The 55,371-nt window shown below is 72.5% G+C and carries 52 protein-coding genes (2 of these 52 only partly in view); 24 read left to right on the top strand and 28 right to left on the bottom strand.

What is annotated here, in order from left to right:
- Window positions 1–105, top strand: partial view of an ATP-binding protein gene (locus ACSYGN_RS39045; RefSeq protein WP_460405208.1) — the final stretch only. Its footprint begins 348 nt before the window's first position; only the last 105 of its 453 coding nucleotides appear in the window; its start codon lies beyond the left edge, outside the window; it ends in the stop codon at window positions 103–105.
- 59 nt (window positions 106–164) lie between these two features.
- Here the strand turns inward: ACSYGN_RS39045 and ACSYGN_RS39040 are convergent, their stop codons facing one another.
- Window positions 165–1,067: a SigB/SigF/SigG family RNA polymerase sigma factor gene (locus ACSYGN_RS39040; protein WP_460405206.1), complete on the bottom strand. Its 903-nt coding sequence runs from the start codon at window positions 1,065–1,067 to the stop codon at window positions 165–167.
- A 597-nt stretch (window positions 1,068–1,664) separates the two neighbouring features.
- On the opposite strand from ACSYGN_RS39040, the gene ACSYGN_RS39035 reads away from it, so the two are divergent.
- Complete coding sequence (locus ACSYGN_RS39035) at window positions 1,665–2,090, top strand: helix-turn-helix domain-containing protein (RefSeq protein ID WP_460405203.1); 426 nt, start codon at window positions 1,665–1,667, stop codon at window positions 2,088–2,090.
- An 80-nt stretch (window positions 2,091–2,170) separates the two neighbouring features.
- Here ACSYGN_RS39035 and ACSYGN_RS39030 read toward each other — a convergent pair whose 3' ends face one another.
- Window positions 2,171–2,773, bottom strand: a complete 603-nt coding sequence (locus tag ACSYGN_RS39030) for a ClpP family protease (RefSeq protein WP_460405201.1) — start codon at window positions 2,771–2,773, stop codon at window positions 2,171–2,173.
- A 2-nt stretch (window positions 2,774–2,775) separates the two neighbouring features.
- Window positions 2,776–3,426 carry an ATP-dependent Clp protease proteolytic subunit gene (locus ACSYGN_RS39025; RefSeq protein WP_460405199.1) on the bottom strand — a complete coding sequence of 217 codons (651 nt, stop codon included), beginning with the start codon at window positions 3,424–3,426 and terminating at the stop codon, window positions 2,776–2,778.
- Window positions 3,427–3,744: 318 nt separating this feature from the next.
- On the opposite strand from ACSYGN_RS39025, the gene ACSYGN_RS39020 reads away from it, so the two are divergent.
- Window positions 3,745–4,227 carry a VOC family protein gene (locus ACSYGN_RS39020; protein WP_460405197.1) on the top strand — a complete coding sequence of 161 codons (483 nt, stop codon included), beginning with the start codon at window positions 3,745–3,747 and terminating at the stop codon, window positions 4,225–4,227.
- A 139-nt stretch (window positions 4,228–4,366) separates the two neighbouring features.
- Window positions 4,367–6,982 (top strand): LuxR C-terminal-related transcriptional regulator, encoded by a 2,616-nt coding sequence (locus ACSYGN_RS39015; protein WP_460405195.1) that lies wholly within the window; start codon window positions 4,367–4,369, stop codon window positions 6,980–6,982.
- A gap of 118 nt (window positions 6,983–7,100) precedes the next feature.
- Here the strand turns inward: ACSYGN_RS39015 and ACSYGN_RS39010 are convergent, their stop codons facing one another.
- The 3 genes from ACSYGN_RS39010 to ACSYGN_RS39000 form a co-directional block, all read right to left on the bottom strand.
- Window positions 7,101–7,298, bottom strand: a complete 198-nt coding sequence (locus ACSYGN_RS39010; protein WP_460405193.1) for a hypothetical protein — start codon at window positions 7,296–7,298, stop codon at window positions 7,101–7,103.
- 118 nt (window positions 7,299–7,416) lie between these two features.
- Complete coding sequence (locus tag ACSYGN_RS39005) at window positions 7,417–7,542, bottom strand: hypothetical protein (protein WP_460405191.1); 126 nt, start codon at window positions 7,540–7,542, stop codon at window positions 7,417–7,419.
- Between the two features lie 338 nt (window positions 7,543–7,880).
- Entirely contained in the window at window positions 7,881–8,888 is a 1,008-nt protein-coding gene (locus ACSYGN_RS39000) for a zinc-binding alcohol dehydrogenase family protein (protein WP_460405794.1), read from the bottom strand.
- 280 nt (window positions 8,889–9,168) lie between these two features.
- On the opposite strand from ACSYGN_RS39000, the gene ACSYGN_RS38995 reads away from it, so the two are divergent.
- The 7 genes from ACSYGN_RS38995 (at window position 9,169) to ACSYGN_RS38965 (ending at window position 16,134) form a co-directional block, all read left to right on the top strand.
- Window positions 9,169–9,966: a VOC family protein gene (locus ACSYGN_RS38995; RefSeq protein WP_460405189.1), complete on the top strand. Its 798-nt coding sequence runs from the start codon at window positions 9,169–9,171 to the stop codon at window positions 9,964–9,966.
- Between the two features lie 47 nt (window positions 9,967–10,013).
- Complete coding sequence (locus ACSYGN_RS38990; protein WP_460405187.1) at window positions 10,014–10,736, top strand: ribonuclease H family protein; 723 nt, start codon at window positions 10,014–10,016, stop codon at window positions 10,734–10,736.
- A 252-nt stretch (window positions 10,737–10,988) separates the two neighbouring features.
- Complete coding sequence (locus ACSYGN_RS38985; RefSeq protein ID WP_460405185.1) at window positions 10,989–12,206, top strand: FAD-dependent monooxygenase; 1,218 nt, start codon at window positions 10,989–10,991, stop codon at window positions 12,204–12,206.
- A 158-nt stretch (window positions 12,207–12,364) separates the two neighbouring features.
- Window positions 12,365–13,864: an MFS transporter gene (locus tag ACSYGN_RS38980; RefSeq protein ID WP_460405183.1), complete on the top strand. Its 1,500-nt coding sequence runs from the start codon at window positions 12,365–12,367 to the stop codon at window positions 13,862–13,864.
- Window positions 13,861–14,541, top strand: coding sequence for a TetR/AcrR family transcriptional regulator (locus tag ACSYGN_RS38975; protein ID WP_460405181.1), 681 nt, complete (start codon window positions 13,861–13,863; stop codon window positions 14,539–14,541). The genes ACSYGN_RS38980 and ACSYGN_RS38975 overlap by 4 nt, the downstream gene beginning before the upstream one ends.
- A gap of 40 nt (window positions 14,542–14,581) precedes the next feature.
- Window positions 14,582–15,565, top strand: coding sequence for an aldo/keto reductase (locus ACSYGN_RS38970; RefSeq protein WP_460405179.1), 984 nt, complete (start codon window positions 14,582–14,584; stop codon window positions 15,563–15,565).
- Between the two features lie 71 nt (window positions 15,566–15,636).
- Window positions 15,637–16,134 (top strand): DUF6328 family protein, encoded by a 498-nt coding sequence (locus tag ACSYGN_RS38965; RefSeq protein WP_460405177.1) that lies wholly within the window; start codon window positions 15,637–15,639, stop codon window positions 16,132–16,134.
- A gap of 230 nt (window positions 16,135–16,364) precedes the next feature.
- Here the strand turns inward: ACSYGN_RS38965 and ACSYGN_RS38960 are convergent, their stop codons facing one another.
- The 10 genes from ACSYGN_RS38960 to ACSYGN_RS38915 all read right to left on the bottom strand — a co-directional run bounded on the left by ACSYGN_RS38960 (window position 16,365) and on the right by ACSYGN_RS38915 (window position 26,701).
- Entirely contained in the window at window positions 16,365–17,036 is a 672-nt protein-coding gene (locus tag ACSYGN_RS38960; RefSeq protein ID WP_460405175.1) for a DUF2238 domain-containing protein, read from the bottom strand.
- A gap of 125 nt (window positions 17,037–17,161) precedes the next feature.
- Window positions 17,162–17,587 (bottom strand): SsgA family sporulation/cell division regulator, encoded by a 426-nt coding sequence (locus ACSYGN_RS38955; protein WP_460405173.1) that lies wholly within the window; start codon window positions 17,585–17,587, stop codon window positions 17,162–17,164.
- A 134-nt stretch (window positions 17,588–17,721) separates the two neighbouring features.
- Window positions 17,722–19,410 carry a serine/threonine-protein kinase gene (locus ACSYGN_RS38950; RefSeq protein ID WP_460405171.1) on the bottom strand — a complete coding sequence of 563 codons (1,689 nt, stop codon included), beginning with the start codon at window positions 19,408–19,410 and terminating at the stop codon, window positions 17,722–17,724.
- Window positions 19,411–19,683: 273 nt separating this feature from the next.
- The gene (locus tag ACSYGN_RS38945) at window positions 19,684–20,361 is read right to left on the bottom strand and encodes an AIM24 family protein (RefSeq protein ID WP_460405169.1); all 678 of its coding nucleotides are present in this window, start codon (window positions 20,359–20,361) and stop codon (window positions 19,684–19,686) included.
- A gap of 59 nt (window positions 20,362–20,420) precedes the next feature.
- Complete coding sequence (locus ACSYGN_RS38940; RefSeq protein WP_460405167.1) at window positions 20,421–21,773, bottom strand: CAP domain-containing protein; 1,353 nt, start codon at window positions 21,771–21,773, stop codon at window positions 20,421–20,423.
- A gap of 107 nt (window positions 21,774–21,880) precedes the next feature.
- Window positions 21,881–22,375: a hypothetical protein gene (locus tag ACSYGN_RS38935; RefSeq protein WP_460405165.1), complete on the bottom strand. Its 495-nt coding sequence runs from the start codon at window positions 22,373–22,375 to the stop codon at window positions 21,881–21,883.
- 325 nt (window positions 22,376–22,700) lie between these two features.
- On the bottom strand, window positions 22,701–23,051 hold the full coding sequence (locus ACSYGN_RS38930; RefSeq protein WP_460405163.1) for a UBP-type zinc finger domain-containing protein: 351 nt from the start codon (window positions 23,049–23,051) through the stop codon (window positions 22,701–22,703).
- Window positions 23,048–24,514, bottom strand: coding sequence for an ATP-binding protein (locus ACSYGN_RS38925; RefSeq protein ID WP_460405161.1), 1,467 nt, complete (start codon window positions 24,512–24,514; stop codon window positions 23,048–23,050). Before ACSYGN_RS38925 ends, ACSYGN_RS38930 begins: the two co-directional genes overlap by 4 nt.
- Window positions 24,511–26,187 carry an NAD(P)/FAD-dependent oxidoreductase gene (locus ACSYGN_RS38920; RefSeq protein WP_460405159.1) on the bottom strand — a complete coding sequence of 559 codons (1,677 nt, stop codon included), beginning with the start codon at window positions 26,185–26,187 and terminating at the stop codon, window positions 24,511–24,513. The genes ACSYGN_RS38925 and ACSYGN_RS38920 overlap by 4 nt, the downstream gene beginning before the upstream one ends.
- A 160-nt stretch (window positions 26,188–26,347) precedes the next feature.
- Window positions 26,348–26,701, bottom strand: coding sequence for a VOC family protein (locus tag ACSYGN_RS38915; protein WP_460405157.1), 354 nt, complete (start codon window positions 26,699–26,701; stop codon window positions 26,348–26,350).
- 89 nt (window positions 26,702–26,790) lie between these two features.
- On the opposite strand from ACSYGN_RS38915, the gene ACSYGN_RS38910 reads away from it, so the two are divergent.
- Complete coding sequence (locus ACSYGN_RS38910) at window positions 26,791–27,666, top strand: universal stress protein (RefSeq protein ID WP_460405155.1); 876 nt, start codon at window positions 26,791–26,793, stop codon at window positions 27,664–27,666.
- A 10-nt stretch (window positions 27,667–27,676) separates the two neighbouring features.
- Here ACSYGN_RS38910 and ACSYGN_RS38905 read toward each other — a convergent pair whose 3' ends face one another.
- From ACSYGN_RS38905 to ACSYGN_RS38895, 3 genes are all read right to left on the bottom strand, one after another.
- A complete protein-coding gene (locus tag ACSYGN_RS38905) occupies window positions 27,677–28,984 on the bottom strand; it encodes a DUF4032 domain-containing protein (protein ID WP_460405153.1) in 1,308 nt (435 codons plus the stop codon).
- Between the two features lie 51 nt (window positions 28,985–29,035).
- Entirely contained in the window at window positions 29,036–29,782 is a 747-nt protein-coding gene (locus ACSYGN_RS38900) for an MBL fold metallo-hydrolase (RefSeq protein ID WP_460405151.1), read from the bottom strand.
- A 94-nt stretch (window positions 29,783–29,876) separates the two neighbouring features.
- Window positions 29,877–30,509, bottom strand: a complete 633-nt coding sequence (locus ACSYGN_RS38895; protein ID WP_460405149.1) for an alpha-ketoglutarate-dependent dioxygenase AlkB — start codon at window positions 30,507–30,509, stop codon at window positions 29,877–29,879.
- 202 nt (window positions 30,510–30,711) lie between these two features.
- Here ACSYGN_RS38895 and ACSYGN_RS38890 point away from each other — a divergent pair, with 202 nt between their 5' ends.
- Together ACSYGN_RS38890 and ACSYGN_RS38885 are read left to right on the top strand one after the other, a co-directional pair.
- A complete protein-coding gene (locus tag ACSYGN_RS38890) occupies window positions 30,712–31,359 on the top strand; it encodes a TetR/AcrR family transcriptional regulator (protein ID WP_460405147.1) in 648 nt (215 codons plus the stop codon).
- Between the two features lie 72 nt (window positions 31,360–31,431).
- Complete coding sequence (locus ACSYGN_RS38885; RefSeq protein WP_460405792.1) at window positions 31,432–33,105, top strand: FAD-binding dehydrogenase; 1,674 nt, start codon at window positions 31,432–31,434, stop codon at window positions 33,103–33,105.
- A gap of 188 nt (window positions 33,106–33,293) precedes the next feature.
- On the opposite strand, the gene ACSYGN_RS38880 is transcribed toward ACSYGN_RS38885, so the two are convergent.
- Entirely contained in the window at window positions 33,294–33,644 is a 351-nt protein-coding gene (locus ACSYGN_RS38880) for a DUF488 domain-containing protein (RefSeq protein WP_460405145.1), read from the bottom strand.
- A 289-nt stretch (window positions 33,645–33,933) separates the two neighbouring features.
- On the opposite strand from ACSYGN_RS38880, the gene ACSYGN_RS38875 reads away from it, so the two are divergent.
- From ACSYGN_RS38875 to ACSYGN_RS38860, 4 genes are all read left to right on the top strand, one after another.
- A complete protein-coding gene (locus ACSYGN_RS38875) occupies window positions 33,934–35,295 on the top strand; it encodes a M1 family metallopeptidase (protein WP_460405790.1) in 1,362 nt (453 codons plus the stop codon).
- A 173-nt stretch (window positions 35,296–35,468) separates the two neighbouring features.
- Entirely contained in the window at window positions 35,469–36,239 is a 771-nt protein-coding gene (locus ACSYGN_RS38870) for a L,D-transpeptidase family protein (RefSeq protein WP_460405143.1), read from the top strand.
- 15 nt (window positions 36,240–36,254) lie between these two features.
- Window positions 36,255–36,956: a response regulator transcription factor gene (locus tag ACSYGN_RS38865; protein WP_460405141.1), complete on the top strand. Its 702-nt coding sequence runs from the start codon at window positions 36,255–36,257 to the stop codon at window positions 36,954–36,956.
- On the top strand, window positions 36,953–38,818 hold the full coding sequence (locus tag ACSYGN_RS38860; RefSeq protein WP_460405139.1) for a sensor histidine kinase: 1,866 nt from the start codon (window positions 36,953–36,955) through the stop codon (window positions 38,816–38,818). Before ACSYGN_RS38865 ends, ACSYGN_RS38860 begins: the two co-directional genes overlap by 4 nt.
- Before the next feature lie 48 nt (window positions 38,819–38,866).
- On the opposite strand, the gene ACSYGN_RS38855 is transcribed toward ACSYGN_RS38860, so the two are convergent.
- Window positions 38,867–39,115, bottom strand: coding sequence for a WhiB family transcriptional regulator (locus tag ACSYGN_RS38855; protein WP_460405137.1), 249 nt, complete (start codon window positions 39,113–39,115; stop codon window positions 38,867–38,869).
- A 178-nt stretch (window positions 39,116–39,293) separates the two neighbouring features.
- On the bottom strand, window positions 39,294–40,511 hold the full coding sequence (locus tag ACSYGN_RS38850) for a saccharopine dehydrogenase family protein (RefSeq protein WP_460405135.1): 1,218 nt from the start codon (window positions 40,509–40,511) through the stop codon (window positions 39,294–39,296).
- A 125-nt stretch (window positions 40,512–40,636) separates the two neighbouring features.
- Between ACSYGN_RS38850 and ACSYGN_RS38845 the strand changes: the two genes are divergently transcribed.
- Complete coding sequence (locus ACSYGN_RS38845; protein ID WP_460405133.1) at window positions 40,637–41,353, top strand: TetR/AcrR family transcriptional regulator; 717 nt, start codon at window positions 40,637–40,639, stop codon at window positions 41,351–41,353.
- On the opposite strand, the gene ACSYGN_RS38840 is transcribed toward ACSYGN_RS38845, so the two are convergent.
- Window positions 41,336–42,334, bottom strand: coding sequence for a LysR family transcriptional regulator ArgP (locus tag ACSYGN_RS38840; RefSeq protein WP_460405131.1), 999 nt, complete (start codon window positions 42,332–42,334; stop codon window positions 41,336–41,338). The genes ACSYGN_RS38845 and ACSYGN_RS38840 overlap by 18 nt on opposite strands.
- An 81-nt stretch (window positions 42,335–42,415) precedes the next feature.
- Between ACSYGN_RS38840 and ACSYGN_RS38835 the strand changes: the two genes are divergently transcribed.
- Together ACSYGN_RS38835 and ACSYGN_RS38830 are read left to right on the top strand one after the other, a co-directional pair.
- The gene (locus ACSYGN_RS38835) at window positions 42,416–43,051 is read left to right on the top strand and encodes a LysE/ArgO family amino acid transporter (protein WP_460405129.1); all 636 of its coding nucleotides are present in this window, start codon (window positions 42,416–42,418) and stop codon (window positions 43,049–43,051) included.
- A gap of 124 nt (window positions 43,052–43,175) precedes the next feature.
- Window positions 43,176–44,534: an MFS transporter gene (locus tag ACSYGN_RS38830; RefSeq protein WP_460405127.1), complete on the top strand. Its 1,359-nt coding sequence runs from the start codon at window positions 43,176–43,178 to the stop codon at window positions 44,532–44,534.
- Between the two features lie 25 nt (window positions 44,535–44,559).
- Here the strand turns inward: ACSYGN_RS38830 and ACSYGN_RS38825 are convergent, their stop codons facing one another.
- Entirely contained in the window at window positions 44,560–45,015 is a 456-nt protein-coding gene (locus ACSYGN_RS38825; RefSeq protein ID WP_460405125.1) for a cyclic nucleotide-binding domain-containing protein, read from the bottom strand.
- 380 nt (window positions 45,016–45,395) lie between these two features.
- On the opposite strand from ACSYGN_RS38825, the gene ACSYGN_RS38820 reads away from it, so the two are divergent.
- The gene (locus ACSYGN_RS38820) at window positions 45,396–45,614 is read left to right on the top strand and encodes a DUF5133 domain-containing protein (RefSeq protein ID WP_460405124.1); all 219 of its coding nucleotides are present in this window, start codon (window positions 45,396–45,398) and stop codon (window positions 45,612–45,614) included.
- Window positions 45,615–45,687: 73 nt separating this feature from the next.
- Window positions 45,688–46,125, top strand: a complete 438-nt coding sequence (locus ACSYGN_RS38815) for a hypothetical protein (RefSeq protein ID WP_460405122.1) — start codon at window positions 45,688–45,690, stop codon at window positions 46,123–46,125.
- Between the two features lie 40 nt (window positions 46,126–46,165).
- Here the strand turns inward: ACSYGN_RS38815 and ACSYGN_RS38810 are convergent, their stop codons facing one another.
- Window positions 46,166–48,421: an FUSC family protein gene (locus ACSYGN_RS38810; RefSeq protein WP_460405120.1), complete on the bottom strand. Its 2,256-nt coding sequence runs from the start codon at window positions 48,419–48,421 to the stop codon at window positions 46,166–46,168.
- Between the two features lie 121 nt (window positions 48,422–48,542).
- On the bottom strand, window positions 48,543–49,916 hold the full coding sequence (locus tag ACSYGN_RS38805) for an NAD(P)/FAD-dependent oxidoreductase (RefSeq protein ID WP_460405118.1): 1,374 nt from the start codon (window positions 49,914–49,916) through the stop codon (window positions 48,543–48,545).
- A gap of 487 nt (window positions 49,917–50,403) precedes the next feature.
- Here ACSYGN_RS38805 and ACSYGN_RS38800 point away from each other — a divergent pair, with 487 nt between their 5' ends.
- On the top strand, window positions 50,404–51,222 hold the full coding sequence (locus ACSYGN_RS38800; RefSeq protein WP_460405116.1) for a methyltransferase domain-containing protein: 819 nt from the start codon (window positions 50,404–50,406) through the stop codon (window positions 51,220–51,222).
- Window positions 51,223–51,328: 106 nt separating this feature from the next.
- On the opposite strand, the gene ACSYGN_RS38795 is transcribed toward ACSYGN_RS38800, so the two are convergent.
- Window positions 51,329–53,248: an AMP-dependent synthetase/ligase gene (locus tag ACSYGN_RS38795; RefSeq protein WP_460405114.1), complete on the bottom strand. Its 1,920-nt coding sequence runs from the start codon at window positions 53,246–53,248 to the stop codon at window positions 51,329–51,331.
- A 150-nt stretch (window positions 53,249–53,398) separates the two neighbouring features.
- A protein-coding gene (gene glgB / locus ACSYGN_RS38790; protein WP_460405112.1) for a 1,4-alpha-glucan branching enzyme crosses the window boundary here: on the bottom strand, window positions 53,399–55,371 show its 3' portion. Its footprint extends 238 nt past the window's final position; only the last 1,973 of its 2,211 coding nucleotides appear in the window; its start codon lies beyond the right edge, outside the window — the gene reads right to left on this strand; it ends in the stop codon at window positions 53,399–53,401.

Here is a 55,371-nt window from a genome sequence, read left to right as displayed (position 1 = left end):
GGGCGGCACGGCCTGGAGGTCGTCCATGCCCTGGCCGCCGATGTACACGTCGAACGCGTCCCGGTGGGCAAGCGCGTCTCCGCCCTGATCCCGCTCGGCCACTGACGAGCCGAGCCGCCCCCGATCGGGCCGGACAGGCCCTGTACGACCGGGCCGGACAGGCCCTACGCGCAGCCCAGTTCGCCCAGCATTCCCTGTCGCAGCCGGGTGATGATCCGCTTGATCAGGCGTGAGACATGCATCTGCGAGCAGCCGAGCCGCTCCCCGATCTCCGCCTGCGTGGCTTCCTCGACGAACCGCATGTGCAGGATCTGCCGGTCGCGCTCGCTGAGGCCGGCCATCAGCGGGGCCAGCGAGTGGAAGTCCTCCACCAGTCCCATCCGCTCCTCCTCGACCCCGATGAAGTCGGCGAGCACCGCCTCGCCCTCCTCGGCGCCCTCGCCGGTGAGCGCGGCGTCCAGCGACGCGGAGTTGTAGCCGTTGGCGGCCAGCTGGGCCTCCACCACCTCGTCCTCGGAGACGCTCATCAGCGTGGCGAGCTCGGCGACCGCGGGGTCGCGGTCCAGCCTGCTGGACAGTTCCTCCCGCGCCCTGGCCAGCTCCACCCGCAGTTCCTGGAGGCGCCGCGGTACATGCACCGCCCAGGTGGTGTCCCGGAAGAACCGCTTCATCTCACCGACGATGTACGGCAGCGCGAACGACGTGAACTCCACCTCGCGCGAGATCTCGAACCGGTCGATGGCCTTGATCAGGCCGATCATCCCGGTCTGGACGACATCCTCCATGTCGTCCCCGCGGCTGCGGAAACGGCCCGCGGCGAAACGCACCAGCGACATGTTCATCTCGATGAGCGTGTTGCGGGCGTACTGGTACTCCGGCGTGCCCTCCTCCAGCTCGGTGAGCCGCCGGAAGAACTGGCGCGACAGTGCCCGCGCGTCACGCGGCGCAACGGTCCGCGGCCGGGGCACACCCGGCAGCGCCGTGTCGCGCGTCGTCGTCCGGTCCGTCGTCGCCTCGTACGTCCTGGCCGCTGTGGCGGCGGTGGCACTGGCGCTGGCGGTATCCATCTGCCTCTCCCACGAAGATCGCCTACGACGTCGTCCGCCTCTTGGGCTCTGCGTCCCTGGTCCTTGGTCGTGTGAAGGTGCCGTGGTGTGGCGGTTACCCGGTCCGCGGCCGCCTATGCCTGCCGGGTCCGGGCAATGCGCCGGTGCGCGTGTCGACGCGCATCCTGTGCGGTCCCGGCCTCGCCGGACGGACCGCACGTCCTTTCCGGCCAGTCTACGGCTGTCGGCCCGCGGCGGCCTGTGCCGGGGTCCGGGCCGGCGGCAGGGCGAGCCGACACGTGCCGGGGCCGATCTCCAGAACGCGCTCCCCCGCCCCAGCCGCGGGCAGTCGTGCCGCTGCGGGGGTCCCCCTGCTCGAAAAGCTTGGGAGAGGCACGGGTGGGCGCGGGCGGCAACCCGTAAGCGCCGGGCTGCGCACCCACCCCCGGCCCACCGCAACACCGGCCGCCCGGATCGATGCCGGTCGCCCGGGCCGGTTCGTCGACCAGGGGGAGCGGACAGCGGGCCGAGCGGACGGGGCGGGGTGACTCGTCCGATTCTCCTGAGGGCGGAACGCCGATCCCTTCCACCCCGGCGCCGGAATCCTAGGCTGGGAAGGTGACCCAGCAGCAGCCCGACGAAGCCCGAGTCATCCCCCTCCGTCCCCTCGCCCCGCGGGCAGCCCGGGACCCCGTGGTACCGGCCGCCGCACCGGTCGCACCGGTCGTACCGGCCCCCCGGGAACCCCTGTGGCGTGACCTCGTGGGCGAGGTGCTGCGGCGTCAGCGCCACGCACAGGAGCGGACGTTGAAGGATGTCGCGGAGGCGGCCAGGATCTCCGTGCCGTATCTCTCGGAGATCGAGCGCGGCCGCAAGGAGGCGTCCTCGGAGGTCCTCGCGGCCGCCGCCCAGGCGCTCGGACTCGGTCTCGGCGATCTGCTGACGCTGGCCCGCGGGGAGCTGACGCGGACCGTGGCACGCCGGTCCGCACCAGGCCGCCGCCCGTCGGCGTCGTCGCACGACGGGCTGTGCCTCGCCGCCTGACGGGCTGACGGCCCACAACCCGACGCCGCCCCCCTGCGACCCCCCTGACCGGCGCCTCAGCCCCCCCACGAGGCGCCGGCTCAGCCCCCCACGAGCCGCCGGCTCAGCACCTCGTCGGCCAGGCCGTAGGCCACCGCCTCCTCGGCGGTGAACACCTTGTCGCGGTCCATGTCCGCGCGCAGCGTGGCGATGTCGTGGTGCGTGTGACGGGCCAGCACCTCCTCCACCTGGGCGCGGACGCGCACCATCTCCCTGGCCCGCAGGGCGAGATCGGACACCGTGCCCTGGCTGCCGCCCGAGGCGGGCTGGCCGAGCAGCACCCGCGCGTGCTCCAGCACGAACCGCCGCCCGGGATCGCCGCCCGCCAGCAGCACGGCCGCCGTGGACGCGGCCTGGCCCACGCAGAACGTGGCGATCGGCGCCTGGACGAAGGTCATCGTGTCGTAGATCGCCATCAGCGAAGTGAACGAGCCGCCGGGGGAGTTGATGTAGATCGCGATCTCCCGCTCCGGCGCCGACGACTCCAGATGGAGCAGTTGGGCGATGACGACATTGGCGACGCCGTCGTCGATCTCGGTGCCGAGGAAGACGATGCGCTCGGAGAGCAGCCGGCTGAAGACGTCGTAGGACCGCTCGCCCTGCGGGGTCCGCTCGACGACGTTCGGAATCGTGTAGGTCCCCATGGTCACAGCCCCATCCGTCGCTTCATGGCGGCCGGGCGGACCTCGGCGAACGACTCGGCGACCCGGTCCACGATCCCGTACTCCCGCGCCTGTTCGGCCGTGAACCAGCGGTCGCGGTCGCCGTCCCGGGAGATGGTCTCCGGCGACTGGCCGGTGTGCTCCGCCGTGATCCGCTCGATGGTCCGCTTGGTGAACTCGTGGTTCTCCGCCTGGATCTCGATGTCCGCGGTGGTGCCGCCGATGCCCGCCGACGGCTGGTGCATCATGATCCGCGCGTTCGGCAGCGCGTACCGCTTGCCCGCCGCGCCGACGCTGAGCAGGAACTGGCCCATGCTGGCCGCGAAACCCATGGCGAGCGTGGCCACGTCGTTGGGGATCAGCCGCATCGTGTCGTAGACGGCGAGGCCCGCGTGCACCGAGCCGCCCGGGCTGTTGACGAACAGGGCGATGTCGGTGTGCGGGTCCTCCGCCGAAAGGATCAGCAACTGGGCGCAGACCCGGTTGGCGGAGACCTCGTCGACCTGTGTGCCGAGCAGGACGATGCGCTGCGCGAGCAGTTGGGCGGCCAGGTGGTCGTCGAAGGGCGTGGAAGGGGTGTCGCCCTCCTGGGCGATCGGGGTGAGCCGCGGGGCAAGCGCGGTGAGCGGGGCCATGGGTACTCCTCGTCGTGGACGGGACGTCGTCGTGGACGGGACGTCGTATCGACGTATCGACGCACCCACTCTTGACCGGACCAGGCCCCCGCAGACCGTTTCTCTGCCGGTGGCAGATTCGCCATGGGCAGAGCGGGCTCCGGGCTCCGGGCTCCGGGTTCGGGGCTACGGCGGTCGGAGGCCTCCGGGCTCGGCCGTCCGATGTGGTCCGGGCGGGCCGATCGGGGGTTTGTGGCCTGCGGCCGATGAGTTCCGCGGCGCACGGCGGTCAATACGGGTGATGTGTCCCACGACATGTTCGCCATCCGGGAGGTACGCATGACCACCGACGGTTTCACCACCTGCCTCTGGTTCGACGGCCAGGCAGAGGAGGCCGCCCAGTTCTACGTCTCGGTCTTCAAGAACTCCAGTGTCGGGCGGATCGGCCACTACACCGAGGCCGGACCCGGCCCGGCGGGCTCGGTGCTCGCCGTGGAGTTCACGGCCAACGGCCAGAAGTTCGTCGCCCTGAACGGGGGCCCGCAGTTCACGTTCGACGAGGCGATCTCCTTCCAGCTCTACTGCGACGACCAGGAGGAGGTCGACCACTACTGGGCCCGCCTCACCGAGAACGGCGGCGAGCCCGGCCCCTGCGGCTGGCTCAAGGACAAGTACGGCGTGTCCTGGCAGATCATCCCCGACGGGCTGATCGAGATGGTGTCCGACCCGGACCCGGAGAAGGCCGCCCGCGCCACCCGGGCCATGCTCTCCATGGGCAAGCTCGACATCGTCGCACTGCGCAAGGCCCACGCCGGCGAGTGAAGGGCCGGAGGGGGTCCCGGTGGCGGGCCCGGGGGAGCCGGGTGAGGATCAAGGAGTGGGTACAGCCACGGATCCCCCTCCAGGGGCCTTGACACCCAGCGGTGATCCCCTCCTGGCCGCGCGGTTCAGTCTGCCTGTCGTGCCCCGCACCTTTGTACGGCGGGCCCGGCTGACCGAGCGGCTCACCCAGGGCGTTCGGGGCCCGCTGACGCTGATCGCCGGTGCTGCCGGAGCGGGCAAGACGATGCTGGCCGCCGACTGGGCGAGGACGGCGGACGCGCCGCGCCGCACCGCGTGGCTCACCGTCGAGGCCGAGGACAACGCCCCGGGAGTCTTCTGGACCTACGTCCTTGCCGCCCTGCGCCGCCACGGCCTCGACGGACCCGACGGATCCGGCGGCCCCGACGACATCGGTTCTCCGGCCCGCCCCGGCGAGGTGGACCACTCGCTGCTCGCCCGGCTGGCCGCCCGACTCGGCAGCGCCGCCGAGCCCGTGGTGCTGGTGCTCGACGAGTTCGACCGGGTCGCCGCCTGCGCCGAACTCGCGGACGAGCTGCAGTTCGTGCTGCGTCACTCCGGTGGCGGACTGCGCCTGGTGATCGTCAGCCGCAGCGAACCCCTGCTGCCGCTGCACCGCTACAGAGCCGCGGGCGAGGTCACCGACATCCGCGGCGCCGACCTCGCCTTCCGCCCCGAGGAGGCCGCCGCCCTGCTCGACCGGCACGGTATGCCCCTGTCCGACACGGCCGTCCGCGCCCTGACCGAGCGCACCGGCGGCTGGGCAGCCGGACTGCGGCTGTGCATCCTGGCCGCCCAGCGGGCCGCGGACCCGGAGACCTTCCTGAAGGACTTCGAGGCGGGCCGCAGCACCCTCGCCGACTATCTCCTCGCCGAGGTCCTCGAAGCCCAGCCCCGCGCCACCCAGGACCTGCTGCTGCGGTGCAGCGTCCTCGACCGCATCCACCCCGACGTCGCCAATGCCCTCACCGGCCGTGACGACGCCGAGACGGTGCTCGCCGGGCTCCAGCGCGCCAACGCCTTCGTCGACGCCACCGGACACTCCTGGTACCGGCTCCACCCGCTGTTCGCCGAGATCCTCCGCGTCCATCTGCGCGTCCGCGAACCCGGCCGCGAGCCCGGACTGCACCGTACGGCCGCCCGCCGGCTCGCCGACGCCGGACTGCTCGCCGAGGCCCTGCCGCACGCTGCCGACGCCGGTGACTGGGAACTCGCCGCCGGCCTCCTCGTCGAGGACCTCGGCATCGGACGCCTGCTGACCGGACTCGACGCCGAACGGCTCGACACCCTGTTCGCCCGGATGCCCTCCGACGTGCCCGGACCCGCCGCCGGCCTGGTGCGCGCCGCCCGAGACCTGGTCCGCCACGACGCCGACCGCGGCCTCGCCCACCTCTACCGTGCCGCCGCCGCACTGCACCACGAGAACGCCTCCGACGCGCTGCGGCTGAGCTGCGCCCTGATGCGCGTGCTCGCCGCCCGCACCACCGGCGCCGCCGATCTTGCCGAGACCGCCGCCCTGGAGGCCGAGGCGGCCCGCCGTGCGCTGCCCGCCGAACGGCTCGCCCGACATCCGGAACTGCCCGTGCTGATCCTCGGCGACCTGGGCTCCGCCCAGCTCTGGGCCGGACGCCTCGACTCCGCGCGGGCGACCCTGACGGCCGCCGCCGGGGCGGACGGCGGGCCGGCGACCGCGTCCCTGCGGCAGGACTGCCTCGGCCGGCTGGCGCTCATCGATGTGCTGCACGGCCGCCCCGGACCCGCCCGGACCCACGCCCGCCAGGCGGTCGCCGAGGCGGAACGTGCCGGGCTGCCGCCCGACGCCCGCGCCCCGGTGGCCCGGCTGGTGCTGGCCGCCGTGGCGACCGACTGCGACGAACTCGCCGAGGCGCACCGCCATCTCGACCAGGCCGCCGCCTGCGCCTCCGCCACCGCACCGCACGACCCCGTCGTGACGGCCGTACTGGCCCTGCAGCGCGCCCGGCTGCGGCTCGCCCAGGGCGACCCCGCGGCCGCCCTCGTGGAGCTGGACGGCCTGGAGAAGCCGTCCACGGCCCTCGAACCCTCGCCCTGGGTGCACGAGCGGGCAGCCGTCACGGCGTGCGCCGCGCATCTCGCGGCGGGCCGCCCGGAGGCCGCGCTGCGCGTCTTCGAGGAGCGGCCCGCCGACAGCACGTCGAGCCGGGCCGCCGAGGCCCGCGCCCGGCTGGCCGACGGCTCGCCCCGGGCCGCGCTCGACCTGCTCGACCAGATCCCGGCGAACGGCGGGGAGGGACCCGCGATCGCCGTACGGGTGCTGCTGACCCGCGCCGCAGCCGCCGACGCCCTCGGCGACACCGCCGCGGCCCAGCGGCTCGTCTCCCGCGCCCTGCGGCTTGCCCGCCCCGACCGGCTGCGCCGTCCCGTCCTGGAGGCCGGTCCCTGGCTGCGGCGGCTGCTGCGCGCAGCGCCGCATCTGGCACACGGGCACACCTGGCTGCCCGCCTCCGTCGCCGCCCACCACACGACGGACACCGCAGCGGACGCCGAGGCGGCGCCTTTCGTGGTCGAACCGCTCAGCGAACGCGAGCGGGAGGTCCTCCAGCGCCTCGCCCAGTTGCTGTCGACGGAGGAAATCGCCGCCGATCTCTATCTGTCGGTCAACACCGTCAAGACCCACCTCAAGAGCGTCTACCGCAAACTGGGCGCCACCCGCCGCGGCGAGGCCGTGCGCCGGGCCAGGGAATTGCGCCTGCTGTGATTCCGGCCCGCCCCGCTCGGTCGGGCATCCGGCCCGCACTGCTCAGTCGGGCATCCGACCCGCCCCGCTCGGCCGGGCATCCGGCAGCGCCGCTCGGTCGGGCATCCGGCCCGCCCGCTCAGTCGGGCAGCCGGCGCATCTCCACCACATGCAGACCCAGTGACTGGCAGCGGAACAGCAGACCGTACAGCTGGGCCTCGTCGGTCACCGGGCCGAACAGCACCGTCTGATGCGGCACCACGAAGCTCTCCAGCTCCGGAAAGGCCTTGGTCATCGTCTCCGACAGCTGTCCGTCCACACGGATCTCGTATTGCATGCCGACGCCTCTCCCGCTTCGGTACGGAATCCGGCCCCCGGTCGCAGGCCCGCCGGGACGCCCCGGCGGGGAGCGGCCCCGACCCGTCCCACGCTGCCCCACCTTGCGGGCCCCGGGATCACCCGGTGCGGGTGGCCCGGACGGGGTGGTGCGGGTCGGCCGCGCCGTGCACCGCGAGAAGCACCGGCGCCGGGGCGAGGACCTTTTCCCGCCGTGGGATGACGGGGACGACGGCGGGTGTCACGTCTTTGGCCCTCTCGGGTGTCCGCAGCCCCATTCCCGCCGCGCACCGGGGCGGCGGCACGCCGAGAGAGCCCTACGGGCGGATCCGGCACCCCCGCCGGATGGGCCCGTCCCCCGTGGGATCGGTGCCGGAGCCCCCGTTCAGCCGGTACCGACGTTCTCCTCAGCGTCCCTCCGCGGCCCGGCCCGCGTCTTCACCCCGGGCGGGTGACAGCGGGGAGCGGTGGGGCGGCTGTGGCGGACCGCCGGTCGGGAGAAGGAAGCCGTTCAGCCGGTCGGTCGGGAGAAGGAAGCCCCAAGCTGTTCAGCCGGTCCGATCGGGAGAAGTCGTTCAGCCGGTCAGGAGAAGTCGTTCACCAGGACGGCGGCGCCGTCGAAACGGCCCGCCTTGAGGTCCCTCAGGGCCTGTGCGGCGCGGGAGAGAGGATAGGTGTGCGTGGTGGCGTGCACTCCGTGGCGGGCCGCGAGGGCAAGGAACTCGCGTGCGTCCTCCCGGGTGTTGGAGGTGACGCTGCGCACCTCCTTCTCGTAGAACAGCTCCGTCTCGTAGTGCAGCGGCGGTGTGTCGCTCAGGTGGATCCCGGCGATCGCGAGGATCCCGCCGCGGTCCAGTGCCCGCAGGGCGACCGGGACGAGGTCACCGACCGGGGCGAACAGGATCGCGCCGTCCAGCGGCTCGGGCGGCGGCTCGTAGGCGTCGCGGGCCGAGGCCGCGCCCAGCTCCAGCGCCAGGCGCCGGGCGTCCGCGCCGCGGGTGAGCACATGCACGGTGGCGCCCTCGGCGAGCGCCACCTGGGCGCACAGATGGGCGCTGCCGCCGAAGCCGTACAGCCCGAGGCGCCCGCCGGGCGGCAGCGCGGTGCGGCGCAGGGCGCGGTGACCGATGATGCCGGCGCACAGCAGCGGCGCCAGGGCCACGTCGTCGAGGCCGGCCGGGAGACGGTGGGCGAAGTCCGCCGGGACGGTGGTGTACTCGGCGTAGCCGCCGTCGGCGTCCCAGCCGGTGTAACGGGAGGCGGGGCACAGATTCTCTGCGCCGCGTCGGCAGTAGGCGCAGGTGCCGTCGGTGTGCCGCAGCCAGGCCACGCCCACCCGGTCGCCGACCGCGAAGCCGGTCACCGCGGCACCGGTGGCGGCGACCGTGCCGACCACCTCGTGGCCGGGCGTCACCCCCGGCCGGTGCACCGGCAGATCGCCCTCTGTGACATGCAGATCGGTGCGGCACACCCCGCAGGCCCGCACATGCACCAGCAGTTCGCCGTCCTCCGGCACCGGGACCGGCTTCTCCACAAGCCGCAGCGGGTCGTTCTCGACCGGCCCCGGCTCGGACACCGCCCACGCCCGCATCACGGCCGTCGCTGCCGTCCCTGCCTTCGGCGCGTTGCCCGCCGCGTGCTGTCCGGCCGTCGGTGCCGTCTGTGCCTTCCGCGCCCTGCCCGCCGCGTCCCGTCCGCCCGTCGTACCCGTGCCCGCCGTGTCCGGCATCCCGTACCCCGTCCGCCGCAGCCGCCGTCCCCACTCCGTCTCCAGTCTCCCCCGCATCCGGTGTCGGCGTTCACCGCGCGGGCCCGGCGGCGGATGGCTAGCGTGAGGAACGGACCACCGTCGAGCCGGAAGGGCCGCAGCCATGGCGGTACAACCAGAGGGAACCCCCTGTTGGGCCGATGCGATGTTCACCGACGTCGAGGGCGCGAAGCGCTTCTACGGCGACGTCCTGGGCTGGACCTTCGGCGAGGCGTCGTCGGAGTACGGCAACTACACCCAGGCCTATGTGGACGGCAAGGCGGTAGCGGCCGTCGTACCGCCCATGCCGGGCCAGGAGGGCGAGTCGCAGTGGTGCCTGTACTTCGCGACCGCCGACGCCGCCACGACTGCCGCGGGGATCAGGGCGAACGGCGGTGAGGTGCTGATGGAGCCGATGCAGGTGGGCGACTTCGGCACGATGTGCCTGGCCCGCGACCCCGGCGGTGTCGTCTTCGGCCTCTGGCAGGCCGGCGTCCACGAGGGCTTCGAGGCCGTCGGTGTGCCCGGCGCCTATGCCTGGGCCGAGATCTACACCCGTGAGCCGGGGAAGTCGGACACCTTCTTCCCCGCCGTGTTCTCCTACCGCGCCAAGCAGATCCAGGACGACAACGTCGACTTCCGGGTCTTCGACGTCGGCGGTGACGCCATCCTGGGCCGGATGGCCATGACCGAGGAGTTCCCCGCCGAGGTGCCGCCCTACATCAACGTCTACTTCAATGTGCCCGACGTCGACGAGGCCGTCGCCAAGGCGACCAAGCTGGGCGGGACGGTCAAGTTCGGGCCGATGGACAGCCCGTTCGGCAGGTTCGCCGCGCTCGCCGACCCGCAGGGCGCCAACTTCTCGGTGATCGACGTCCACACCACGCAGGGTGAGATGCCGCAGATCACCGAAGTGCCCTGAACCACGGCAGGCTCCGACCGGCGGACAGCGCCCCGCCGCACCGTGGCATGATCGGGTCCATGCGTGAACGACTGGTGGCCGCGTGCGACGGGGCTTCGAAGGGAAACCCGGGACCCGCGGCCTGGGCCTGGGTGGTGGCCGACGACTCACAGGCCCCGGACCGCTGGGAGGCGGGGCCGCTGGGCACGGCGACCAACAATGTGGCCGAGCTGACCGCCCTGGAACGGCTGCTGGCCTCGACCGACCCCGAAGTGCCGCTCGAGATCCGCATGGACTCGCAGTACGCGATGAAGGCCGTCACCACCTGGCTGCCCGGCTGGAAGCGCAACGGCTGGCGCACCGCCGCGGGCAAGCCGGTCGCCAACCAGGAACTCGTGGTCCGCATCGACGAGTTGCTCGCGGGCCGCTCGGTCGACTTCCGCTACGTACCCGCGCACCAGGCCGACGGCGACCCGCTCAACGACTTCGCCGACCGCGCCGCCAGCCAGGCCGCCGGTGTCCAGAAGGCGGCGGGCAGCGGCATGGGCTCGCCCGAACCGCCGGCATCCCCGGACACCCCGGCAACCGGGGCGCCGCGCCGCAAGTCGACCGGTGGGCGCAAGAGCGGCGGTGGTTCGTCGGCGCGTTCCGGCGGATCCTCTGCCCGCACCATCAAGGCGAAGTTCCCCGGCCGTTGTGTGTGCGGGCGCTCCTACGCCGCGGGCGAGCCCATCGCCAAGAACGCCCAGGGCTGGGGCCACCCGGAGTGCCGTACGGCCGCGGCCGACTGATCGGCTGGTCCGCCCGCCCGCCCGCCCGCCCGCCCGCCCGCCTGACCGGCTGGTCCGCCCGCCCGCCCGCCCGCCTGACCGGCTGGTCCGCCCGCCCGCCTGACCGGCTGGTCCGCCCGCCCGCCTGACCGGCCGGTCCCCCGTCCGCGCGCGCTTCGGGCTGCCCTTCGAGCCGCCCGCATCCTGCTACCCTTCGGGGTCGTCCGGACGCTTTGAGTGATGTCCTGACTGTCGTCCTGAGTGATAGCAGGGGTGTGTGTGAAGGTCGTCTGCGTCGGTGGCGGGCCCGCCGGCCTGTATCTGTCCATCCTGCTCAAACGGCAGGACCCTGCCCACGACATCACCGTCCACGAACGCGACCCGGAGGGCTCGACCTACGGCTGGGGCGTCACCTACTGGCGCGGCCTGCTCGACCGGCTCCTGGAACACGACCCCGAATCGGCCCGCGCGATCGAACAGAACTCGGTGTCCTGGACCGAAGGCGTCGCCCGTGTAAAGGGGATGACGATCCGTCAGCCGGGCGACGAGGGCTTCGGCATCGGCCGTCACCGGCTGCTGGAAGTGCTCGCCGCACGAGCCCGTTCCCTCGGCGTACGGCTGGAGTTCGAGCACGAGATCACTCCAAGAAGCCTGCCCGCCGCCGATCTCGTGGTGGCCGCCGACGGGGTGCACAGCGCTCTGCGCTCCGAGCACGCCGGTCACTTCGGGGCCGAGCTGAACGAAGGCCGCAACCGCTACCTCTGGCTCGGCACCACCAAGGTCCTCGACACCTTCACCTTCGCGTTCGTGGCGAGCGGACACGGCTGGATCTGGTGCTACGGCTACCCGTGCAGCGCGCGCCGCAGCACCCTGGTGATCGAATGCGCCCCCGACACCTGGCGCGGCCTCGGCCTCGACCGCGCCGACGAGGCCGGGAGCCTCGCGCTGCTGGAGCGGCTCTTCGCCGACGTCCTCGACGGCCACCCCCTCCTCGGCCGCGCCGACGGTGACGGCGCCGCCCAGTGGCTCACCTTCCGTACCCTCACCAACCGCACCTGGCACCGCGACGGCATGGTCCTGCTCGGCGATGCCGCCCACACCACCCACTACTCGATCGGCGCGGGCACCACCCTCGCCCTGAAGGACTCGATCGCCCTCGCCCGGGCCCTCGGCGAGCACACCGCGCTCCCGCAGGCCCTCGCCGCCTACGAGCGGGAGCGCAGGGCCGCGCTGCTGCCCGTTCAGAGCGCCGCCCGGCACAGTGCGCAGTGGTACGAGAACCTGCCGCGCTACATCGACCTGCCCCCGCACCGTATGTTCGCGCTGCTCGGCCAGCGCCACTCACCCCTGCTGCCGTACGTCCCGCCGCAGCTCTACTACGGCGTCGACCGGGCCGTCGGCCGACTGGCGACCCTGCGCCGGCTCAAGCGGTGGCTCGGCCCGAAGGTGGCCCGGACCGTGCAGGCACGCGCCTCGGCGGGCGGACGGTAGCGGGGACGGGCCTCGGCGAACGGACGTCGGCAAGGGACGTGCCTCGGCGGGCGGCCGGCACCAGGGGTGGCCGGACTTGGGTGAATGGCTATTCACCGATAAGGTGAATTCATATTCACCCACTTTCCTGCCTGTCCTGCCAGCGTGACGGAGTGCCGATGGACCAGCCTGCCCCGATATCCGCCGCCCCGAAGCCCGACCCGGCCGGCACCCGCCCCAGGAGCCGGCTGACGGTCCCGGTGCTGGCGTTCGGCGGGATCCTCATGGCCGTCATGCAGACCGTCGTCGTACCGCTGCTGCCCGACCTGCCCCGGCTCACCGGAGCCTCACCGGGCACGGTCTCCTGGACGGTCACCGCGACCCTGCTGTCCGGGGCGGTCCTCACCCCGGTGCTCGGCCGGGCCGGCGACATGTACGGCAAGCGGCGGGTGCTCACCGGCGCCCTCGCCCTGATGACCGTCGGCTCGGTGATGTGCGCCCTGTCCTCCGACATCGGCGTGCTCATCGCGGCCCGTGCGCTCCAGGGCGCCGCCGCCTCCGTCGTACCGCTGTCGATCAGCATCCTGCGCGACGAACTGCCGCCCGAGCGGCGCGGCTCGGCCGTCGCCCTGATGAGCTCCACCGTCGGCATCGGCGCCGCCCTCGGTCTGCCGCTCGCCGCGACGGTCGTGCAGTACGCCGACTGGCACACCATGTTCTGGCTGACCAGCGCCCTTGGCGCGGTGGGCGTCAGCGCCGTGTGGCTCGCCGTCGACGAGTCACCGGTGCGCGAGCCCGGCCGCTTCGACGTGCTCGGTGCGCTCGGACTGGCCGTCGGGCTGACCTGTCTGCTGCTCGGGGTGTCCCAGGGCGGCCAGTGGGGCTGGGGCAGCTCCCGGGTCCTCGGCCTCTTCCTCGCCGCGGCCGTCGTCTTCGGCCTGTGGTGGTGGCAGCAGCTGCGCAGCCGCAGCCCGCTGGTCGACCTGCGCCTCGTCACCCGGCCCCGGGTGGGCCTCTCCCATGTGGCCGCCCTGCTCACAGGGTTCGCCTTCTACGCCAACTCCCTGGTGACCGCCCAACTGGTGCAGGCCCCGGAAGCCACCGGCTACGGGCTGGGCCTGTCCATCGTCGCCACCGGTCTGTGCCTGCTGCCCGGCGGCATCACCATGCTGCTGTTCTCCCCGATGTCGGCCCGTATCTCGGCGTCCCGCGGCCCGCGCATCACCCTCGCCCTGGGCGCCACCGTCATCGCCTGCGGCTACGCCCTGCGCATCGCCGACAGCCGCGACCTGTGGATGATCATCGTCGGCGCCACGGTCGTCGCGACCGGCACCACCCTTGCCTACTCCGCGCTTCCCACCCTCATTCTCCGCGCCGTACCCGCCGGTCAGACCGCGTCCGCCAACGGCGTCAACGTGCTCATGCGCACCATCGGCCAGGCCACCTCCAGCGCCGCCGTGGCTGCCGTCCTCGTCCACCACAGCGCCCCGCTCGGCAGTGCCGTGCTGCCCACGCTGCACGGCTATCTGCTCGCCTTCGCGATGGCGGGCGCCGTCGCCCTCGCCGCCTGCGCCGCCGCCCTGACCATCCCCGGCGACCCCGGCCCCGGCGGCGAGCGGCGCGTCCGCGCCCGCAGCACGGGGGTCCGCGACGAGGAGGGGGCGCTGGAGGGAGCATGAGTGGCGTGAGCACCGCACCCCGCACGCCCGTGTCCCGTACGGCGTCCGCCGACACCGCGCCCCGCGCATCCGCGCCCGGGCCCGGGCCCGGTGATCCGGACACCGCGCCCCCGCCCGCCCCGCATGCCCCGGCACGCCGGGACGCCGAGGCGACCAAGACCGCCATCCTCCGCGCCGCCCGCCATCTGCTGGCCCGGCATCCGCACGCCGACATCACCCTCAAGGCCGTCGCCGAGCGCGCCGGGGTCAGCCCGCCGCTGATCCTGAAGTACTTCGGCAACAAGGACACCCTGTTCGCCCGCGTGATGTCCTTCGAGACCGACGCCGCCGACCTGCTCGACGCGCCGCCCGCCGAACTCGGCCGCCACATGGTGCGGCATGTGCTGGTCAGCCAGCGCGAACGCGGCACCGATCCCCTCCTGCGGATCGTGTTCGCACCGCTGCACGGCGAGCACGGCGATGTGCTGCGCGCCAACTTCCGCGCCCAGGTGACCGAATGCCTCGCCGACCGCCTCACCGGACCCGACGCCGCGCTGCGCGCGGAACTGGCCGTCGGCAGCCTGGTCGGGCTCGGCGTGATGTACGGCGTCGCCCGCGGCGAACGGCTGCGTGCGAGCGCGGTCGACGACATCGTGAACCGTTACGGTCCCGTCGTACAGGCTCTGTTGACTCCGTAGACGGTTCGGCACCGGCCGGGCCGGGTGACAGACTGACGCCATGGACGAGCGCGAATTCGACAGGTCGGGCCAGCACGCCTCCGTGGTGGGCCTCGGCACATGGCAGCTCGGCGCCGACTGGGGGGACGTCGAGGAGAAGGACGCCCTGGCGGTGCTGGAGGCGGCGGCCGAGTCGGGGGTGACGTTCTTCGACACCGCCGATGTCTACGGCGACGGGCGCAGCGAGCAGACCATCGCCGCCTTCCTGCGCGGCAGGCCCGATCCGGACGTGTTCGTGGCCACCAAGATGGGCCGCCGCGCGGAGCAGCTCCCGGAGAACTACGTCCTCGACAACTTCCGCGCCTGGAACGACCGTTCGCGCCGCAACCTCGGCGTCGAGCGCATCGACCTGGTGCAACTGCACTGCCCGCCCACGCCCGTCTACTCCTCCGACGAGGTCTACGACGCCCTCGACACCCTGGTCGAGGAGGGCCGTGTCGCGCGCTACGGCGTCAGCGTGGAGACCTGCGCCGAGGCGCTCACCGCGATCGCCCGGCCGGGTGTGACCAGCGTGCAGATCATCCTCAATCCGTTCCGTATGAAGCCCCTCGCCGAGGTGCTCCCGGCGGCCCGTGCGGCGGGGGTCGCGATCATCGCGCGCGTGCCGCTGGCCTCGGGACTGCTGTCCGGCCGGTACACCAGGGACACCGTCTTCGCGGCGAACGACCACCGCACCTACAACCGGCACGGCGAGGCCTTCGACCAGGGCGAGACCTTCTCGGGCGTCGACTACGCGACCGGCGTGGAGGCCGCCGCCGAGTTCGCGGCGCTCGCCCCCGACGGATACACCCCGGCCCAGCTCGCCCTGCGCTGGATCATCGGCCTGCCCGGTGTCACCACCGTCATCCCCGGCGCCCGTACACCGGAGCAGGCCCGTGCCAACGCGGCGGCCGCCGAACTGCCCGAGCTGTCCGCCGAGACGCTCACCGCGATCCGCGACCTCTACGACCGCCGGATCAAGGAGCAGGTCGAGAACCGCTGGTAGAACCGCCGGTACATCCGGTACGCCGGGTTCCTCATGGTTTAGGAGCCCGGCGGGGCGGTAACCCGCTCCCCATGGCCCAGTCGGAGACCCCGCGCACCGGGCGCGACGAGACGCTGGAGGAGCGGGCCGACCGGATGTGGGTGGAGCTCATCCAGGAGATCCGTGTCGCCCAGACCGGTGTGCAGATCCTGTTCGGCTTCCTGCTGACCGTGGTCTTCACCCAGCGGTACCCCGAGCTGGGACGGACGGACCATGCCATCTATCTGGTGACCGTCCTGCTCGGCGCGTCCGCGACCGGCGCCCTGATCGGCCCGGTGTCCCTGCACCGTATGGTCGCCGGACGCCGGGTGAAACCGGAGGCGGTGCGGCTGGCGGCCCGGATGACCATGGTCGGCCTGGTCCTGCTGCTCGCCACGATGGCCTCGTCGCTGCTGCTGATCCTGCGGGTGGCGACCGGCAGCAGCGCGTTCGCCTGGCTGGTCGCGCCCGTCGCCGCGTGGTACGTGCTGTGCTGGTTCGTCCTGCCGCTGTGGGCACGGCGCCACTCCGGCGGTGACGGGGGCCGTTAGGGCGTGTTTCGAAAGTAGCGCCGGCCGCCCGAAGGGCGGGCCCTGCGGCGTCTGGTGTGTGCGATCGCAAGGCGGAGGGTCGCCCTCGTACTGGGCGTACGTGGGCGATCCCGACAACACAGCCGGGGGCACCCCCTGCTCGTCAGAGCTTGGGGGAGTGCGTGCCAGGCGTCGCAGGGCAGGCGGGACTTTCGAAACACGCCCTAGCTAGTGGTCCGCACCGCTCCCGGCTACCGCGACGCGGCCTCGAGTGCCGCCATCCGGCGGTCGTGGAGACGGCCGAGCAGCAGCACCGAGACGGTGGCCCCGATCAGCGCGCAGAACATGTCCCACTGGGTGTCCCACACATCGCCCTGCGTGGCGAGGAACGCGTCCGCACCGTGGCCGCCGATCACGGCCGCCGCCCACTCGAACAGCTCGAAGAGCGCGCTGAACGCCAGACACGCGCACACCGTGAGCGGCGCCAGCCAGCGGCTGCCGCGCAGCGGGGAGGTACGGCTGAGCACCTCCCGCACCAGCACCGCGGGCACGAAGCCCTGCATGAGATGGCCCAGCCGGTCGTACGGATTGCGGTCGAGGCCGAAGGTGTCCCGGATCCAGTCGCCGAGCGGCACCTGTGCGTAGGTGTAGTGGCCGCCCGTCGCCAGGACCAGGGCGTGCACGGCGAGCAGACAGCACAGCAGGTCGGTGAGCGGGAAACGCCGCCAGGCCAGCACGACCAGGGGCAGCCCGATCATCACCCACACGGTCTCCAGCACCCAGGTGACGCGGTCGCGTGGGGCCCAGCCCGACACGGTCATCCCGGCGACCACGATGCCGGCGAGCAGGACGGGCGGGACGCGCCAGGGGGTGGAGCGCGCGGGTGCGGACGGGGCCGGTGCCGACAGGGTCGGGGCGGACATGGGCGGACTCCTCGCCGTAGGACGCTCCTTGCCGCAGGAGCGTGACAGGAGCCCTTATCGTGGCGGCGGCGCCCGTACGGCGGCATGAGTACCGCTACTCATCCGCCCTGGGGGCCCGGGGTGCGTCAGACACGCCCCAGCACCTGCGCCAGGAAGTCGTCGACGCGGACCTCCTCGCCGCCCGGCGGCACCGCGTTGCGGGTCAGCCGCAGGAAGGCCGCCACGGCCGGTGCCCAGGCGAACACCACCGCGTGGCGGCGGCCGCCCTCGGGGTGGGCGTCACCGAGGAACTCCATGCGCAGTTCCTCCCACATACCGGTCGTCGACGGCTCGAAGCGCACATCTCCGATGCCGACGGGCCGCTGCAGACCCTCGGCGAGCATGTCCCGGTCGAGCCGCCAGCGCGCGAGGACCCGTCCGTCGTGGCTGAACACGGCGGTGACGGCGAACGGGTCGCCGGCGTCGTACGACAGATGGGCGAGCACGGGACAGCGTTCCGTGCCGTCCGCCTGGAGCTGCACCACCAGGGTGCTGTGGACGAGGGGATTCACGGGCGGGCCTCCGGGGTGAACAACGTGGTGCCCTCTGGTGTCCACGCCGAGCGGGACACGCTCAGCGCGGCGAGGGATTTCCTGTCGGGCGGGGAGACGGGTGACACGTGTCGGGCGGCGTCGGGGGCCGCACGTCAGCCGGGCGCCGGGCGGAACGTCGCCAGGAACGTCCGCAGCGCCAGCCGATCGGCAGCCGTCCGCTTGCCGTCGGCGGCCGGGGTCGTCCAGCGCAGCGAGAAGCCGTGTCCGCCGCCGAGCAGGAAGCCCCGGCCGAAGGTGCGGGTACGGTCCCGGCCCCGCCCTTCGAACCACTCGATGTCGGCGGCCCGGCGGCCCTGGTAGAGGGTGGCCCGGACGAGCCCGATCAGCCGGAAGCCGGTGAGCCGCCGCAGCCCCGGCAGGACGTCGTCCCGCCACACGGCGACGGGGTCCCGGCCGACGCGCTCGCTGTAGGTGACGGCCAGGGTGCGCGGGTCGTCGCTCGCGCCGAAGGTGACGCGGTAGGCGTGGTCGGCGGCACGGGTGGTGGCCAGGCGCCGCCAGCCGTCGGGGAGGGCCACGGAGAAGCCCTCCGGGGCGGAGTAGCGGTGGAATCCGGCGGGCAGCGCGCCCTGGGACGGCGCGGTGCGGGACGGAGCGGGGGAGGCGGAGGCGCTCGAGGACGGGGAGGCGGAGGGGGCGGGCGACGGTGACCTCGGTGAGCCGGACGTCCCGGACACTCCCGAGGCGCCGGACGAGCCGTCGGGGCCCGGGCCGCCGCCCGCGCTTCCGTCCGAGGGTGCGCCCGACGTGGCGGACGGCCGGGGTGCCGTGGCGGGTCCGTCGGAGGCGGTGGTGCTCAGGCCGGGGAGATGGTCGGTCGCGGCCAGCACCGCGACCGCGACGGTGACGGCCGCCAGCGCCGTACCCGCGGCCATGGCCCGCCCGCCCCACGGCCCGCGCCGCCGGACGGGCACCGCGCCGGACACCCGGTGCGTCCCCTCCGGGTCGGGGCCGCCGCCGGCGTCGTCGTCGCAGACACGGGAAAGGGCCTCACGGACCACCTGGCGGGTCAGCCGCTCCCCGGCGTCCTTGCGCAGCAGCCCCTGCACCGTCTGGGTGAGCGGTCCGGCGCGCACCGGGGCCCGCAGCGGAAGCCGGTCCACCGCCTTCAGCGTGGCCTCCGGCCGGCCCCGGTCCCGGAAGGGCGGGCGCCCCTCGACCATGGTGTAGAGGATCGCGCCGAGGGCCCACAGATCGGCGGTGGGGCCGATGCGCTCGTCGCGGGCCTGCTCGGGAGAGGCGTACGACGGTGCGGTCACCCGGGGCGCCATGGTCGCGCCCGCGAGGCCGAAGCCGGTGACCACGACCGGGCCCTCTTCGGGCACGAACACCTGGCCGGGGCTGAGTTCGCTGTGTGTGATGCCCTCGCCGTGCGCGGCCTGGAGCACATCGAGCAGCTCCAGCCCGATCCGCGCCGCCCGCCCGGGGCTCAGGGGGCCGTGCCGGGCGAGGAGTTCGCCGAGCGGGGTGCCGTCGATCCACTCGGTCACCGTCCACAGGGTGCCGTCGTCCTCGACGGCGTCGAGCACGACGGCGACCCGGCCGGGCCGCAGCACCCCCATGATCTCGTGTGTACGCAGCACATGGGTGGTGGTGCGCCGCGCGGTGTTCTGCCCCGAGCCGTCGGGCAGGGCGATCCGGGTCAGCAGGCGCGGACGCCCGGTCGCGGCGTCGTCGGCGTACCACACGACCCGGTTGGTCTCACGGTGCACCACCTCGAGGGGCAGGTATCTCCCGGCGACCAGTTCGCGTGCCGACACGTGCGCCTTGACCATGGTCATTCCCTCGCTGAGAACCCGCGCCCTACGCCTTTCCCGTAAGTACGGTGGGTGACAGGGGGGATGTTCAACGCGACCGGCATCGGGATCGCAAGGCCCGGCGCTCCGACCAGCGCTGACCGTTGGTCAACACAGCGCGGACCGCTCCGCCCGGGCCGCGACGCCCCCCGTCGTGGCGGTGACCGCCACCCCGAGCAGCGCTGACAGCCCGGGCTCGGCACGGTGGCCTCAGCGCTGCTGTGCCTCAGCGCTGCTGTGCCTCGGTGCTGCTGTGCCTCAGTGCTGCTGTGCCTTCTGCGGGGTCGCCTCGCTCGGCCGTACGACGACGAAGCCCTCGCCCTGGAGCATCAGCTGTACGGCCTCCCCCGAACCGCCGCGCAGCATGGACCCTATGGACTGCGAGCGGTGCAGCGAGGTCTGGAGATGCGCGGTCCAGCCGACCACGGCGTCCGTGTCGACGTACACCGGGTACTGCGGCGAGACCGGTATCACCAGCGGAGTGCCCTCGCACATCAGGCCCAGCTTGCCCTGACCGGTGAACACGCTGTTGAACAGGCCGCCGCCCGCGATGCCGGAGCCCTTCACCGTCTTGATCTGGTACGACAGAGACGCGTCGAAGCACAGCACGTTGCGGCCGTTGACGGTGAACTCGTCACCGGGGTCGACCTCGACGATGAAGCAGTTCTGCGCCTCGTGAGCGAACCACGCCTCGCCCTGCCCGCGCACCGCCATCAGCGGCAGCCCCTCGCCGGTGACCGCGCGCTTGAGCATGCCGCCCACGCCCTGGCCCTTGCGCTCGAACTGGAGATTCCCCCGGAAGGCGATCATGGCGCCCTGCCGGGCCACCATCTCGCCGTTCACCGCGTATCTGATGCACTTGGCGTTTTCGACGATCATGCCCGCCGCTTCGGCAGGCTGGACCATGTGCTGGCTGGAAAAGAGATCACCCTTCATGCGGGCATCCTGGCCCGGAGCGGGTGGTTCCGACAAGATCGGACGCGTGTTGCGCGCCGTCAGGCCCCGAAAAGCTGCGTCCAGTACATGCCTCTCCGGCCGCCGCCCATGAATCCGACGCCGATATGGGTGAATTCGCGCTTGAGGATGTTCGCCCGGTGGCCGGGGCTGTTCATCCAGTCCGTGACCACCTCGGCGGCGGAGCGCTGGCCGCAGGCTATGTTCTCGCCGATCGTACGGCGCCCGGACCCGGCCGCCGCGGCACGGTCCCAGGGCTGGGAGCCCTCGGGCGAGGTGTGCGCGTAGAAGTCACGGGCCACCATGTCCGCGCTGTGCCCCTGCGCCGCCGCCGTCAGCAGGGGGTCCTCGGCGAGCGGACGCAGCCCGGCCGCGGCACGCTCGGCGTTGGTGAGCCGTACGACATCGGCGGCGGTGCGGCGCAGGCCGTCCGGGGTGAGCGGCGCGGCCCACAGCGCCGTCCAGTACACGTCCCCTGAGCGGCCGTCGGGGGTGCGGGCGGCGCCGGTGTGGGTGAACGCGGGGTCGAGAAGGGTGCGGCGGGGCTGCTCGTCCTCCAGGAGATACGCCACGAACTCGGCCGATGTGCGCGGGCCGGAGACCAGATGCTCGCCGACGGTGAGATACGCGTAACCCGTCGCCGAGAGGCGCTGGTGCACCGAGGTGCCGTCCCGGCTCTCGGCACCGAGCCGCCCGGCGGCGGCCATCGCGGCGGCGTGCGCGCGGGCGGCGGAGGCGAGGCGGGCGTCGAGCGAGACCGGGGGAGAACCGGCCCGGGTGCGGGCGGAGTTGACGAGGGCGAGGAAGCCGTCGGGACCGGGGGCGGGCGTGTCATGGGTACGGGCGGTGGCCGGTGCGGGGACGGCGGCGGTGCGGTGCGGTGCGGGGAGGGTGGTTGTGCGGAGCGGTGCGGGGTCGTCGGTCACCCGGACCCCGAAGTCCCGTGCCAGACCGGCCAGTCCGTCCGCGTACCCCTGACCCAGCGCCCGCAGCTTCCAGCCGGGGCTCCGCCGGTACAGCTCCGCCAGCAGCAGCACCGTCTCGCGCTGCGGAGGAGGCGGGGCGAACCGGGCGACCCTCCTCCCCCCTGCGCCGGTGACGAGGAGGACCGGTGCGGGTAGCCGGTTGAGCTCGGTGCCGGGCTCCGCGGCGCTGACGACCACCGTGATCCGGGTGGCACCCGCCCGCAGCTGCGCCGGATCCACGGTCAGGGCGTCGCCGCGCAGCCGGGCGCCGGGTGCGGCGGGCTGGTTGTAGAACACGAAGTCGGCGTCACCGGCGACCTTGCCGCCGTCGTCGGTGACCAGCGCCGACACATCGAAGGGACCGGGCACCCGCAGCGTCAGCGGGCCGCCCGGGAGGGGCATATTGCCCCCGGGGACCAGCTCGCCCATGATGCCCTCCTCACGGTGCCGGGTGTCCTCGGTACGGGGCCGCCCGTTGCGGGCAGCCGTCCGGACAACGCCCGGGCGACGCCCCCGGGTTCCCGGCCGCGGCCCGCTCAGAAGTCCGGGCAGAGATTCATGTGCACGGCGTCAACGATACGGGCGCCCTTGGCGGTCCCGAAGCCCTGTGGATGCCCCGGTGAGGTGAAACGCCGTACGGCTGCCGTGATCTGGCCGTTCCGGTCTCCGTGCAGGTCGTGGATCGTACGGCACTGGGCGCGGCCCCGGTCGACCGCGCCGGCCTCGTCGTCGTGGACGATGTCGGGGTCGATCGCCGTCAGGGCGCGGACGTAGGCGGCCTCGCCGTCGGAGCCGGGCTTCGGGGGCAGTCCGGAGTCTGCTGCCTGGGGGTGCTCCCGGGCCCCGGCCGCGGCGGAACCCGTGGCCTCGGGGCTCGCCCCGGGCGCCCTTGTGGACGGGGCGTGTGACGAGGGCGTCGGCTTGGTTCCGGGTTGTGCGGCTGGGGACGGGGGTGCGCTGCATCCGGTGAGCGCGGTGGTGAGGGTGAGCGCGCAGCACGCCAGGGCGAGTGTGGTGGTGCGGTGGTTCACGGAACTCCTCGGGCCTGACGGCATGTCGGTCAAGACCCGTAACCGTAGGAGAGCGCATGCCGTCGGCAGCGGGAGTCGTGGACTTCGGCGGGGGCGTGGGGAGGCGCGAGGGGGCGCGGCCGAGGGTTCTTCGCCCCCGCCGCCCCTTCCCGTTCCCGTCCCTGGAGGCTGCGCCCCCAGACCCCCCTTTCGGCCCTTCGGGCCTCGCCCTCAAACGCCGGACGGGCTGAAAATCAGCCCCTCCGGCGTTTGAGGAGCGGGGGTCCGGGGGCGGAGCCCCCGGGTCGGGACGGGAAGGGGCGGCGGGGGCGAAACCCCTCCCCGCTCAGCGCAGCGTCTCCGCCCAGTTCTCCGGCACCCGCCCCGCCGGCCCCGGCGCCGGCTGGTCCGCGGGGTGGGATTCCGGCGGCGCGAGCCGAGGGCCCGACGCGTACAGCTCATCGGCGTCGTAGTCCCAGAACCACTCCTCGCCCGGCTCGTAACTGCGGATCACGGGATGGCCGGTGGACCGCCAGTGCGCGGTGGCATGCTTGGCGGGGGAGTCGTCGCAGCATCCGATGTGCCCGCACTGGGCGCAGCGCCGCAGATGGAACCACCAGCCGCCCACCGCCTCGCACTCCACGCATCCCGCGCCGCTCGGCGGGACACTCGGATCGATACCGTCGGCGCCGGTCATGAGAGCTCCTCGGAAGACAGCGTTTCGGGGGCGGGGGCGTTGAGCGGCAGCAGGACCTGGAAGCGGGTGTCGCCCGGCACCGACTCCACCCGGAGGGTGCCGTGGTGCTTGTCGACGACGATCCGCCAGGAGATGTCCAGTCCGAGCCCGGTGCCCTGGCCGACCGGCTTGGTGGTGAAGAACGGGTCGAAGATCCGGCCGCGGATCTCCGGCGGGACACCCGGCCCGGTGTCCTGGAACTCCACCAGCAGATGCTCCTCGTTGTCCCGCGCGGTCCGCACGGTCAGCGTGCCGTCTCCGCCCGCGCTGTTGATGGCGGAGACCGCGTTGTCGACGAGGTTGGTCCACACCTGGTTGAGCTCCGCCGGGTAGCCGGGAATCCTCGGGAGTGAACGGTCGTAGTCCTTCACGACCTTGATGCGGCCGCCGATCTTCCCGGAGAGCATCAGCAGGGTGCTGTCGAGGAGTTCGTGCACATCCGCGACCTGGTAGGGGGCCCGGTCGAGCTGCGAGTACTGCTTGGCGGCGTCGACGAGCTGCGAGACACGGGTGGTGGAGTCCTCGATCTCGCTCATCAACAGTTCGGTCTCGACCGTGTAGTTGAGCCAGCCGACCGCGCCCGGAAGGATCTCTTCGCCGACCGCCGCGGCGACCTGCTCCAGCCAGTCGACGTCCAGCCCGGCCTGCACGAAGGTCGGCGCGAGCCGCCAGCTCTGCTCGACCCCGTGGTCGTCGAGCCAGTCGGAGAGGGCGTCCTCGCGGTCGCTGGCCTCCAGCGGGCTGAGCGCGGGTGCCTTGGCGACGCGTTCGGCGGTGCGCTCCTGGATCTCGACCAGGTCCGCCAACGCCTCGCGGGAGAAGGGGCCTTCGGCGATCACGGCGAGCTTGTGCCGCATCTTCGCCACCCGCTCGCGCAGGGTCGCGGTGGCCCGGACGGCCGCCGCGGCCGGGTTGTTGAGCTCGTGGGTGAGCCCGGCGGACAGCGAACCGAGCGCCAGCAGCCGTTCACGCTGCCCGATCGCGGCCTGGGTGCTCTTCGACCCGAAGAACAGCCCCTCCAGCAGATGCACCGCCATCGGGAACCACTCGGTCACCACCGCCGCGAACGTGGCGGCGGGCAGCACGAAGAACCGTGTCGGCTCGGTCACCCGCATCGAGTTGTTGTAGACCTGTCGCACCCGGTCCCCGAGGTACGCCTGCATCGCGCCCGCGTACACCCCGCGCTGGGAGGTGCGGGTGACCTCCACGTCGTCGGCGCCGACCCGGCGCGACAGCACGACGGTGCCCTCGATCATCACATAGAAGCAGGTGGCGGGGTCACCCTCCGTGTACACGGGGCCGGGGTCGAATCCCTCCACCCGGCCCTCGCTGCACAGTCTGCCGAGCTGCTCGGGTGTGAGCTTCTCGAACAGGAACAGCGAACCTATCTCCTGGGGGCTGCACGGCAGCGGACAGCCGGTCATGACTGCTCCAGATAACGGTGGACGAGCATGACAGCCATCGCTCCCTCGCCGACGGCGGACGCGACCCGCTTGGCGGACTCCGCCCGCGCGTCACCGGCCACGAACACACCGGGCACACTGGTCTCCAGATGGTACGGAGGCCGGTCCAGCTCCCAGCCCGAGGGCGGTCGTCCGTCCGCGGCGAGGTCGGGTCCGGCCAGGATGAACCCGCGCTCGTCGCACAGCACCGTGCCGTCCAGCCAGCCGGTCAGCGGGGCCGCCCCGATGAACACGAACATCCACTGCGCGTCCACGAGTTCGGTGTCCCCGGTCTCCGTATGACGCAGCGTCAGCTGTTCCAGGTGGTCCGAGCCGTGTGCGGCGTCGACGGTGGTGCGGCAGCGCACCGAGATGTTGGGCGCCTCCTCGATCTGCTGGATCAGGTAGTACGACATCGACGCCGACAGATCCGGGCCGCGCACCAGCAGTGTCACCGACTTGGCGTGCCTGGACAGATACATCGCCGCTTGGCCCGCCGAGTTGGCGCCGCCCACGATGTACACGTCGTGCCCCTGGCAGGAGGCGGCCTCGGTGAGCGCCGAGCCGTAGAAGACCCCGCGGCCCTGGAGTCCGTCGGCCCCGTCCGCCGTCAGTTGCCGGTACTGCACACCGGTCGCCAGGATCACGGCGTGCGCGGCGACGGCCGTGCCGTCCGCGAACCGTACGACGCGCGCGGAGCCGCTCACCTCCAGGCCGGTCACCTCGCAAGCGGTGAGGATCTCCGCACCGAACCGGGTCGCCTGCCGCCGCGCCCGGTCGGTGAGCTGGGCGCCCGAGACGCCGTCGGGGAAGCCCAGGTAGTTCTCTATCCGCGAGCTCTGCCCGGCCTGCCCGCCGGTCGCCGACCGCTCCACCAGCACCGTCCGCAGCCCCTCCGACGCCCCGTAGACCGCAGCACCGAGCCCCGCGGGGCCGCCGCCGACCACCACGAGGTCGTAGAAGTCCGCGGCCGGTGTCGTCGCGAGCCCCACCCGGGCCGCGAGATCCGGCGCCTCGGGCTCGACCAGCGGCGCCCCCTCCGGGGTGATCACCACCGGCAGCCGCTGCCCGTCCTGCCCGGCGGCGGCCAGCAGTCTGCGCCCCTCCGGCTCGTCGGACGAGTACCAGCGGTACGGCACCTGGTTGCGGGCCAGGAACTCCCGCACCTGAGACGACCGCGCCGACCAGCGGTGCCCGACGACCTTGGTGCTGGGTACCGGCCGGTGGTCGCTGCGCCGCCATGCCTCCAGCAGGTCGTCCAGCACCGGATACAGCTTCTCCTCCGGCGGGTCCCACGGCTTGAGCAGATAGTGGTCGAGATCGACGACGTTGATCGCGTCGATCGCCGCGCTGGTGTCCGCGTACGCGGTCAGCAGCACCCGGCGCGCCCCCGGATACACGTCCAGGGCCTGCTCCAGGAACTCGATGCCGTTCATCCGCGGCATCCGGTAGTCGGCGAGGACCACCGCCACCAGGTCGCCGCGCAGCTTCAGCTCGCGCAGCGCCTCCAGCGCGGACTCGCCGGACTCCGCGCGCACGATCCGGTACGACTCGCCGTAGCGTCGCCGCAGGTCACGGGCGACGGCACGGGACACTCCCGGGTCGTCGTCCACGGTCAAGATGACGGTCCGCGCAGTCTCGGCGGCCTGTGCCATGCGTCTCCCCGAGCGGTCGGAATCAGCCGCGGCGATCCCCCTGCACAACCCGTCGCCGCGGCGGCTCCCGCCCATCGTATGTTCGTTCGCCCGGTCGCGCCCCGGGACCATGAGGAGCCCCGCTACGCGCAGAGCGGACGGCCGCACCCGCCTCGGGATCTCACCCCTGCCGGGAACCGAGCACGCAGAACTCGTTGCCCTCGGGGTCCATCAGCACCACCCACGACTGCTCGCCCTGCCCGACGTCCGCGTGCCGTGCGCCCAGCGCCAGCAGACGGTCGACCTCGGCGCGCTGGTCGTCGGGGCGGAAGTCGAGGTGGAGTCGGTTCTTCAGGGTCTTCGGCTCGGGCACCTGCGCGAACAGCAGCCCCGGCAGCCGGTCCGGGGCCGGGCGGATCTCGAACTCGTCCGGGTCGTCGTTCACCACGGTCCAGCCGAGCGCACCCGCCCACCACCGGCCCAGAGCCACCGGATCCGCCGCGTCGACGATCACTTGCTCCCATTCCAAGGTCATGCCGTGCAGCGTAGTGAAGACTTGTCCGGGTAGACCCGGTAGACCCGGTAGCACGGACCCGACCCCCGCCAGTTCCAGGAGGCAGTTCCATGACCCGCCCGATCATGGCAGGCATCGACGGATCCCAAGAGAGTCTCGCCGCTCTCGCCTGGGCGGCCCGCGAGGCCGTACGGCGTGATCGCGCGCTGCGGGTGGTGCACGCCTGGCAGTACGAGCCGCACGAGGGCCTCGGCGCGATCGGCGGCCGGGACAAGCAGGCCAGCTGGATCCGCCAGGGCGTCGCCGACGCCGTACGGGCCGTGACCGTCCGGCATCCCGGGCTCGAGGTGTCCACCGAGGTGCTGGAGGGCGCCCCCGCCGAGACGCTGGTCGCCGCCGCGGCCGACGCGGAGCTGGTGGCGCTCGGGTCGCGCGGACACGGAGCCGTCGTCGGGTTCCTGCTCGGCTCGGTCGGGCAGCACGTCATCGCCGGGGCCCGGCGGCCCGTCGTCCTGGTGCGCGCCGGTTACCAGGCATCCGCGGAGGCTGCGGGCCGTGAGGTCGTCGTCGGCCAGCAGGGCACCCCTCAGGACAGCGCGGCCGTCCTCGATCTCGCGTTCGAGACCGCCGCTGCCCGCCGCGCCGTGGTGCGCGCCGTACGGGCCTGGACGCTGCCCCCGGTGTTCGCATACAGCCCCGGCTCGATGCGGCTGCTCGACGACGAAGGCGGACTGGAGCCGTTCGAGAGGAAGGCGCTGACCGAGGCGCTGGAGCCGTGGCGCGAGCGCTTCCCGGACGTCCCGGTGGTGGAGCACGTCGAGGTCGGCAGCGCCGGAGAGGTCCTCCTCGACCTCGCCGCGCGGGCCCAGCTGGTGGTCGTCGGCCGCCGCGCCACCCGCACCGCCGTGGGCGCGCGCATCGGCTCGGTGGCACACGGCGTGCTGCACCACGCCCACTGCCCGGTGGTGGTCGTCCCGCATGACTAGTGCGGGTCCTCTATTCCGGCGCCGCCGCCTCCAGGCCGGCCGCCGTCTCCAGGTCCGCCGTCGACTCCAGCGTTTCGCGTGCCTTGGGCAGGATGGCGCGGATGTAGTCCTCCACGGCGGTGTCGAGACCGATGTCGTACTGCGCCCGCTCCGACAGGTACCAGCGGTGCTCCAGGAGCTGGTGGTAGATCTCCGCCGGGTCCATCGAGCCGCGCAGCTCCGGCGGTACGGCGCGCACGGTGGGCCGGAACACGTCTCGCACCCAGCGGTGCGCCAGCACTTCCAGCCGGGCAGCGCCGGGCCGCTCCCGGGCGGTGCCCAGCCCGGACTCCGCGGCCGGGTCGGCCGGGTGGTCGTCCTGGGTGGCCATCCAGCTCTCCAGGTCGTTCAGCAGCCGCCGCGCCTGATTCTCCTCGGTGTCCAGACCGGTCAGCCGCAGCAGTTGCCGCTGGTGGTGCCCGGCGTCGACGACCTTCGGCACGAAGGTGACCGTGTCGCCGCCGGGGGAGCTCTCGATCTGCATCTCGGCGACGTCGAAGCCGAGTTCGTTGAGGCGGCGTATACGGCGTTCTATGTAGTGATGCTTGCCCGCCGGATAGACCGAGGTGCGGGTCAGTTCCTGCCACAGATCGCGGTAGCGCGCGCAGATCTCCATGCCGAACTCGATCGCGTCCACGGACGGGTGCAGCGCGCCGGACGCCTCCAGGTCGAGCAGTTCCCCGCTGATGTTGACGCGCGCGAGATCGAGGTCGTACTCCCGCTGCCCGGTGCTCAGCCGGGGGTGCAGATCACCGGTCTCGGCGTCCACCAGATACGCGGCGAAGGCGCCCGCGTCACGCCGGAACAGCGTGTTCGACAGCGAGCAGTCACCCCAGGCGAAGCCCGCGAGATGCAGCCGCACCAGCAGCACGGCGAGGGCGTCCATGAGCCGGTGCATGGTCGCCGGGCGCATCGTCGTCTCGAACATCGAGCGGTACGGCATCGAGCCGCCCAGATGCCGGGTGACCAGCACCGGCTCCAGCGGCTCACCGGCGGCGTCGGTGCGGCCGGTCACCACGGCCAGGGCGTCCACCGCGGGGATGCCGAGCCGGTCCAGGTCCCTCAGCAGCCCGTACTCGCGCAGCGCGGGCCGCTCGGCGAGCTCCTTGACGGCGATCACCTCGTCCCCGGCGCGCGCATAGCGCACGACATGCCGTGAGATGCCGCGCGGCAGCGGTACGAGGTGTTCCTCGGGCCACTGCTCCAGCGGTACGTCCCACGGCAGTTCGAGCAGGAGCACCGGGTGCTCCGGGTTCGTCGCGCTGATCTGCAGTGCCATGGGATGAAGCCTAGATCCCCCGGGGGTGCGGGAGGGGCTCGGTATCCCTCGCTAAAGGGCCCGTTCACGTGCCTGTCGGGCGGCCGTGGCGACCGGGCCGTGGTGGACGGGGCCGTGGCCGGGCAGCAGGACGTCGGCCTCCAGGCCCTCGATGATGTCCAACGAGGCCAGGGCGCGGGCCTGTTCGTGGTGGAACATGCCGGGCAGCAGCTGCGGTCCCCCGACGCGCGAGGTGGCGTGGCCGCTGACCAGGGCGTCGCCGGAGATCACGATGCCGGCCTTCGGCAGATGGAAGACCGCGTGACCGTCCGTGTGGCCCGGGGTGTGCACGGGGACGGGCGCCCCCGGCAGATCGAGCGGGCCCTCGGCGGGGAACGGCTCGGGTGCCGTGACCGGATGCTGTTCGGTGCCGCCTGCGCGCAGCGCGTGCACCATCCAGGGCAGTACGCCGGGCCGCCAGGCGTTCCTCAGCACCGCGCCGACCGTGACCTGCTGGAGGAACTCCCGGCGGGCGTGCGGCACTTCGGCAGCGTGCAGATAGACCGGGGTTCCGTAGCCGCTGCGCAGATACTCGGCCGAGCCGAGGTGGTCGTTGTGGGCATGGGTGAGCAGGACCGCCGCGACCGACTCGGGGGAGCCGCCCACCTCGGCCAGTGAGGCGAGGACCCGCTCACGGTCCCCGGGATACCCGGTGTCGACGAGGGTGAGGGCGTCCCCGTCCTTGAGGATCACCCAGTTGGTGTGGCTGCCGTGCACCAGATAGGTGCCGTCGGCGACTTGGCGTACATCTGTGCTCATGATCTCCCCGCACGGCGGAACGGCCTGACGGGGACAGCCAACCAGACACGGCCAGCGGCCCGTTGGACGGGACACGGGGGCGAGGTGATTCTTCTCAGCGCACGCCCTCCGGGCGGAACTGCACGCTGATGCGCGGCCCTGCGGCGTGGGCGGCCTTCGGTACGCAGTGTTCCCAGGTCCGCTGGCAGGAGCCGCCCATCACCACCAGGTCGCCGTGGCCGAGCGGCCGCCGGACCGTGCGGGCGCCGCCGTGCAGGGGGCGCAGCAGCAGATCGCGGGGTGTGCCCACGGAGAGGATCGCGACCATCGTGTCCTCCCGCGCGCCGCGCCCGATCCGGTCCCCGTGCCAGGCCACGCTGTCCCGTCCGTCGCGGTAGAAGCACAGGCCGGCCGTGCTGAACGGCTCGCCCAGTTCGTCGGTGTAGTGCCGCGACAGGGCGTCCCGTGCCTCGGTGAGCACCGGGTGCGGCAGCGGGTCCTCCGCGCCGTAGAACGCCAGGAGTCGCGGTACGGCGACGACGTGGTCGTACATCGTGCGGCGCTCGGCGCGCCACGGGACCTCGGCGGCCAGCTGTTCGAACAGCGCGTCCGAGCCGGTGAGCCACCCGGGCAGCAGGTCGAGCCAGGCGCCGGAGCCCAGCGTGGTACGGCGGATCCCGGTGAGGGGCCCGAGCCGCGGCCGGTCGGCCTGGTCGAAGAGCGAGGCCTGGAGATGGTGGGTGGTCATGGTCTCCACCGTAACCCTTGAATCGAAAATGTGTTCCATTAGATTTGCGCTGATTCCGGGCGAATCTCCAGTGTGCGCTCTCGATCCCGTGTCGTCCGGAGTCTTTCGATACACCGGTGCATCGGATACATTCCCGTATCCGATGTCGGCCGAGGGGCCGAGGGGCCGAAGCGGCCAGGGGGACGACGGAGGGGGGCCGGGCATGGCGGTGGGCACCACCGGGAGCGGGACGGGGACCGGAACCGGGACCGTGCGGGTGACCCGGTGCCGGGGCCGTACCCGCGCCAGGCTGCTGGACGCCGCGTTCGCCGTCTTCGCCGCCAAGGGGTACGGCCGGGTCTCCATCGAGGAGGTCTGCGAGGCCGCCGGTTACAGCAGAGGGGCTTTCTACTCCAACTTCGCCACCCTCGACGAGCTGTTCTTCGCCCTCTACCGGCAGCGCGCCGACGTCATCGCCGAGCAGGTCGCCGGTGCCCTGGCCCTCGACGGCCCCGGATTCGACGTACCGGCCGCCGTGGACCGCGTCACCGAGGTACTGCTGCTCGACCGGGACTGGCTCCTGGTCAAGACGGACTTCCTGGTGCACGCCGCCCGCCACCCGGATGTCGCCCGCACCCTCCTCGAGCACCGCGCGCGGCTGCGCCGGGCGATCGCCGGGCGGCTGGCCCGCGCCCGGGGGCACACGGAACTGCCCGCCGTGCTCGACGGCACGGACGGTGCCGCCGCCGCGGTGGTCGCCGCCTACGACGGGGTCACCGTCCAGCTGCTCCTGGACCAGGACACCGACGCCGCCCGTGCCTGGCTGAAGCAGTTGCTGACCGCCCTGCTCACCGACGGCGCCACCCCCTGAGCCTCTCTCGTACCACCCCGTGTGACACCGATCCCGATCGCAGTCAGGAAGGACACGGACGTCATGTACGCCATGGACGCGGACGTCATCGTCGTCGGAGCGGGCCTCGCGGGCCTGGTCGCGGCGCACGAACTCACCAGCCGGGGCAAGCGCGTCGCCCTGGTCGACCAGGAGAACGCCGCCAACCTCGGCGGGCAGGCGTACTGGTCCTTCGGAGGGCTGTTCCTCGTCGACTCACCTGAGCAGCGCCGCCTCGGCATCAAGGACTCCTTCGACCTCGCCTGGAACGACTGGCGGGGCAGCGCACAGTTCGACCGGCTCGCCGACGAGGACTCCTGGGCGGTGCGCTGGGCGCGCGCCTATGTCGAGTTCGCCGCGGGGGAGAAGCGGTCCTGGCTCGCCGGGCACGGCATCTCGCTGCTGCCCACCGTCGGCTGGGCCGAGCGCGGCGATCTGCGCGCCGACGGCCACGGCAACTCCGTGCCCCGCTTCCATGTCGCCTGGGGCACCGGCACCGGCGTCGTCGAGCCCTTCGCGGATTACGCCCGGCAGGCCGCCCGCGACGGGCTGCTCACCTTCCACCACCGCCACCGGGTCGACGAACTCATCACCGAGGGCGGCGCCGCCCGCGGCGTACGCGGCACGGTCCTCGCCGCCGACGACTCGCCCCGCGGCGTGCCCTCGAACCGCGAGGCGGCCGGCGAGTTCGAGCTCACCGCCCAGGCGGTGATCGTCACCAGCGGCGGCATCGGCGCCGACCACGAACTGGTACGCCGCCATTGGCCCGCGCGACTCGGAACCCCGCCCACCGAGATGGTCACCGGCGTGCCCGCCTATGTGGACGGCCGGATGCTCGGCATCAGCGCCGCCGCGGGTGCCCGCCTGGTCAACAGCGACCGGATGTGGCACTACACCGAGGGCCTCCAGAACTGGGACCCGATCTGGCCCGGGCACGGCATCCGTATCCTCCCCGGCCCCTCCTCGATGTGGTTCGACGCCCTGGGCCGCCGCCTCCCCGACCCCTGCCTGCCCGGCTACGACACCCTCGGCACCCTGCGCCATCTGCGCACCACCGAGGACATCGCGGCCTACGACCACTCCTGGTTCGTCCTCACCCGGAAGATCGTCGAGAAGGAGTTCGCGCTGTCGGGCTCCGAGCAGAACCCCGACATCACCGCCAAGGACAAGCGAGCCGTGCTGCGCGACCGACTGCTCGGCAAGGGCGCCCCGGGACCGGTGCAGGCGTTCCTGCGGCACGGCGCCGACTTCGTGATCGCGGACAATCTGGAGCGGCTCGTCGAGAAGATGAACGCGATGACCGACAAGCCGCTCCTCGACGCGGCCGAACTGCGCCGCCAGATCGAGGCGCGCGACCTCCAGATCGCCAACCCCTTCAGCAAGGACTCCCAGGTCCAGGGCATCCGCAACGCCCGCCGCTATATCGGCGACCGCCTCGGCCGCGTCGCCACCCCGCACCGCATCCTCGACCCGGAGGCCGGTCCGCTGATCGGCGTGAAGATGCACGTCCTGACCCGCAAGACCCTCGGCGGCATCCAGACCGACCTCGACTCGCGCGCCCTGGGCGCGGACGGCTCACCGGTCGAGGGGCTGTACGCCGCGGGCGAGGTCGCCGGGTTCGGCGGCGGCGGGGTCCATGGGTACAACGCGCTGGAAGGCACCTTCCTCGGCGGCTGCCTCTTCTCCGGCCGCGCCGCCGGACGGGCGGCGGCCCGGCAGACGGCCTGAGCCGACGGCACGGGGAGACGGGGCGCGGGGCTTCTCGCCTGACGGTCCGTCTCCCCGGCCGAGCAGGCGCCAGCGGGTTCGGCGGAGCAGGCACCGGCGGGTTCGGCCGAGTAGGCACCAGCCGGCTCAGCCGACTCGCCGGATCAGCCGGCCCAGTCGGCCAATTCGGCCCAACCGGATCAACCGGCTCAGTCGCGCAGCAGCCGGACCAGCACCGCCGCGTGACTCTCGCCGGGCTCCTTGGACGCGGTCAGCAGTGTCACCGTCCCGCCGTGCGCCAACTCCCGGACATGATCGAGGAGTTCCGCCGCCTCCGGTTCGGCCAGCTCCGCCTCGTAGCGGCGCGCGAACTCCTCGTACGAGCCCTCGCCCGCGTGGTACCAGCGGCGCAGCTCGGTCGACGGGGTGAGGCCCTTCGGCCACTCGTCGACATGGGCCGCGTCCTTCGCGAGGCCACGCGGCCACAGCCGGTCGACGAGGACACGCACCCCGTCCTCCGGCTCGGGCGGTTCGTAGACACGGCGTAGACGCACGGACATGCTCGGGCCTCCTGAGGGCTGATCACAGAAGCGGACGCTGGCCCCGGGACCGTACTGCGCCGGCACCCCCGTACGACCGCCACCGGACGGCGACGCGACATGACTTGACCTGAACGAGAACGATATTGCGCGACTTGACGGCCTAGTCTGTGGGGCGTTTGATCATTTCAGCCGCCCCCCGAGTGAAGGAGCGCACGTGAAGTCCCATCACCCCAAGGCCATCAGACGCGCCGTCACCCCGGCCGCCGCTCCCCGCCGTTCCGCCACCCCCCTGCGCCGATCCGCAGTCGTGGGCACCGTCCCCGTCGCCGTGGCGGCGCTGCTGCTGGCCGCCGGACCCGCCTCCGCCGGGACCATCGGCAGCGCCGGGGCCGGCGACCCGTACTTCCCTCTGGCCGGCAACGGCGGCTATCACGTGCGGCACTACGGCCTGACGCTCCGTTACGACCCCTCCTCGCATCGGCTCGACGGCCAGGCGGTCCTCACCGCCCGCGCCACCCAGCGGCTCACCCGCTTCGACCTCGACCTCAAGGGCCTGAAGATCACCGCCCTCACCGTCGACCGCGCGAGCGCCGACTACCGCCGCGACGGACAGGAACTGATCGTCACCCCGCGCCGCGCCCTCGCGAAGGGCCGGGAGTTCCGCGTCGCCGTGACCTACCACGGCACCCCCAAGGCGGTCACCGACCCGGACGGCTCTGCCGACGGCTGGATCCGCACCGACGACGGCGCGTTCGTCGCCGGTGAACCGCAGGGCGCCATGACCTGGTTCCCGGCGAACAACCACCCCGTGGACAAGTCCTCCTACGACTTCACCCTCACCGTCCCCTCCGACCGCGCCGCCGTCGCCAACGGCGTCTACCTCGGCAAGCACACCGCCGACGGCCGCACCACCTACCGCTGGCGTCAGTCCGAGCCGATGGCCGCCTACCTCGCCACCGCCACGGTCGGGAAGTTCAAGATCGAGCGGTACACGACGGGTGACGGCATCCAGGTCTACAACGCCGTCGATCCGCGCGAGGCGAGCGCCGCCGCGCCCGTCCTCAAGAAGCTGCCGTCCGTCCTGAAGTGGGAGAGCAAGCTCTTCGGCCCCTACCCGTTCCGCGCCGCCGGGGCGATCGTCGACCATGCAGATGTCGGTTACGCCCTGGAGACCCAGTCCCGGCCCATCTACGACGCCGCGCCCGACATCGCCACGCTCGTCCATGAGAGCGCCCACCAGTGGTTCGGCGACTCCGTCTCCCTGACCACCTGGAAGGACATCTGGCTCAACGAGGGCTTCGCCAGCTACGCAGAGTGGCTCTACAGCGAGCAGCACGGCGGCGACAGCGCGCAGAAGATCTTCGACGCGCTCTACGCCCTCCCGGCGAGTGACAAGCTGTGGGCGTTCCCGCCCGGCGACCCCGGCAGCGGCGCCAACATCTTCGGCAAGCCCGTCTATGCGCGTGGTGCCATGGTCCTGCACGAACTCCGCAAGGCCGTCGGCGACAAGACCTTCCTGCACATCCTGCGTAGCTGGGCGACCGAGCACCGCGCCGGACACGGCACGACAGCCCAGTTCATCAAGCTCGCCGAGCGCGAGTCCGGCAAGGACCTGGACGCCCTGTTCAACACGTGGCTGTACACCAAGGGCAAGCCGGCCAAGGCGTAGTCCGCACTGGTCGTGGCCGCACCGGTCATGGCCGCAGCGGCGGAGATGACCGGACCGGACCGGAGACGACCGGACCGGAGACGACCATGCCGGACACGACCGGACGCGATACGACCCGCCGGGGCATGTGAAACCTGACAGGTTCCTCACAAGTCCCCGTCAAGATCGTCCCCATGACCGCTCGAACCCCGTCCGCCGCCCTGCTCGCCGCCTCCCTTCTCCTCACGGGATGCGGCAGCGGGGCGGCGGCCCTGCCGGACGCCGTCTCCGGCGCCACGCCGCCGCCGTCGCCCGCCGCCACCGGTACCGCCGCCCCCGGGGCCGCCGCCGAGACGTCGCGGCAGGAGACGCAGGAGACGCAGGCGATACCGGGCCTCGGGCCCGAGACCCTGGCGCGGATACCCGGCAGCGCCCGGCAGGTCGTCCTGGTGACCGGCCGGGGCAGCAACTCCTCGCGCTCCACCGTCGTGCTGTACGAGCGCACCGGGGCCGACTGGCAGGTGGGCCCGGCGTGGCCCGCGCGCAACGCGCTCAAGGGCTGGACCGGCCACCACATGGTGGGAGACCTGCGCTCACCCACCGGCGTCTACACCCTCTCCGACGCGAGCGGCCTGCTCCCCGACCCCGGGACCCGGCTGCCGTACACCCGGTCCACCGGCTTCGACTCGCCCGGCACCGGCTTCGAGGGCGAGCCCCTGACGGGGGCCTTCGACTATGTGATCGCCATCGACTACAACCGCGTGCCCGGCACCTCGCCGTTCGACTGGACCCGCCCGCTCGGCTCGCAGCGCGGCGGCGGCATCTGGCTGCACGTCGACCACGGCGGCCCCACCCACGGCTGCGTCGGCATCGCGGAACGGCACATGAAGGACCTCCTGCTGGCCCTCGATCCAGCACGCCACCCCGTCGTCGTCATGGGCGACTCGGCATACTTGGCCCGCTGACCTAGGATCCGCCGAGTGTGCGCACACGTACTGGTCGCCGAGGACGACGAGATGCAGGCCGAACTCATACGCCGCTCCCTGCTGGCGGAGGGACACACCGCCACCGTCGTCCACGACGGCGCCGCCGCCCTGGACGCCGCCCGCAGACTCCGGCCCGACCTGCTGGTGCTGGACCTGATGCTGCCGGTGCTCGACGGCTTCGGTGTGTGCCGGCTGCTGCGCCGCACCCACGAGGACATACCGGTGCTGATGCTCACCGCCCGCTCCGACGAGGAGGACCTGCTGCTCGGCCTCGACATCGGCGCCGACGACTACATGACCAAGCCCTACAGCCCGCGCGAGCTGATGGCCCGTATCCGCACGGTGCTGCGGCGCAGCGGGCGGACGGCCGACGGGCGCCGTGACGACCCGGTGGTCCGCGCCGCCGGGCTGGAGGTCGACCCGGCACGGCACGAGGTGCGCTGCGACGGGCGGCCCGTGGAGTGCACGCCCGGCGAGTTCCAGATCCTGCTCGCCATGGCCGCCGAGCCCGAACGGGTCTTCTCACGGCGGCAGTTGCTGGAGTGCACCCGGGGCACCGACCGGGCCTCCACCGAACGCGCCGTCGACGTCCACATCATGAACCTGCGCAAGAAGACCGAGACCGACCCCCGCCGGCCGGTCCGGCTGGTGACCGTGTTCGGCGTCGGCTACAAGCTCCGCGGCGAGCGCGGATGAGCCCCCGGGTGCCGCTGCGCAAGCGGCTGCTGGTCCGGCTGCTGTCCGCCGCCGCGCTGATCGCCGTGTGCTCGGTGGCGGCGACCGCCTGGCTGGCCGTGGCCACCACCACCAGCGCCCTGCGGGAGGAACAGGGCCAGGACCTCGCCACCGACACCGGCATCCTGGCCCGGCTCAGCGGGTACGCGGCCACCCACCCCGACTGGCGGGGCGTCCAGGACACCGTCCGCGACCTGGCCGTCCGCACCGGCCGCCGGATCGCCCTCACCACCGCCGACCGCACCCTCCTCGCCGACTCCGCGCCCGGCCGCACCTCGCTGCCCCCGCGCCCCGCGGCGACCGTCGACCCCCTGCACACCGACACCTACACCGAACCCGGCGCCCAGCTCACCGGTATCGACCCGCGCGCCGTCGGCCCTTACCGGCTCACCTCGAAGGAACGCGTCCGGCTGGCCGCGCTCGCAGGGAAGGAGAAGAGCTGCTACGACCGCTACAACCTCCGTGCCACCGTGAAGACCACGCCCAGGGGACGCCCTGTCGTCGTCACCGGCGACGGCACGGACCCCATCCCCGACCTCACCGCCGACTGCCGCCCCCCGCTTCTCGACGCACCCACCGGCACCGAGGAGAAAGCCCTCGGCGGGCTCCAGGGGCTCGCCCGCACCTGCCTCGACCGCGCGGGCATCGAGCTCGGCGCACCCCTCTACCTGGCCTTCGACCCCTCCGGAACGGACCCGGTGAGCCGGTTCCTTGTCAAAAAGTACGTCAGGGCGAGCGACGACACCAAGATCCAGCACACGGTCGAGAACTGCATCCTCACCGCCCGCCGTACCCAACTCGACCCCTACGTCGCCCCGGTGGCCGAACTCTTCCTCGGCGTCGGCGACCGGCCCGCCGCGCCCCGCTTCGACATGTCCCCCGCCAACAAGGCCAAGGTCGTCGGGGCCGCGGGACTCGTCCTCGCCGTCACCGTCGCCGTGATGGCCGTCGTCGCCACCCGGTTGGTACGGCCCCTGCGCGCCCTGACCGCCGCCGCCCAGCAACCGCCCGAACTGCATGTACGGGTGCCCGTGACCACCCGGGACGAGACCGGCATCCTCGCGGAGGCGTTCAACAGCCTCACCGAGCGCAGGGAACGCCTGGAGGCCCAACGCAAGGCGATGGTCAGCGACATCGCCCATGAACTGCGCTCCCCGCTCACCAACATCCGGGGCTGGCTGGAGGTCACCCGCGACGGTGTCGTCGACCCCGATCCCGCGCTGCTCGCCTCCCTGCACGAGGAGGCCGTGCTGCTCCAGCGCGTCATCGACGATCTCCAGGACCTCGCCGCCGCCGACGCCGGCACCCTGCGGCTGCGCCCCGAGCCGGTCCGCGCCGACGAACTCCTCGACCAGGTCGCCGCCGCCCACCGCGTCGCCGCCGGCACGGCCGGTGTCGACCTGCGCACCGAGGTGACCGCCACCCCGTGGCTGGAGGCCGACCCGGTGCGGATGCGGCAGGCACTCGGCAACCTGGTCTCCAACGCGCTGCGCCACACCCCGCCCGGCGGCACCGTCACCCTGACCGCGCGACGTGAGGGCGACGAGGTCGTGTTCACCGTCGCCGATACCGGCTGCGGCATCGCCGCGGACGATCTGCCGTACGTCTTCGACCGGTTCTGGCGCGCCGAGAAGTCCCGCAGCCGCCGCACCGGGGGCAGCGGCCTCGGGCTGGCCATCGTCCGCCAGCTGCTCGCCGCCCACGGCGGCACCGTCGAGGCGGCGAGCGAACCCGGCGCCGGAGCGGTGTTCACGCTGCGGCTGCCGGGGACGCCCGCCCCTGAGGGCCATGACCCGTCATGGCCCGCCCCTGACGGGTCATGACGGACACCGTTTCTGACGGGGACGGGCCGTGACAGCAGGGCCGGAGGCTCAGGAACGGCGGCGTATGGCCTCCGTGCGGCTCAGACCGCGCCGCTCGGTCTCGGTCGTCCCGCCCCACACCCCGGCGGCCTGTCCTGTGGTCAGGGCGAACTCCAGGCACTGCCCCCGGACCCGGCAGCTCCCGCAGACCGCCTGCGCACGCCGGGTCTGGAGCAGCGACGGGCCGCTCGTGCCGATCGGGAAGAAGAGATCCGGGTCCTCGCGGCGGCACGCGGCCAGCCCTCGCCAGTTGCTCATCACGTCACCTGCACTCGATTTCGTCCACACACTTGCACCTGTGTTACTCGTGTACAGGTCACCGGTCGACCCTTGGGCCAATCAGACAATCGAGTGCATGTGTGGTGAGAACCAGCCACCAGCCACCGGTTACCAGCCTGCGGTCACCGGTCACCGGTCACCGGTCACCAGCCACCGGTCACTGCTCGCGCATCCCCCAGGGCGAGCCGTACGCGGTCAGCAGGTCCAGGAACGGGCGTGCGTCGAACGCCTCCGGGCCGAGCACCCCGGCCCCCGACCACACACCGCCGGCGAGGAGTTCGAGGGCCACGACCGGGTTGACGGCCGTCTGCCACACCACCGCCTGGCAGCCGTAGCCGGCCATCGACCACTGGTTGTCCACCACGTGGTACAGGTACACCTCGCGCGGCGCGCCGTCCTTGGTGCCGCGCACCCAGGTGCCTGCGCACGTCTTCCCGCGCATCCGGTCGCCCAGTGTCGCCGGGTCGGGCAGACACGCGGCGACCACATCCCGGGGCGAGACCCCGACCGGACCGGCGGGCCCCGGCACGGTCACCGGCTCGGTGCGGTCGAGGCCCAGCAGGTGCAGCGTCCGCAGCGTCTCGATGAATCGGCTGCCCAGCCCGTACTTGAAGGTCACCCGCCGGGCGTCCACCCAGCGCGGCACGAGCAACACCTCCTCGTGCTCCACGTTCACGCACTCGACGGGCCCGATGCCCTCCGGGAAGTCGAACACCTCCGGCTCGCTGAACGGTTCGGTGGTGAACCAGCCGCGGTCCGCCTCGTAGACGACCGGCGGGTTCAGACACTCCTCGATGGTGGTCCAGATGCTGAACGACGGGGCGAAGTCATAGCCGTCGACCGTCAGGTCCGCACCGTCGCGGACGCCGATCTCCTCGATGTCGTCGAAGAGTTCGTCGGCCGCGTACCGGGCGAACACGTCGGACAGACCGGGTTCCACACCCATGCCGACGAGCGCGAGCGCGCCTGCCTTCTCCCAGTCGGCGGACTGCTCGAACTGGGCGTCGCCCAGCCGCACCCCGCACTCCTCGAACGGCCGCTCGGGGTGCGGGCGTGACAGCGACATCGCCATGTCGAGGTAGGTCGCGTCCGAGGCGCGGGCCGCCCGGAAGAGCGGCATCACGAACCGTGGATCGGTGGCGTTCAGCAGCACGTCGCAGCGGTGCCGGGCCAGCAGAGCGCCTACGGCCGCCTCGTCCGCCGCGTCGACGCGCTCGGCGGTGAACCGGCCGTCGTCGCCCAGGGCCGCCACCGCCGCCTCGGCACGGGAGAGGTCGTGATCGGCGACGACCATGGCGTCGAAGAACTCCCGCCGCGCCGCGATCCGTGTGATCGCGGTACCCACCCCACCGGCTCCCACGAGCAGTACACGCATGGCGAGCAACTCCTTCCGTCTTCCGGTACTCGGTACGTGGAGTGCAGCGCCCGCGATGCCGTAAGGTCAATCCCGTTGGCATAAGACCGTTGGTATAAGAGCGCTCAGGACAGGACCGGACCACAGTGCCCAAGAAGGTGGTGCCGGAGGAGAAACGGCGCCGACGCCGTCCCACTCGTGGCGGCACCGTGCTGTCCGAGCGGCTGATCGTGCGGACCGCGCTGCGCCTGCTGCGCGAGCACGGCAGCGCCGGGCTCACCGCGCGCCGCCTCGGCCTCGCCCTGGACTGCGACCCGAGCACCCTCTACCGCTACTTCCGCGGCATGGACGACCTCACCCTGGCCATCGGCGACGCCCTGATCGGACGGGCGCTGGAGGGGTGGGAGCCGACCGGGGAGTGGCGGGCGGACCTGCGCGCCATCGGGCGGCGCATCCATGCCGCCTATGTCGAGCATCCGCAGGCGGCGCTGCTCACCGCCAACCGGGTCACCGGCCGCCCGCACGAACTCGCCGCCGACGAGGCGGTGCTGGACGTACTGCGCACGGCGGGCTTCCCGGTGCCCGACACCGTGCGGATCTACCACGCCTTCGTCGACCAGACCCTGGCCTTCGCCGCCCTGGACTCCGCCTCCCTCGCCCTGCCCACTGTCGCCCTGCGCGCCGACGAGGGCATCTGGCGCTCGACGTACGCCCGGCTGCCCCGCACCACCCACCCGCGCATCGCCGAAGCGGCCCCGCTGCTCGCCACCCGCATGGTGACCAGCGCCTACCCCACCGCCCTGGAGATGCTGCTGGACAGCGTGGCCGCCCAACTGCGGCCCTATCTACCGGTGGCCCGCTGAGGATCTGCCGGTGGCCGCCGAGGCGGAACCGCCGGGCACCGGCGCGTGCAGCACTCGCGCCGCCGTCTCGGCCACCGCGGCGGAGACGGCGGCCAGAGCGGGCGAGTCCAATTTCCACTGCTGCCAGTACAGATGGACGTCGGTCGCCCGCTCCGGCGCCAGATGCACCAGCCGCCCCGAGTCCAGCAGCGGCTCGGCCTGCGCCTCCGCGACCAGGCCCCAGCCGAGCCCGGCCGCGACCGCGGCGACGTACCCCTCCGAGGTCGGCACATGGTGCCGGGCGGCGCTCGCCGCGCCCCGGCCGCCGCGCAGCGCCCGTACGAACGCGTCCTGGAAATCGTCCTTCCGGTCGAAGGCCACCACGGGAGCCGTGGTGAGCGCCTCGTGCAGCGGCACGTCGAGATACGCGGCGGCGAAGGAGGGACTGGCCACCGGCAGATAGCGCAGCCGCCCCAGCGCACGCACCGAGCAGCCGGGCACCGGGTCGGGCGAGGAGGTCACCGCCGCCATCACCCGCCCCTCCCGCAGCAGCGCCGCCGTGTGGTCCTCGTCCTCCCGGTGCAGCTCGAAACAGAGCGGCGGCACCCTCGGCACGCGGGTGAACGCGTCCAGGAACCAGGTCGCCAGCGAGTCCGCGTTGACCGCGATCGACACCCGCGTCGCCTCCCCGGCGCCGCTGAGCCCCAGCTCCGTCCGCGCGTCGCGCTCCAGCCGGGCCACCTGCCGGGCGAGCCGCACGAACACCTCGCCCGACTCGGTCGGCCGCACCGGCTTGGTGCGCAGCAGCAGCACCCGCCCCGTGCGCTGCTCCAGCGCCTTCACACGCTGGCTCACCGCCGACGGCGTCACATGCAGCGTCGCGGCAGCCGCGTCGAACGTGCCCTCGTCCACCACCGCCAGCAGCGTGCGCACCTGGTCGAGCGGCAGCTCCGGCGGCACCGGCCCGCCGGTCACCGCACCTGCCTCGTCGACGATCCTCATGCTCGCATCCTCATGCTGGCTAATGTTACGTAAGAATCTTTAGCTGTACGCGCGGTGATCCGTTGCCTAACGTCGGACAGCGTGTCCCACGCCTCGTCCCATGCCTCCCTCGCCGCCGCTGCCGCCGGTTTCGGCACCGGTCTGTCCCTCATCGTCGCCATCGGCGCCCAGAACGCCTTCGTGCTGCGCCAGGGCATTCGCCGCGAAGCCGTCCTCACCGTCGTCGGCATCTGCGCCCTGTCCGACGTCGTCCTCATCGCGCTGGGTGTCGGCGGGGTCGGTGCCGTGGTGGTGGCCTGGCCGGGCGCGCTCAGCGCGGTGGGCTGGATCGGCGGCGCGTTCCTCGTCGGCTACGGCGCCCTCGCCGCCCGGCGGGTGCTCCGGCCCGCCAGAGACGCCCTGGACACCGGGGGCGAGGCGGCCGGGTCACGGCGGCGTGCGGTGCTCACCTGCCTGGCGATGACCTGGCTCAACCCGCACGTCTACCTCGACACCGTCTTCCTGCTCGGCTCCCTCGCCGCCGACCGGGGCGCGCTGCGCTGGACGTTCGGCCTCGGCGCCGTTCTCGCCAGCCTGTGCTGGTTCACAGCCCTCGGCTTCGGTGCCCGGCTGCTCGGCCGCTTCCTGTCCCGGCCCGCTGCCTGGCGGGTGCTGGACGGCCTGGTCGCCGCGACCATGATCACTCTGGGTGTCGTCCTGGCCGTGGGAGGTGTCTGACGGTCCGCCCCCCACGAGCGGCTGCGATAGTGAACCCTGGCTCGAAAGTTGTAACGAGCAACCACAACGAGCAACCACAACGAGCGACCACAACGAGCAACCAGGAAGAGCGACCAGGGAGACCGTGGACACCAGCGAGAGCAGTACGCAGTACGACCCGGAGGACGACGCACGCCCGGCGGAACCGGCCGACGCCCCGGTCGGCACCCAGGCCCATGGCCCCGCCGATGTTCTTGCCGATGCCCCGCGCCGCGGCTGGCGTCGCTGGGCGATGGACACCCACCCGCTGCGCCGCCTCGCCTACCGGCGGCTGTGGAGCTCGACCATCGTCACCTCGGTGGGCAGCCAGCTCACCGCCGTCGCCGTTCCCAAGCAGATCTACGACATCACCGGCTCCTCCGCCTGGGTCGGCTACGCCAGCCTGGCCGGTCTCGTGCCCATGGTGGCGTTCGCACTGTGGGGCGGGGCCGTGGCCGACAGCATGGACCGCCGCAGACTGCTGCTGATCACCAACGCCGGTATAGCGGTGACCTCGTTGCTGTTCTGGGTCCAGGCCGTCACCCGGCTCGACTCGGTGGCCGTCCTGATGCTGCTGCTCGCTCTCCAGCAGGCGTTCTTCGGCCTCAACTTCCCGGCTCGCAACGCCTCGATCGCCCGTCTGGTCCCGGCGGAGGAACTCGCCGCGGCCAACGCGCTCGGCTCCACGGTCATGCAGACCGGTCTCGTCCTCGGCCCGATGCTGGCGGGCGTCCTGATCCCGGTGATCGGGCTGCCCGAGCTGTATCTCGTCGACGCGCTGGCGCTGTGCGTCACCGTGTGGGCCGTCGTACGGCTGCCCGCACTGCCCCCGGCCGCGGGCACGGCCGTGCGCCGCGCCGGATGGCGGGAGATCGCCGCCGGGTTCCGTTACATCTCCCTGCACAAGGTGCTGCTGCTGTCCTTCCTGGCCGACATCATCGCCATGGTCTTCGGCATGCCGCGGGCGCTGTTCCCGGAGCTCGCCGCGCAGACCTACGGTTCCTACGGCGAGGGCTTCGCGCTCGGTCTGCTCTTCGCGGGCATCCCCGTCGGGGCGGTCCTCGGCGGGCTGTTCTCCGGCACGTTCTCGCGGGCGCGGCGGCACGGCTGGATGGTGATCGCCTCGGTGGCCGGCTGGGGCGTGGCCATCGCCGGGTTCGGACTGAGCCGCAGCCTCTGGGTCGCGGTGGCGTTCCTCGCCGCCGCCGGGGTGGCCGACATGGTGTCCATGGTGTTCCGCGGGGCGATCCTGCTGTCCGCCGCGACCGACGAGATGCGCGGCCGGATGCAGGGCGTGTTCACGGTCGTCGTCGCGGGCGGCCCCCGTCTCGCCGACGTGCTGCACGGCACGGCGGGCACGGCTTTCGGCACCCGTGCGGCCGTCACGGGCGGAGGTCTGCTGGTGGTCGCCCTCATGCTGGGCCTGGCCGCCGCGGTACCGGCGCTGCGGCGCTACCGGATCTGAGACCCGCGGCCACCGGTCCGGGCCGTCACGGGATACTGCGCCGCCGGGACGCGTAACTGTCCAGCAGCTTGCCCCGGGTGACCTCCAGCCGGTGGGCGAGGATCTCGGCCACCGTCCGCACCAGGGACAGCCCGAGCAGCGGATCCTCCACGGACAGCGCGAGCACCGCCGTCGCGTCGAACTCGTAGGCGCGTACAGGGCTGAAGGCCACCGCGCCGAAGTCCCATTCGTACGGCGGGAACAGCCACGACCACCCGAGCAGATCACCGGCGCCGAGACTGGCCACCGTCACCCGCTGGATCGCCGTCACCTTCTGGTCCAGGGAGACGGCGCCCGAGCGGATCACCCAGAAGCGGTCGGCGTTGCCCCCGGCCTCGAAGATCCTGGTGTCCTCCGGGAAGGAGACCTCCTTGGCCAGCTCCATCAGACGCTCGCGCTGCACCTGGGGGAGGGCGGACAGCAGTTTTATCGCTTTGGTCATGGCGCGGGGCTCCTCGCCGGCGATCGGTGGTTTCCACAGGCCCTCAACCCATTTCAGCCGCTGACGGCGCGCAGGGCCATTCGTGGGACGGTGTTGTTCCGGAAGGCATGGAAAAAGCCCTGGCTGGACGGGGGAGGCCAGCCAGGGCCGTCAGAGGTGATCGATGGGGGACCGTTTCGGTCGACCCCGTGACCACTTATGAATGAACAATAAACCACCCGTGAGTGTTTTTCGAACCCGGACCGGCCCCAAGTGACCGGTTTCACGTCAAAGGTGATGAATCATTGCCCGGCGACAACGTTTGAGGCCGGTGGGACCGGGCAGGTGCCAGCGGGGCGCACCGGCCTGCCGCCATCGCGCCCGTGACGGAGGAGTTGCCTATGTCGATGCCCATGCTGATGCCCCGCCCCGAGTTCCTGCGCAAGCTCGTGGACGAGTACGAGGCGCTCCAGGCCGGTGACGGGACCGCGGCCGCCACAGCGGAGCGGGCCGCACGACTGCGCGACTGCGCGTACACCCTGTGCGTCTTGACCGGCACCCGCGACGTGACCGGTGCCCTGGCGGCAGCGCGGCTGCGGCTCGTGGCGCCACACCCGTAGTCGAACGACGTTCCGTCGGGGGCGCCGCGCCGGTCGCAGGTGCAAGGCGCGCCGATCGGGGAACCCGCTCGGGATGAGCGACTACGAGATGAGCATGCCCCCGAACGACGACGAAGTGCGCGCCCACCTCGACCAGCTGCGGCAGTGGATGACCCCGGAGGACTACGCGCTGCTGCTCGGACTGCTCCGTCCCGCCCTGCGGGCGGTATGGGAACAGCGGTTCGACGACGCGGGGTTCGGGCCGGAGGACGAGCGCTCGGCCGGGGTCCCCCAGGATGTCCGGGACGCCGCCGCCCTTGTCGTGGCCACCGCCCTCACCGGCCGCCGCGACAATGTGGTGATCGAGATCCGCACCGAGGAGACCGGCCTCGTCAGGGTCGTCACCGACGCGACCAGCGCCCGGGACCCGGAACGACGCGAGGCGATCGCCGACTGTCTGCGCCGGCGACGGCGGGAGGACGACGAGCTGCGCGGCATCGCCGCGGCGAGCGGACTGCCGACGGACTTCTGACGACCGCGGCCGACCCGCTTCGGTACCGCCACTCGGTGCCTCAGCGTTCCTGTTCCTGTACGCGTACCCCCAGCGGTCTCGCCAGGCCCGTCACCGCTTCGTCCAGGCGCTGGAGATGCCGCAGCACCCGGTCGGTGACCCTGCCGTAGCGCGGGGTGTGGTACGAGCCGGGGCGCAGCAGGGCGGCGATGCTCGGGCCCGTCTCTACGGCTGCCCGGGCCCGCTTCCCGGAGACATGGGCCGTGATCGCCCCGATGTTCCCGAGGATGCGGTGTCCCGCCTCGCCCAGCCGGGGGTCGGCGGCGATGGACGGGTTGCCGGGCAGCAGTTCGGCGGTCGCGGCCAGGGAACGCGCGTGGTAGGCGCAGGTCTCCAGGAGCGCGACGACATAGCGGGCGGTGTCGCGCCGCGCCCGCAGCGGGGTGATCGGGTGGGTGAGCGGCTTGGTGGAGGCCCGCAGGTCGTCCAGCGCCTGGTCCAGATCGCGGGCTTGCTCAAGCAGTTCCACGGGAGGTCCGCCGCTGAGCTGGTCCAGCGCCGAGCCCGTGACGTCGTGGAGGCGGGCGAGGACCGTCGTGAGCAGTTCGTTCGTACGCCGGTCGGTGCGCACCGGCAGGATCACCGCCGCCGCGAGCACCCCGCAGGCCGCGCCCACGGCCGTTTCCTCGATCCGCAGCACGAGGACCGACAGGCTGTAGGTGTTGAGGAGCGTGTAGAGCAGGCCCAGTGACGCCGTGACGAAGAACGACATCAGCGTGTACGACAGCGGTGCCGTATAGAGCTCCGCGAACACGAACAGCAGCGCCAGCGCGAACGCCGTCACGGTGTGGTGCCCCACCAGACCGGCGAGAGCGATGCCCGCCACCACACCGAGCACCGTGCCCAGCAGCCGCCGGTAGCCCTTGACCAGGATCTCCCCGGTGGAGGAGGTGTTGATGAAGACGATCCAGCAGGTCAGCACCGCCCAGTACCAGCGCTGAGCGGACAGCAGCTCGCCGCCCACGATGGCGAGCGCCGAGCCCGCGGCCACCTGCGCGGCGGCCCGCGTGGTGGGGCGCTCGAGACCGCGCGGCCCGGACACCTTCGGCTCTTCCTCAGGGGCGTCGGCGAGGGCGGCGTCCTCCGCGTCCAGCTCCTCGCGGGAGCGTGACGTGGCGGGCGTGTCGTCGGACTCGTCCTGCGGCCCGTCCAGGGCGAGCCGCAGCCCGAGCACGGCACGCGCGGTCTCGCCGACGCCGCGGAAGACGTCCTGCACGGCGTCCGGGGCGTCGGGCAGACTCTCGTCGTCGCGGTAACCGAGCAGCCGGTTGCGCACCTGGGCGAGCCCCGTACCCAGCTCCGCGGACGCCGGCCACAGCACCAGCAGCCGCAGCGCCGCGAGGTCACGGTGCAGTGTGGCGACGGCCTTCTCCTGCCCCGGCAGCGCGCCGCCGACCGGCACGGCGGCACCCGGCAGATGCAGGGCGAGCGTGTCGGTGCGCTCGGCGCTGTGGGACCGCATCAGCAGCAGCCCGAGCCGCTCCTCCGCGATTTCCGCGTCCGCCACCCGCCGCTGCAGCAGACGGGCCACAGCGTCGTCGGACGTACCGTCCTCGAGACGGCCCTGGATCATCAGTGCGCTCTCGTGCAGCCTGCGCGTTCTGGTGCGCACCTCCGCCAGCGCCTTGTCGACCTCCGACGGCGCGGCGTCGAGCAGCACCGACTGGGCGTCGAGCAACTGCGCCAGCCGGGCCCGGAAGGCGCGCCGCAGCCGGCCGAGGGTGAGCGACGGCGACTGGGGCACAAGAACGAACCGTGCCACTGCGCTGCACCCGAACGCGACGGTGATCACCCCGTACAGCTCGGGCAGTGCCGCCACGCTCGCGCCGACGAAGAAGGAGAGGAAGTACACCTGGAAGCCGATCAGCCCCAGCGCCGTACCCCGGTCGCCGAACCGACGGCAGTACCCCGCGCTGAAGATCAGCACGATGAAGATGACGTCACCGGCCAGCGCATACGGAAGCAGCAGCGCGCCGAGCGACACCGACACCAGGGCCACCGCCAGACCCAGCGCCAGCGTGACGGCCTGCCGAGACCGCTCCTTCTCGCGGATCGCGAAGGTGGCCACCATGGTGGCCAATGCCCCCGTCACCAGATGGGGCACATCGGAACCCGCGAGGGTGAGCACCAGCAGGGTGAGCGTGACGGCGAACACCGTGCGCGCGCCCGCCGCGAGCCGCAGCAGCCCCGGGTCGGTCGCCGCGACCCGGGCCGGCAGCTTCGCCCGGACCGGCCGTCGTGCCGCCACTGTTCCCACGCCGCCGTACTCTCTCTCCCGCCGCCCGTCATGATCTCCGCCAGCCCCTGCCGGCCCGGCACGCCGGGTCCGACCTGCGACGGCTGCCCCCTGCGCCCGCCCTCCGACGGCGGTGCGGGTGCTACTTCCGGGGCTCGGCGGCGGCCAGGTGCTCCCGGACCTGTTCGGCGCTCATATAGGCGTCCGTGAACTCGAAGTCCTTCAGCCGGGTGGTCTTCTGGGACTGGAAGCCGGTGCGCACGAAATCGTCCCCCGCGATCGCGTTGAGCGTCCAGTTCGTCGCGACGCGGATCTTGGCGACGTTGGTGCGCATCGCCGCCCAGTGGTAGCCGCGTGCTGCGAACTGGGCCGGAAGACCGTGCAGTTCGACACCGAGCGGCTTCGCCACGGCGTCGTGCCCGCCCAGGTCGACGACCAGACCCAGATCCGCGTGGACGTACGGGGTGAGCGGCTCGCCGCGCAGGGTCGCGATGATGTTCTCGGCGGCCCTGCGGCCCTGCCGCATGGCGTGCTGGGCGGTGGGCGGGCAGATCGCGCCCTCCTGGTCCCTGGCCTCGTCGGGCACGGCGGCCGCGTCGCCGAGCGCGAACACCCCGTCGTGGCCGGGCAGCCGCATCTCGGCGTCGACCGCGAGACGGCCGCGCACCGTCTGAGCGCCGAGCGTCGCCATCAGCGGGCTCGCGGCCACCCCGGCCGTCCAGATCAGGGTGTGCGTGGGCACCACCCGCCCGTCGGTGAAGGTGACCTCCTCCCGCCCGGCCTTGGCGATGGACACCCCGAGCGAGATCTCGACACCGCGCCGCCGGAGGATCTCCGACGCACTGCGACCCAGCTTCTCGCCCAGCTCGGGCATCAGCTTCGGCGCGATGTCGATCAGATGCCACTTGATCAGCTTCGGATCGAGGCGCGGATAACGCCGGGCCGCCGCATGCGTCAGCTTCTGGAGGCACGCGGCCGTCTCGGTGCCCGCGTAACCGGCGCCGACCACCACGAACTGGAGCCGTGCGGTGCGCTCGGCCGGGTCGTCGCTGGCGTCGGCCAGATCGAGCTGGGAGATCACATGGTCGCGGATGTACGCCGCCTCGGCGAGCGTCTTCAGGCCGAAGGCGTGCTCGGTCAGACCCGGGATGTCGAAGGTGCGGGTCACACTGCCCGGGGCCAGCACGATGTAGTCGTAGGGCTCGTCCGCGACCTCGTCGGTGATCGTACGGACGACACAGACCTTCGCCTTCAGGTCCACGCCGATGGCGCCGCCCGGCAGGATCCGGGTGCGGTACCGCCTGCTGCGGCGCAGCGACACGGCGATCGACTGCGGGGTCAGCACACCGGAGGCGACCTGCGGCAGCAGCGGGAGATAGAGCTGGTAGGCGACGGGTGTCACCAGGGTGACGTCGGCCTCGTTCGGGGCGAGTCTGCGTTCGAGCCGGCGTACGCACTCGACTCCGGCGAAGCCCGCTCCGACCACCAGGATCCTCGGTCGTGTCACGGTGTCCATCCTTCCTGCGGCTCCGGGCGGTCTGCGTCGACACCGTCAGCGTGCCCCGAGATCGCCGGCTCGCACGTCCTCGATCCCACCGTGCCGCGCTCCGTCGCGCCAGTCGGCCAAGGTGGGCAGAAGAACAGGTGATCCCAGGATGCCCCCTCGTGGCGCGGAACGGCCGGTGCGCGAGCAAAACGCCACCCCTCACTCCGCTTAGGGCCTGTCGTCAGATTCCCGTCGTCCGCCCGAAGGGCGGGCCCGGCGGCGTCTGGTGTGTGCGATCGCAAGGCGCCGGAGCGCCCTCGCGGGGGTCCCCCCTGCTCGAGCGAAGCCGAGAGCTTGGGGGAGGAGCCACGTGGGCGTTTCGGCAACGCCGCCGGGGGCACCCCCTGCTCGCAGAGCTTGGGGGAGTGCGTGCCAGGCGTCGCCGGGCAGGCGGGAATGTGACGACAGGCCCTACTAGGGGCGCGTTCCGGGAAGCGTCCGCCGTAGAGTGCGCGCCATGGCGCACACCGAGCCCGTGGCGGGCTTCCAGAAGCGGAACATCGACCCCGGGACCGTGCCGCGGCTGGTCGCCGCCCTCGACCTTCAGGAAGCGAACGCGGGCGTACGACGGCTGCGCGACTGGTCCTACGAGGCCCTCGCGCCGGGCCTGGGGGAGCGCGCCCTCGACATCGGCTCCGGCACCGGCTCGCAGACCCGGATGCTCGCCGCCGCCGTAGGGGGTACCGGTACGGCTCTCGGGGTGGAACCCAACCCCGGGCTGCGGGCCGTCGCCGAGGAACGGGCCGTCGCCGTGGGCAGCACCGCGCGTTTCGCCGAGGGCGACGCGCTCGCGCTGCCGGTCGCCGGCGGCACGATCGACGTCGTCTGGTGCGAACGGCTGCTCCAGCATCTCGCGGAGCCCGAGCGGGCGGTCGCCGAGATGGCCCGGGTGCTGCGGCCCGGCGGGCGGGTGGCGCTGATCGACACCGACTGGGCGACCACCATCCTGCATCCCGGTGACCCGGAGCTCATGGCCGCGCTGGCCTCCGGCGCCCTCGCCGGGGCCGCCAACCCCTACTCCGGGCGGCGGCTGGTCGGGCAGCTGACCGCGGCCGGGTTCGTGATCGACGACCGCGGCTCGGAGTCCCTGCTCCAGGACCACACCTCGGTCGCCTGGCCACTGATCCGTATGCTCGGCGAGTCCGCGGTGCGCCGCGGCAATCTCACCGAGGCCCAGCGCGACAGGGCGTACGACGAACTCTCCCAGGCCGCCGACCAGGGTGCGCTGCACATGTCGGTGACGATGTTCGGCGTGGTGGCCCACCTGCCGGGGTGACGGCACCGGCCGCCGACGGCGTGTTCACCACGGCAGGAACACGCGGATCTCGTGCCCGCCGGGGTCGGTGACCATAGGGACCTGGTCGCAGAGGGCGCCTCCCGGGCTACCGGAACACGTTGTCCGAGGCGTCCCAGTCGGCCCACTCGGCAGACTCGTCCGGCACCGTGCGGGAACCGCGGGCGCGGGCCTGGTACATCGCGTCGATCTCGGCGGCGTAGTGCTGCACGACGGCGTCCCTGCGGAGCTTCATCGACGGTGTCAGCAGCCCGTTCGCCGGGTTGAACGGCTCGGTGAGCACCCGGAACACGCGGATCGACTCGGCCCGCGACACCACACTGTTGGCGGCCGCGACCGCCCGTGCGATCTCCTCCCGCAGCGCGTTCTCCTCCCGCGCCTCGCGCACCAGGGCGTCGCCCTGCATCGCCAGAGCCGCCCGCCAGTCCGCGAGGAACTCCGGGTCCAGGGTGATCAGCGCGCCGACGCAGGGCCGGTCGTCGCCGACGACCACCGCCTGATGGATGAGGGGATGCATCCGCAGCCGCTGCTCCAGCGCCGTCGGCGCCACGCTCGTACCGCCGCTGGTGATGATCACTTCCTTCTTGCGGCCCGTGATGGTCAGATACCCCTCCGGGTCCAGATGCCCCAGGTCGCCGGTGGCCAGCCAGCCGCCGCGCAGCACCGCCCGGGTCGCGGCCTCGTCGTTGACATACCCCTGGAACACCGAGGGCCCGCGCACCAGGATCTCCCCGTCGTCGGCGACCTCGATCTCGGTGCCCGGCAGGGGCTGCCCCACGGTGCCCGACTTCTCCCGGCCCGGCGGCTGCGCGGTGATGCCGCCGCCGGTCTCGGTGAGGCCGTAGCCGTCATGGACGAAGATGCCGATGCCCTCGAAGAAGAGGGACAGTTCACGGTTGAGGGGGGAGCCGCCCGAGGTTGCGCGGACGACTCTGCCGCCCAGCGCGGAACGCAGCCGCTTGTAGACCGTCCGCTCGTACAACGCGTGCTGGAGCCGCAGATCGAGGGCGGGGCCGGAGCCACGGCCCAGCCGCTGCCGCTCCAGCGCGGCGGCGAAGTCCCGGGCGGTCTCCGCGGCCCGCTCGAACAGGGCGCCGCGGCCCGACTGCCGGGCGGTGTGCAGATACGTCTTGTACAGCTTCTCGAACAGGGACGGCACGCCGTACAGATACGTGGGCCGGAAGGAGCGCAGCGCCGAGGACAGCGCGGTGTCGGTCATCTCCGGCTGATGGGCCATCAGCAGCCCGCCGCGCACACACAGCCCCTGGATCATCAGCCCGTACACATGGGAGAACGGCAGGAACGCCAGCACCGACGGCTGCTCGCCCGGCTGGGCCGCGGTGTGCCCCCAGCCCGCGAGCAGGGTGTCGCAGGGCGCGGCCAGATTGCGGTGGCTCAGCGCGCAGCCCATCGCGCGGCCCGAGGAGCCGGAGGTGTAGGTGACGGCGGCCGTGGAGTCCGGCAGCACGATCCTGCGCAGCGACTCCACGGTGGTGACCGGTATGTAGGTGCCGCGCTCCACCAGGTGTTCCAGCGCCCCGTCGTCGAGCTGCCACACATGCCGCAGCAGCGGCAGCCGCGCGCAGACGGTGCCGATGGTCATGACGCCCTGCTCGTCCTCGACCACCACCGCCACACAGCGGGAGTCCCGCAGGATCCACTCCACCTGTTCGCGCGCGGACGTGGGGTGGATGGGGACGAGTTCCGCTCCGACCGTCCACAGCGCATGGCTGAGCACCGTCCACTCGTACCGGGTGCGCGCCATGATCGCCACGCGGCTGCCGGGCGAGATCCCGCAGGCGACCAGCCCCTTGGCCACGTCCACGACCTCGTCCCGCAGCTCCCCGGCCGTCACGGTCTCCCACTCGGGCGGGGAACCGCCGGTGCGGCGCGCCACCATGGGCAGCGCAGGGTCGCGGGCCGCCTGGTCGAAGAGGCCGTCGGCGAGCCCGCCGGTGTGAGAAGGGGCCGCCGGGGCGCCTGCCGGAGCGAGGGCGAAGTCGCGCATGCACTGCTCCCGTGGTGTACGGAGTGTGACTCCGCCGAACGTTACTGTGTCGACGGTGCTCGAATGTAGCCCAGGTGGCGTCTTTCGGTGTCCGGAACGTTGAAGCCGGACGACTTCTGATCTTCTTTTCCGACCGTCACACGTTGGATGTCACCGCACGTCGCGTGTCAGCCACAGCGTGGCGAGGGGCGGCAGGGTGAGCCGGATGCCTCCGTTCTCCGGTTTGACCGGATCGGGGTTGACGACGTCGCCGCCGCCGTAGCGGGCGGCGTCGGTGTTGAGGATCTCGTTCCAGGCCGGTACGTCGCCGGGGACCTCGAGGCGGTAGTCGTGGCGGACCGCCGGGGAGAAGTGGGACACCGCGAGCAGCGGGTTCCCTGCGGTGTCGTAGCGCAGGAAGGCGAAGACGTTGTCGTCGGCCGAGTGGCACGCCACCCACCTGAACCCGCCCGGGTCGCTGTCCCGCTGCCACAGGCAGGGGTGCGCGTGGTACAGGGAGTTGAGGTCGCGGACCAGGTCGCGTACGCCGCGGTGGTCCGGCTCTGCGTCGTAGGCCGGGTCGAGCAGCCACCAGTCCGGCCCGTGGGCGTGGTCCCATTCGGCGCCCTGGGCGAACTCCTGCCCCATGAAGAGGAGTTGCTTGCCGGGGTGGGCCCACATGAAGCCCAGGTAGGCGCGGTGGTCGGCGCGGCGCTGCCACCAGTCGCCGGGCATCTTGGAGACCAGTGCCTGCTTGCCGTGCACCACTTCGTCGTGCGAGATCGGCAGGACGTAGTTCTCGCTGTACGCGTAGACCATCGCGAAGGTCATCTCGTGGTGGTGGTACTTGCGGTGCACCGGCTCGTGGCTCATGTACTGGAGCGAGTCGTGCATCCAGCCCATGTTCCACTTCAGTCCGAAGCCCAGACCCCCGCTGTCCGTCGGCCGCGTCACACCGTCCCAGGCGGTGGACTCCTCGGCGATGGTGACCACGCCCGGCGCCCTGCGGTACACGGTGGCGTTCATCTCCTGGAGGAACGCCACAGCGTCCAGGTCCTCCCGGCCGCCGAACACATTCGGGGTCCACTGGCCCGAGTCGCGCGAGTAGTCCAGGTAGAGCATCGAGGCCACGGCGTCCACCCGCAGCCCGTCGATGTGGAACTCCTCGCACCAGTACACGGCGTTCGCCACCAGGAAGTTGCGCACTTCGGTCCGGCCCAGGTCGAACTCGTAGGTGCCCCAGTCCGGATGCTCGGCCCGCTGCTCGTTCCCCGGCTCGTAGAGCGGTTCCCCGTCGAAGCGGGCCAGCGCCCAGTCGTCCTTGGGGAAGTGCGCGGGCACCCAGTCCATGATCACGCCGATCTCCGCCCGGTGCAGGGCGTCGATCAGGAACCGGAAGTCGTCGGGGGAGCCGAGCCGGGAGGTGGGCGCGTAGAAGCCGGTGACCTGGTAGCCCCAGGAGCCGCCGAAGGGATGCTCGGCCGGAGGCATCAGCTCGACATGTGTGAAGCCCAGGTCCTTGACGTACGGGGGCAGTTGCTCGGCGAGCTGGCGGTAGGTCAGTCCATGGCGCCAGGACGGCAGATGGACCTCGTACACCGAGAACGGCGCCTCGTGCACCGGGACGTCCCCGCGATGCGCCAGCCATTCCGCGTCGCCCCACTCGTGGTGCGAGGCGGTCACCACGGACGCCGTGTCCGGGGGCACCTCGGTGCGGCGGGCCATCGGGTCGGCCTTGAGGAAGCGGTCGCCGTGCCGTGAGGTGATCTGGAACTTGTAGCGGGTGCCCTCGCCGATGCCCGGCATGAACAGCTCCCACACCCCCGACGCCCCCATCGACCGCATCGGGAACGCGGTGCCGTCCCAGCAGCTGAAGTCCCCGGCCACCCGCACCCCTTGCGCGTTGGGCGCCCATACGGTGAACCGGGTGCCGGCCACGCCCTGGTGGGTCATCGGCTCGGCGCCCAGCGCCCGCCACAGCTGCTCGTGGCGTCCCTCGCGGATCAGATGCAGATCCGTCTCGCCGATGGCGGGCAGGAAGGCGTACGGGTCGTGCGTCTCCTGCGGGCCGCCCTCCTCGTACTCCACCCGCAGGGTGTACGACGAGGGGATCGCGGTGAGCGGCAGGAGCGCCGAGAACAGGC

This window comes from Streptomyces sp. YIM S03343, from assembly GCF_054729195.1.
Note: the sequence above shows the minus strand (reverse complement) of the source record. Positions and strands in the feature narration are given on the sequence as shown.

What these genes read in the sequence shown, in the direction of transcription:
- ACSYGN_RS39040 (WP_460405206.1), bottom strand. Translation starts at nt 1,067, where the DNA reads ATGGATACCGCCAGCGCCAGTGCCACCGCCGCCACAGCGGCCAGGACG.
- ACSYGN_RS39030 (WP_460405201.1), bottom strand. Translation starts at nt 2,773, where the DNA reads ATGGGGACCTACACGATTCCGAACGTCGTCGAGCGGACCCCGCAGGGC.
- ACSYGN_RS39025 (WP_460405199.1), bottom strand. Translation starts at nt 3,426, where the DNA reads ATGGCCCCGCTCACCGCGCTTGCCCCGCGGCTCACCCCGATCGCCCAG.
- ACSYGN_RS39020 (WP_460405197.1), top strand. Translation starts at nt 3,745, where the DNA reads ATGACCACCGACGGTTTCACCACCTGCCTCTGGTTCGACGGCCAGGCA.
- ACSYGN_RS39010 (WP_460405193.1), bottom strand. Translation starts at nt 7,298, where the DNA reads ATGCAATACGAGATCCGTGTGGACGGACAGCTGTCGGAGACGATGACC.
- ACSYGN_RS39000 (WP_460405794.1), bottom strand. Translation starts at nt 8,888, where the DNA reads ATGCGGGCGTGGGCGGTGTCCGAGCCGGGGCCGGTCGAGAACGACCCG.
- ACSYGN_RS38995 (WP_460405189.1), top strand. Translation starts at nt 9,169, where the DNA reads ATGGCGGTACAACCAGAGGGAACCCCCTGTTGGGCCGATGCGATGTTC.
- ACSYGN_RS38990 (WP_460405187.1), top strand. Translation starts at nt 10,014, where the DNA reads ATGATCGGGTCCATGCGTGAACGACTGGTGGCCGCGTGCGACGGGGCT.
- ACSYGN_RS38980 (WP_460405183.1), top strand. Translation starts at nt 12,365, where the DNA reads ATGGACCAGCCTGCCCCGATATCCGCCGCCCCGAAGCCCGACCCGGCC.
- ACSYGN_RS38975 (WP_460405181.1), top strand. Translation starts at nt 13,861, where the DNA reads ATGAGTGGCGTGAGCACCGCACCCCGCACGCCCGTGTCCCGTACGGCG.
- ACSYGN_RS38970 (WP_460405179.1), top strand. Translation starts at nt 14,582, where the DNA reads ATGGACGAGCGCGAATTCGACAGGTCGGGCCAGCACGCCTCCGTGGTG.
- ACSYGN_RS38965 (WP_460405177.1), top strand. Translation starts at nt 15,637, where the DNA reads ATGGCCCAGTCGGAGACCCCGCGCACCGGGCGCGACGAGACGCTGGAG.
- ACSYGN_RS38960 (WP_460405175.1), bottom strand. Translation starts at nt 17,036, where the DNA reads ATGTCCGCCCCGACCCTGTCGGCACCGGCCCCGTCCGCACCCGCGCGC.
- ACSYGN_RS38950 (WP_460405171.1), bottom strand. Translation starts at nt 19,410, where the DNA reads ATGACCATGGTCAAGGCGCACGTGTCGGCACGCGAACTGGTCGCCGGG.
- ACSYGN_RS38945 (WP_460405169.1), bottom strand. Translation starts at nt 20,361, where the DNA reads ATGAAGGGTGATCTCTTTTCCAGCCAGCACATGGTCCAGCCTGCCGAA.
- ACSYGN_RS38940 (WP_460405167.1), bottom strand. Translation starts at nt 21,773, where the DNA reads ATGGGCGAGCTGGTCCCCGGGGGCAATATGCCCCTCCCGGGCGGCCCG.
- ACSYGN_RS38930 (WP_460405163.1), bottom strand. Translation starts at nt 23,051, where the DNA reads ATGACCGGCGCCGACGGTATCGATCCGAGTGTCCCGCCGAGCGGCGCG.
- ACSYGN_RS38925 (WP_460405161.1), bottom strand. Translation starts at nt 24,514, where the DNA reads ATGACCGGCTGTCCGCTGCCGTGCAGCCCCCAGGAGATAGGTTCGCTG.
- ACSYGN_RS38920 (WP_460405159.1), bottom strand. Translation starts at nt 26,187, where the DNA reads ATGGCACAGGCCGCCGAGACTGCGCGGACCGTCATCTTGACCGTGGAC.
- ACSYGN_RS38915 (WP_460405157.1), bottom strand. Translation starts at nt 26,701, where the DNA reads ATGACCTTGGAATGGGAGCAAGTGATCGTCGACGCGGCGGATCCGGTG.
- ACSYGN_RS38910 (WP_460405155.1), top strand. Translation starts at nt 26,791, where the DNA reads ATGACCCGCCCGATCATGGCAGGCATCGACGGATCCCAAGAGAGTCTC.
- ACSYGN_RS38905 (WP_460405153.1), bottom strand. Translation starts at nt 28,984, where the DNA reads ATGGCACTGCAGATCAGCGCGACGAACCCGGAGCACCCGGTGCTCCTG.
- ACSYGN_RS38900 (WP_460405151.1), bottom strand. Translation starts at nt 29,782, where the DNA reads ATGAGCACAGATGTACGCCAAGTCGCCGACGGCACCTATCTGGTGCAC.
- ACSYGN_RS38895 (WP_460405149.1), bottom strand. Translation starts at nt 30,509, where the DNA reads ATGACCACCCACCATCTCCAGGCCTCGCTCTTCGACCAGGCCGACCGG.
- ACSYGN_RS38890 (WP_460405147.1), top strand. Translation starts at nt 30,712, where the DNA reads ATGGCGGTGGGCACCACCGGGAGCGGGACGGGGACCGGAACCGGGACC.
- ACSYGN_RS38885 (WP_460405792.1), top strand. Translation starts at nt 31,432, where the DNA reads ATGGACGCGGACGTCATCGTCGTCGGAGCGGGCCTCGCGGGCCTGGTC.
- ACSYGN_RS38880 (WP_460405145.1), bottom strand. Translation starts at nt 33,644, where the DNA reads ATGTCCGTGCGTCTACGCCGTGTCTACGAACCGCCCGAGCCGGAGGAC.
- ACSYGN_RS38870 (WP_460405143.1), top strand. Translation starts at nt 35,469, where the DNA reads ATGACCGCTCGAACCCCGTCCGCCGCCCTGCTCGCCGCCTCCCTTCTC.
- ACSYGN_RS38860 (WP_460405139.1), top strand. Translation starts at nt 36,953, where the DNA reads ATGAGCCCCCGGGTGCCGCTGCGCAAGCGGCTGCTGGTCCGGCTGCTG.
- ACSYGN_RS38855 (WP_460405137.1), bottom strand. Translation starts at nt 39,115, where the DNA reads ATGAGCAACTGGCGAGGGCTGGCCGCGTGCCGCCGCGAGGACCCGGAT.
- ACSYGN_RS38850 (WP_460405135.1), bottom strand. Translation starts at nt 40,511, where the DNA reads ATGCGTGTACTGCTCGTGGGAGCCGGTGGGGTGGGTACCGCGATCACA.
- ACSYGN_RS38840 (WP_460405131.1), bottom strand. Translation starts at nt 42,334, where the DNA reads ATGAGGATCGTCGACGAGGCAGGTGCGGTGACCGGCGGGCCGGTGCCG.
- ACSYGN_RS38825 (WP_460405125.1), bottom strand. Translation starts at nt 45,015, where the DNA reads ATGACCAAAGCGATAAAACTGCTGTCCGCCCTCCCCCAGGTGCAGCGC.
- ACSYGN_RS38820 (WP_460405124.1), top strand. Translation starts at nt 45,396, where the DNA reads ATGTCGATGCCCATGCTGATGCCCCGCCCCGAGTTCCTGCGCAAGCTC.
- ACSYGN_RS38815 (WP_460405122.1), top strand. Translation starts at nt 45,688, where the DNA reads ATGAGCGACTACGAGATGAGCATGCCCCCGAACGACGACGAAGTGCGC.
- ACSYGN_RS38805 (WP_460405118.1), bottom strand. Translation starts at nt 49,916, where the DNA reads ATGGACACCGTGACACGACCGAGGATCCTGGTGGTCGGAGCGGGCTTC.
- ACSYGN_RS38800 (WP_460405116.1), top strand. Translation starts at nt 50,404, where the DNA reads ATGGCGCACACCGAGCCCGTGGCGGGCTTCCAGAAGCGGAACATCGAC.
- ACSYGN_RS38795 (WP_460405114.1), bottom strand. Translation starts at nt 53,248, where the DNA reads ATGCGCGACTTCGCCCTCGCTCCGGCAGGCGCCCCGGCGGCCCCTTCT.